This window comes from Microbacterium sp. Mcb102 (genome assembly GCF_024519805.1).
Classification (GTDB): domain Bacteria; phylum Actinomycetota; class Actinomycetes; order Actinomycetales; family Microbacteriaceae; genus Microbacterium.
The window spans coordinates 229528-283148 of the sequence record NZ_JALJRG010000008.1; the positions used below are offsets into that span (position 1 = coordinate 229528).

General features: G+C 65.9%; 54 protein-coding genes and 2 tRNA genes (1 of these 56 running past the window's edge). 14 read left to right on the plus strand and 42 right to left on the minus strand.

The genetic code is table 11. The annotated features are described in order from the left end of the window. From glmM to OC372_RS18255, 7 genes are all read right to left on the minus strand, one after another. Positions 1 to 293: the 5' end (the start) of a phosphoglucosamine mutase gene (gene glmM, locus OC372_RS18225; RefSeq protein ID WP_105712250.1), read on the minus strand. 1066 nt of this gene lie to the left of the window's left edge; 293 of the gene's 1359 nt are visible here — the first part of the coding sequence; its start codon is at positions 291 to 293; its stop codon lies off the left edge, out of view. Between the two features lie 14 nt (positions 294 to 307). Beyond that, the gene (gene rpsI / locus OC372_RS18230; protein WP_028502255.1) at positions 308 to 793 is read right to left on the minus strand and encodes a 30S ribosomal protein S9; all 486 of its coding nucleotides are present in this window, start codon (positions 791 to 793) and stop codon (positions 308 to 310) included. A gap of 27 nt (positions 794 to 820) precedes the next feature. Continuing rightward, positions 821 to 1267, minus strand: coding sequence for a 50S ribosomal protein L13 (gene rplM, locus OC372_RS18235; protein ID WP_029261158.1), 447 nt, complete (start codon positions 1265 to 1267; stop codon positions 821 to 823). A gap of 183 nt (positions 1268 to 1450) precedes the next feature. Then, positions 1451 to 2119, minus strand: coding sequence for an endonuclease/exonuclease/phosphatase family protein (locus OC372_RS18240; RefSeq protein WP_029261157.1), 669 nt, complete (start codon positions 2117 to 2119; stop codon positions 1451 to 1453). A gap of 12 nt (positions 2120 to 2131) precedes the next feature. Further along, on the minus strand, positions 2132 to 3016 hold the full coding sequence (gene truA / locus OC372_RS18245; RefSeq protein WP_262003502.1) for a tRNA pseudouridine(38-40) synthase TruA: 885 nt from the start codon (positions 3014 to 3016) through the stop codon (positions 2132 to 2134). A gap of 42 nt (positions 3017 to 3058) precedes the next feature. Further along, a complete protein-coding gene (locus OC372_RS18250; RefSeq protein ID WP_262003504.1) occupies positions 3059 to 4600 on the minus strand; it encodes an APC family permease in 1542 nt (513 codons plus the stop codon). 98 nt (positions 4601 to 4698) lie between these two features. Continuing rightward, positions 4699 to 5064, minus strand: a complete 366-nt coding sequence (locus OC372_RS18255; RefSeq protein ID WP_262003506.1) for a winged helix-turn-helix transcriptional regulator — start codon at positions 5062 to 5064, stop codon at positions 4699 to 4701. A 93-nt stretch (positions 5065 to 5157) separates the two neighbouring features. Here OC372_RS18255 and OC372_RS18260 point away from each other — a divergent pair, with 93 nt between their 5' ends. Next, entirely contained in the window at positions 5158 to 6003 is an 846-nt protein-coding gene (locus OC372_RS18260; protein ID WP_262003508.1) for an SDR family oxidoreductase, read from the plus strand. Between the two features lie 56 nt (positions 6004 to 6059). On the opposite strand, the gene OC372_RS18265 is transcribed toward OC372_RS18260, so the two are convergent. The 9 genes from OC372_RS18265 to OC372_RS18305 all read right to left on the minus strand — a co-directional run bounded on the left by OC372_RS18265 (position 6060) and on the right by OC372_RS18305 (position 10142). After that, positions 6060 to 6434: a hypothetical protein gene (locus OC372_RS18265; RefSeq protein WP_262003510.1), complete on the minus strand. Its 375-nt coding sequence runs from the start codon at positions 6432 to 6434 to the stop codon at positions 6060 to 6062. Then, positions 6416 to 7036 carry an Asp23/Gls24 family envelope stress response protein gene (locus OC372_RS18270; RefSeq protein ID WP_105712255.1) on the minus strand — a complete coding sequence of 207 codons (621 nt, stop codon included), beginning with the start codon at positions 7034 to 7036 and terminating at the stop codon, positions 6416 to 6418. Before OC372_RS18270 ends, OC372_RS18265 begins: the two co-directional genes overlap by 19 nt. Beyond that, positions 7033 to 7599, minus strand: coding sequence for an RNA polymerase sigma factor (locus OC372_RS18275; protein WP_029261150.1), 567 nt, complete (start codon positions 7597 to 7599; stop codon positions 7033 to 7035). The genes OC372_RS18270 and OC372_RS18275 overlap by 4 nt, the downstream gene beginning before the upstream one ends. A 126-nt stretch (positions 7600 to 7725) precedes the next feature. Next, a complete protein-coding gene (locus tag OC372_RS18280; protein ID WP_262003513.1) occupies positions 7726 to 7899 on the minus strand; it encodes a CsbD family protein in 174 nt (57 codons plus the stop codon). Between the two features lie 90 nt (positions 7900 to 7989). After that, positions 7990 to 8607, minus strand: a complete 618-nt coding sequence (locus tag OC372_RS18285; RefSeq protein ID WP_262003515.1) for a hypothetical protein — start codon at positions 8605 to 8607, stop codon at positions 7990 to 7992. Then, the gene (locus tag OC372_RS18290; protein ID WP_262003517.1) at positions 8604 to 9170 is read right to left on the minus strand and encodes a hypothetical protein; all 567 of its coding nucleotides are present in this window, start codon (positions 9168 to 9170) and stop codon (positions 8604 to 8606) included. Before OC372_RS18290 ends, OC372_RS18285 begins: the two co-directional genes overlap by 4 nt. Then, positions 9167 to 9514 (minus strand): hypothetical protein, encoded by a 348-nt coding sequence (locus OC372_RS18295; protein WP_262003519.1) that lies wholly within the window; start codon positions 9512 to 9514, stop codon positions 9167 to 9169. The genes OC372_RS18290 and OC372_RS18295 overlap by 4 nt, the downstream gene beginning before the upstream one ends. Further along, complete coding sequence (locus OC372_RS18300) at positions 9511 to 9702, minus strand: DUF2273 domain-containing protein (RefSeq protein WP_029261145.1); 192 nt, start codon at positions 9700 to 9702, stop codon at positions 9511 to 9513. The genes OC372_RS18295 and OC372_RS18300 overlap by 4 nt, the downstream gene beginning before the upstream one ends. Next, complete coding sequence (locus OC372_RS18305) at positions 9699 to 10142, minus strand: Asp23/Gls24 family envelope stress response protein (RefSeq protein WP_081859859.1); 444 nt, start codon at positions 10140 to 10142, stop codon at positions 9699 to 9701. Before OC372_RS18305 ends, OC372_RS18300 begins: the two co-directional genes overlap by 4 nt. A 175-nt stretch (positions 10143 to 10317) precedes the next feature. Between OC372_RS18305 and OC372_RS18310 the strand changes: the two genes are divergently transcribed. The 4 genes from OC372_RS18310 (at position 10318) to OC372_RS18325 (ending at position 13939) form a co-directional block, all read left to right on the plus strand. Beyond that, positions 10318 to 10929, plus strand: a complete 612-nt coding sequence (locus OC372_RS18310) for a TetR/AcrR family transcriptional regulator (RefSeq protein ID WP_262003522.1) — start codon at positions 10318 to 10320, stop codon at positions 10927 to 10929. Beyond that, positions 10930 to 12600 (plus strand): MDR family MFS transporter, encoded by a 1671-nt coding sequence (locus OC372_RS18315; RefSeq protein WP_029261142.1) that lies wholly within the window; start codon positions 10930 to 10932, stop codon positions 12598 to 12600. A gap of 112 nt (positions 12601 to 12712) precedes the next feature. Continuing rightward, a complete protein-coding gene (locus tag OC372_RS18320; RefSeq protein ID WP_105712263.1) occupies positions 12713 to 13021 on the plus strand; it encodes a hypothetical protein in 309 nt (102 codons plus the stop codon). Between the two features lie 90 nt (positions 13022 to 13111). Further along, positions 13112 to 13939, plus strand: coding sequence for a CPBP family intramembrane glutamic endopeptidase (locus OC372_RS18325; RefSeq protein ID WP_262003525.1), 828 nt, complete (start codon positions 13112 to 13114; stop codon positions 13937 to 13939). A 7-nt stretch (positions 13940 to 13946) separates the two neighbouring features. Here the strand turns inward: OC372_RS18325 and OC372_RS18330 are convergent, their stop codons facing one another. The 7 genes from OC372_RS18330 to OC372_RS18360 are packed head-to-tail and all read right to left on the minus strand — an operon-like array spanning position 13947 to position 21059. Next, the gene (locus OC372_RS18330) at positions 13947 to 14282 is read right to left on the minus strand and encodes an L-rhamnose mutarotase (RefSeq protein WP_262003527.1); all 336 of its coding nucleotides are present in this window, start codon (positions 14280 to 14282) and stop codon (positions 13947 to 13949) included. A gap of 16 nt (positions 14283 to 14298) precedes the next feature. After that, positions 14299 to 15282: an aldo/keto reductase gene (locus OC372_RS18335; RefSeq protein WP_262003529.1), complete on the minus strand. Its 984-nt coding sequence runs from the start codon at positions 15280 to 15282 to the stop codon at positions 14299 to 14301. Continuing rightward, positions 15279 to 16799: a sugar ABC transporter ATP-binding protein gene (locus OC372_RS18340; protein ID WP_262003531.1), complete on the minus strand. Its 1521-nt coding sequence runs from the start codon at positions 16797 to 16799 to the stop codon at positions 15279 to 15281. The genes OC372_RS18335 and OC372_RS18340 overlap by 4 nt, the downstream gene beginning before the upstream one ends. Further along, positions 16796 to 17800, minus strand: coding sequence for an ABC transporter permease (locus OC372_RS18345; protein WP_262003533.1), 1005 nt, complete (start codon positions 17798 to 17800; stop codon positions 16796 to 16798). The genes OC372_RS18340 and OC372_RS18345 overlap by 4 nt, the downstream gene beginning before the upstream one ends. Further along, positions 17797 to 18876 (minus strand): ABC transporter permease, encoded by a 1080-nt coding sequence (locus tag OC372_RS18350; protein WP_262003535.1) that lies wholly within the window; start codon positions 18874 to 18876, stop codon positions 17797 to 17799. The genes OC372_RS18345 and OC372_RS18350 overlap by 4 nt, the downstream gene beginning before the upstream one ends. Beyond that, positions 18876 to 19967 carry a mandelate racemase/muconate lactonizing enzyme family protein gene (locus tag OC372_RS18355; protein WP_262003537.1) on the minus strand — a complete coding sequence of 364 codons (1092 nt, stop codon included), beginning with the start codon at positions 19965 to 19967 and terminating at the stop codon, positions 18876 to 18878. Before OC372_RS18355 ends, OC372_RS18350 begins: the two co-directional genes overlap by 1 nt. Positions 19968 to 19994: 27 nt before the next feature. Continuing rightward, positions 19995 to 21059: a sugar ABC transporter substrate-binding protein gene (locus OC372_RS18360; RefSeq protein ID WP_262003539.1), complete on the minus strand. Its 1065-nt coding sequence runs from the start codon at positions 21057 to 21059 to the stop codon at positions 19995 to 19997. A 117-nt stretch (positions 21060 to 21176) separates the two neighbouring features. Here OC372_RS18360 and OC372_RS18365 point away from each other — a divergent pair, with 117 nt between their 5' ends. Then, on the plus strand, positions 21177 to 21833 hold the full coding sequence (locus OC372_RS18365; protein ID WP_262003541.1) for a GntR family transcriptional regulator: 657 nt from the start codon (positions 21177 to 21179) through the stop codon (positions 21831 to 21833). A 103-nt stretch (positions 21834 to 21936) separates the two neighbouring features. On the opposite strand, the gene OC372_RS18370 is transcribed toward OC372_RS18365, so the two are convergent. The 8 genes from OC372_RS18370 to OC372_RS18405 form a co-directional block, all read right to left on the minus strand. After that, positions 21937 to 22010 (minus strand) — tRNA-Met (locus OC372_RS18370). Positions 22011 to 22044: 34 nt separating this feature from the next. Then, a tRNA-Thr gene (locus tag OC372_RS18375) sits at positions 22045 to 22116 on the minus strand. Positions 22117 to 22185: 69 nt separating this feature from the next. Further along, entirely contained in the window at positions 22186 to 23445 is a 1260-nt protein-coding gene (locus OC372_RS18380; protein ID WP_262003543.1) for a M23 family metallopeptidase, read from the minus strand. A 120-nt stretch (positions 23446 to 23565) separates the two neighbouring features. Further along, on the minus strand, positions 23566 to 24360 hold the full coding sequence (locus OC372_RS18385) for an inositol monophosphatase family protein (protein ID WP_262003545.1): 795 nt from the start codon (positions 24358 to 24360) through the stop codon (positions 23566 to 23568). Beyond that, on the minus strand, positions 24357 to 25343 hold the full coding sequence (locus OC372_RS18390; RefSeq protein ID WP_262003548.1) for a hypothetical protein: 987 nt from the start codon (positions 25341 to 25343) through the stop codon (positions 24357 to 24359). Before OC372_RS18390 ends, OC372_RS18385 begins: the two co-directional genes overlap by 4 nt. 117 nt (positions 25344 to 25460) lie before the next feature. Further along, positions 25461 to 26261, minus strand: coding sequence for an enoyl-CoA hydratase/isomerase family protein (locus OC372_RS18395; protein ID WP_029261848.1), 801 nt, complete (start codon positions 26259 to 26261; stop codon positions 25461 to 25463). Positions 26262 to 26306: 45 nt separating this feature from the next. Continuing rightward, positions 26307 to 26798: an FBP domain-containing protein gene (locus OC372_RS18400; RefSeq protein ID WP_105712277.1), complete on the minus strand. Its 492-nt coding sequence runs from the start codon at positions 26796 to 26798 to the stop codon at positions 26307 to 26309. 9 nt (positions 26799 to 26807) lie between these two features. Next, positions 26808 to 27707, minus strand: coding sequence for a bile acid:sodium symporter family protein (locus OC372_RS18405; protein ID WP_262003551.1), 900 nt, complete (start codon positions 27705 to 27707; stop codon positions 26808 to 26810). A gap of 137 nt (positions 27708 to 27844) precedes the next feature. On the opposite strand from OC372_RS18405, the gene OC372_RS18410 reads away from it, so the two are divergent. Further along, positions 27845 to 28363 carry a DUF2087 domain-containing protein gene (locus tag OC372_RS18410; protein ID WP_262003553.1) on the plus strand — a complete coding sequence of 173 codons (519 nt, stop codon included), beginning with the start codon at positions 27845 to 27847 and terminating at the stop codon, positions 28361 to 28363. Between the two features lie 21 nt (positions 28364 to 28384). On the opposite strand, the gene OC372_RS18415 is transcribed toward OC372_RS18410, so the two are convergent. The 3 genes from OC372_RS18415 to OC372_RS18425 all read right to left on the minus strand — a co-directional run bounded on the left by OC372_RS18415 (position 28385) and on the right by OC372_RS18425 (position 33007). Continuing rightward, the gene (locus OC372_RS18415; protein ID WP_262003555.1) at positions 28385 to 30193 is read right to left on the minus strand and encodes a sigma-70 family RNA polymerase sigma factor; all 1809 of its coding nucleotides are present in this window, start codon (positions 30191 to 30193) and stop codon (positions 28385 to 28387) included. A 178-nt stretch (positions 30194 to 30371) separates the two neighbouring features. Then, positions 30372 to 32240 (minus strand): VaFE repeat-containing surface-anchored protein, encoded by a 1869-nt coding sequence (locus tag OC372_RS18420; protein ID WP_262003557.1) that lies wholly within the window; start codon positions 32238 to 32240, stop codon positions 30372 to 30374. 8 nt (positions 32241 to 32248) lie between these two features. Next, the gene (locus OC372_RS18425; protein ID WP_262003560.1) at positions 32249 to 33007 is read right to left on the minus strand and encodes a hypothetical protein; all 759 of its coding nucleotides are present in this window, start codon (positions 33005 to 33007) and stop codon (positions 32249 to 32251) included. Between the two features lie 291 nt (positions 33008 to 33298). On the opposite strand from OC372_RS18425, the gene OC372_RS18430 reads away from it, so the two are divergent. Continuing rightward, positions 33299 to 33772, plus strand: coding sequence for a hypothetical protein (locus tag OC372_RS18430; protein ID WP_029261841.1), 474 nt, complete (start codon positions 33299 to 33301; stop codon positions 33770 to 33772). Positions 33773 to 33864: 92 nt separating this feature from the next. Here the strand turns inward: OC372_RS18430 and OC372_RS18435 are convergent, their stop codons facing one another. Beyond that, the gene (locus OC372_RS18435) at positions 33865 to 34338 is read right to left on the minus strand and encodes a heme-binding protein (RefSeq protein WP_262003562.1); all 474 of its coding nucleotides are present in this window, start codon (positions 34336 to 34338) and stop codon (positions 33865 to 33867) included. Positions 34339 to 34560: 222 nt separating this feature from the next. Beyond that, entirely contained in the window at positions 34561 to 36390 is a 1830-nt protein-coding gene (locus OC372_RS18440; RefSeq protein ID WP_262003564.1) for an RNA-guided endonuclease InsQ/TnpB family protein, read from the minus strand. A 1231-nt stretch (positions 36391 to 37621) separates the two neighbouring features. On the opposite strand from OC372_RS18440, the gene OC372_RS18445 reads away from it, so the two are divergent. Further along, a complete protein-coding gene (locus tag OC372_RS18445; RefSeq protein ID WP_262003566.1) occupies positions 37622 to 39379 on the plus strand; it encodes an AAA family ATPase in 1758 nt (585 codons plus the stop codon). Between the two features lie 265 nt (positions 39380 to 39644). Then, positions 39645 to 39968: a hypothetical protein gene (locus OC372_RS18450; RefSeq protein ID WP_262003568.1), complete on the plus strand. Its 324-nt coding sequence runs from the start codon at positions 39645 to 39647 to the stop codon at positions 39966 to 39968. Between the two features lie 461 nt (positions 39969 to 40429). Here the strand turns inward: OC372_RS18450 and OC372_RS18455 are convergent, their stop codons facing one another. From OC372_RS18455 to OC372_RS18480, 6 genes are all read right to left on the minus strand, one after another. Beyond that, positions 40430 to 41773, minus strand: coding sequence for an SMODS domain-containing nucleotidyltransferase (locus OC372_RS18455; protein WP_262003570.1), 1344 nt, complete (start codon positions 41771 to 41773; stop codon positions 40430 to 40432). Beyond that, a complete protein-coding gene (locus tag OC372_RS18460) occupies positions 41770 to 42648 on the minus strand; it encodes an SAVED domain-containing protein (RefSeq protein WP_262003572.1) in 879 nt (292 codons plus the stop codon). Before OC372_RS18460 ends, OC372_RS18455 begins: the two co-directional genes overlap by 4 nt. Positions 42649 to 43034: 386 nt before the next feature. Continuing rightward, positions 43035 to 44648 carry a hypothetical protein gene (locus OC372_RS18465; RefSeq protein WP_262003574.1) on the minus strand — a complete coding sequence of 538 codons (1614 nt, stop codon included), beginning with the start codon at positions 44646 to 44648 and terminating at the stop codon, positions 43035 to 43037. A 76-nt stretch (positions 44649 to 44724) separates the two neighbouring features. Continuing rightward, a complete protein-coding gene (locus OC372_RS18470) occupies positions 44725 to 46686 on the minus strand; it encodes a hypothetical protein (protein ID WP_262003576.1) in 1962 nt (653 codons plus the stop codon). After that, on the minus strand, positions 46683 to 48608 hold the full coding sequence (locus OC372_RS18475) for an AAA family ATPase (RefSeq protein ID WP_262003578.1): 1926 nt from the start codon (positions 48606 to 48608) through the stop codon (positions 46683 to 46685). Before OC372_RS18475 ends, OC372_RS18470 begins: the two co-directional genes overlap by 4 nt. Positions 48609 to 48628: 20 nt before the next feature. Beyond that, positions 48629 to 49528: a DNA-methyltransferase gene (locus OC372_RS18480; protein WP_262003580.1), complete on the minus strand. Its 900-nt coding sequence runs from the start codon at positions 49526 to 49528 to the stop codon at positions 48629 to 48631. Between the two features lie 125 nt (positions 49529 to 49653). Between OC372_RS18480 and OC372_RS18485 the strand changes: the two genes are divergently transcribed. The 4 genes from OC372_RS18485 (at position 49654) to OC372_RS18500 (ending at position 53168) form a co-directional block, all read left to right on the plus strand. Continuing rightward, positions 49654 to 50565 carry a PGN_0703 family putative restriction endonuclease gene (locus OC372_RS18485; protein ID WP_410054876.1) on the plus strand — a complete coding sequence of 304 codons (912 nt, stop codon included), beginning with the start codon at positions 49654 to 49656 and terminating at the stop codon, positions 50563 to 50565. A 71-nt stretch (positions 50566 to 50636) separates the two neighbouring features. Then, entirely contained in the window at positions 50637 to 50876 is a 240-nt protein-coding gene (locus OC372_RS18490) for a hypothetical protein (RefSeq protein WP_262003584.1), read from the plus strand. Between the two features lie 848 nt (positions 50877 to 51724). Next, on the plus strand, positions 51725 to 52615 hold the full coding sequence (locus tag OC372_RS18495) for an SOS response-associated peptidase (protein ID WP_262003587.1): 891 nt from the start codon (positions 51725 to 51727) through the stop codon (positions 52613 to 52615). 94 nt (positions 52616 to 52709) lie between these two features. Continuing rightward, positions 52710 to 53168 carry a hypothetical protein gene (locus OC372_RS18500; RefSeq protein WP_262003589.1) on the plus strand — a complete coding sequence of 153 codons (459 nt, stop codon included), beginning with the start codon at positions 52710 to 52712 and terminating at the stop codon, positions 53166 to 53168. Positions 53169 to 53621 lie beyond the last annotated feature (453 nt).

Here is a 53621-nt window from a genome sequence, read left to right on the forward strand (position 1 = left end):
TCACGGTCGGCGACGAGGAACGCCAGCGCCGGGGTCGGGATGACACCGGCCTCGAGGACGTCGACACCCGAGGAGGCGAGCCCGGCCGAGACGGCCGACGTCAGGAAGTGTCCGGAGACCCGGGGGTCGCGGGCGACCACTGCGGTGAGTCGCTTGCCTTCGGCTTTGCGAGCCTCCGCAGTACGGCCCTGGCCCAGGACGACAGCAGTCGCCTGGGCCAGGGTGAGCGCCAGGTCGGCGGTGAGGATGCCATTGGCAAGTCCTCGCACGCCGTCCGTGCCAAAGATCGGCATCGGAGCAGTGGACCTTAACGCTTCGAGTACTGAGGCGCCTTACGGGCCTTCTTGAGTCCGGCCTTCTTGCGCTCCTTGACGCGAGCGTCACGCGAGAGGAAGCCGGCCTTCTTCAGGGTCGGACGGTTGTTCTCCTCGTCGATGCCGTTCAGCGAACGGGCGATGCCGAGGCGGAGCGCACCGGCCTGGCCCGAGGGGCCACCACCGGAGATGCGCGCGATGACGTCGTATGCACCGGTGAGGTTCAGCACCGTGAACGGGTCGTTGATCAGCTGCTGGTGCAGCTTGTTCGGGAAGTAGTCCTCGATCGTGCGGCCGTTGACCGTGATCGTGCCCGAGCCGGGGACGATGCGCACGCGGGCGATGGCCTGCTTGCGACGGCCGACAGCGGCACCCGGGACGCTGAGGACGGGGCGGGGAGCCGCCTCGACCACGTCGGTCTCCGGAGTCGACGTCGAGAAGTTCTGGGGGGTTTCGGTGGTGTCCTGGATGTCAGCCACGAGTATGTCCTTAAGTCTTTACGGCGCTTACTGGGCGACCTGGTCGAGGGTGTACGTCTGCGGCTGCTGCGCGGCGTGCGGGTGCTCGGCACCGACGTACACCTTGAGCTTGGTCAGCTGCTGGCGGCCGAGGCTGTTCTTGGGGAGCATGCCACGGATGGCCTTCTCCACAGCGCGAACCGGGTTCTTCTCGAGGAGCTCGGCGTAGGTGACCGACTTCAGGCCGCCCGGGTAACCCGAGTGGCGGTAGGCCAGCTTCTTCTGGAGCTTCTGACCGGTGAGCGCGACCTTGTCGGCGTTCACGATGATGACGAAGTCACCCGAGTCGATGTGGTTGGCGAAGGTCGGCTTGTGCTTGCCACGCAGGAGCGTAGCGGCGTGCGAAGCCAGACGGCCGAGAACGACGTCGGTGGCGTCGATGACGACCCAATCGCGCTGGACTTCGCCAGCCTTGGGGGTGTAAGTGCGCGTCACGATAGTGCTGCTTTCTTGTGTCGAACGGAGAAGTTCGTGAATCCCACTCCGGGGTGGTTCTTCCCGACAGGGAGGAACACGCCAGTGGAGGGCTCACGTTCGGACGATGCCCACTTCCCGCGAACGGGAAAGGCACCAAAGGGAAATCATACGCCACCGGGCGCGGATGCCCAAACCGCCGACTCAGTCGGGTTTGACCGTGACCAGGATCGGGCGGTGGTCGCTCGACCCCTGGGGCAGCGTCGTGATGCGCTCGATCTCGAAACCGGCCGAGGTCGCGAAGTCGTAGTGCCCGCGGAACACCCGGTAGCGCGTGTAGGTGTGGTCGTCGCTGAGCGAGAGGGCATAACCGTGGTCGCGCACGGCCTGACCGAGGTTCTCCTTGAAGATCGGGTAGTTGTAGTCGCCGACCATCAGCTGCGGCAGACCCTCCCCGAGAGTCGCGAGCTCGGTGAGCGCCGCGCGGATCTGGTGCCGACGCAACGAGTTCAATGCGGTGAGCGGTGCGGCATGGAACGAGGCGACGATGAAATCCTGGGCGTCGTCGATGTCACGCAGCCGAGCGCCGAGCACACGCTCGTGAGCGGGTTTCGCGATCCGGTCGTGCAGCGACTTCTTCAACCCGAGGGTGCGGATCGACTGCAGATGGTAGGTGCTCGAGCGGTAGAAAAGCGCGAGCCCGAGGCGGTTGCCCTGCGTCGCGTCCGCGAGGACCAGGTCGCCGATCTCTGCGGGCAGCTCCGGAACGTCGCACTCCTGCAGACACAGGATGTCGGGGTCGTGCTCGCCGACGATGGCGGCGAGTTCACCGGCCGCGCGATGCTTCTGGAGGTTGTAGGAGATGACCTTCATGACCGTTCCACGCTACTCGCCCAGGCTGTGGTCGGGCTCCGGATCACGAACGCGGCTCGTACCGTCACGTCGAGCCCGCGTCTGCTCCGCGCGCGTCGCGAGCAGCTCGTCGGCGGGGTAGCCGACCTCGGTGAGGATCAGGCCGCGCGCCGCCAGGACCTTGAACTCGCTCGTGCGCGTCAGGGCGTCGCGCAGCACCACGACATCCTCGACGTCGAGGCGTCCCTCCCCCACCGCCGCGCACGCGCCGACGAGTGCGCGCACCATGCTGTGGCAGAACGCGTCGGCCTTGACCTCGGCGACGAGGACACCTTCGGCATCACGTACCCAGCGGTAGTCGAGCAGCGTGCGGATCGTCGTCGCCTCTTCGCGTGGCTTGCAGTACGAAGCGAAGTCGTGCAGGCCGATGAGGCTGCGGGCCGCGGCATCCATCGCCTGTTCGTCGAGATTCCCGCGGATGTTCGTCGTATCGTGCCGGCGCAGTGGATCGAATCCGGCCTGCGCATCGGCGAGACGGTAGCGGTAACGCCGCCACACCGCCGAGAACCGGGCGTCGAAGCCCTCGGGAGCGATCGACGTCTTCGTGACGGTCACGTCGGAGTAGGCACCGAGCACCCCGCGCATGCGCCCGGCGATGGTCTCCGCCGGAGCCAGCGGAGCCCGTCCCTGCCTGGCCTCGATGCGCGACCACTGCTTCTCGTCGAGATCGACGTGCGCGACCTGACCGCTGGCGTGCACTCCCGCGTCGGTGCGGCCCGCGACGACGAACTGCACGTCGGAGCCGACGATCCGCGCGAGAGCCGCCTCGAGAGTCCCCTGCACGGTGCGAAGCGTCGGCTGCTTGGCCCACCCGCGGAAGTGGGTGCCGTCGTAGGCGATATCGAGCCGGATGCGCACGGAGCAAGCCTAGGACACGTCCGCGGACGTGCCCGGGCGACCTCAGATGCCGCCGTCGATCGAACGGATCGTGACGCTGGGCTCGTCCGGCACCATCACCTGCGTCTCGCGGTTCAGGCTCTCGCCGCGGAAGAACCGCTTCGACCGCGGGAACAGGTACCAGACGAACATCAGCACCAGACCGAACGCGAGCGAGCCGACGCCGATCACGAATGTGCCGCCGATGCCGAACAGGACGGTGTATCCGTAGTCGACGTCCCACATGTCGATCGCGGACTGGATGAATGCCCAGGTCAGCATGAGTCCGCCCAGCAGCGGGAAGAGTCCCTTGAAGAAGAACTCCCGCGGCGACGACGTCAGATCCTTGCGGAAGTACCAGACGCACGCGAAACCCGTGATGGCGTAGTAGAACGCAATCGCGAGGCCGAGCGAGAGGATCGAGTCCTGCAGGATGTTGTCGCTGATCAGCGTCATGCCGATGTAGTACGCCGAGGCGACCACGCCCATGACAATCGTCGAGAACGACGGCGTCTTGTAGGTCGGGTGCACGTCCTTGAACTTCGCCGGCAGGGCGCGGTACACGCCCATCGCGAGCGTGCCGCGGGCGGTCGGCAGGATGGTGGTCTGCGTCGACGAGATCGCCGAGATGATCACCGAGACGACGAGCACCCAGCCGAACGGGCCCAGCAGTCCGTCCTTGATCGCGAGGAAGAAGTCGTCGGCGTTCGCCTCGTTGCCGAGGCCCGTGCCGCTCTCCCCCAGACCGGCGTACATCATGGCCGCGATGGTGACGGCAACATACGTGACCAGCAGGATGACGGTGGTCAGCAGCGCGGCGCGGCCGGGAATGCGCTTCGGGTCCTTGGTCTCCTCGTTCAGGGCGAGGCAGGTGTCCCAGCCCCAGTAGATGAAGAGGGCGAGCAGGATGGCCTCGGTGAAGCCCGACCAGTCCGTGAAGGCGAAGGGGTTCATCCACTCCCAGGAGAAGGGCGTGGGGTTCGGGGCGGTGCCGGCGAAGAACTGCCACAGCGCGGTCACCACGAAGATCGCGAGCGCCAGGTACTGGATGCCCAGCAGGATGTTCTGGATGCGCTCGCCGATCTCGACTCCACGCCAGCTGACCCAGGTCATCGCGGCGATGAAGAGCACGGCGACGACGACCACGCGCCAGTCGTTGTTCTCGAGGTCCTGTCCGATCAGTGACCAGAAGTAGACCGAGGCGATCTGGGCGAGATTGGCGAGCACGACCATACCGGCGACGGCGACACCCCAGCCGCCCATCCAGCCCACCCACGGCCCGAAGGCCTTGGTGCCCCAGGTGAAGGTCGTGCCGCAGTCGGGCACCGCGTTGTTGAGCTCTCGATACGCGAAGGCGATCAGGAGCATCGGGACGAAGGCGATGATGAAGGCGATCGGCGCCTGCGCACCGACGGCGAGCACCACGAAGCCGAGCGTCGCGACGAGCGAGTAGACCGGGGCCGTCGAGGCGAGACCGATGACGGTCGACCCCCAGAGTCCCAGGGTTCCCGCAGCCAGACCCTTGCCGTCGGGTCGTTCCAGATGAATGGGCGTCGTTGCTGCCATGTCAGAACAGTAGAGCCACCACGGTTATCGCGTCAACGGTTTCTTTCACCGACCGAATCCGCGGCCAACGGCGCATCCTGGCAACGGAATCCGCAGATTCAACCCCTTTCGAGCATCCCCTCGGCATGGTCGGCGACCCATTCCATCAGCGGCAGCATCCGCTCCATCAGATCGCGGCCGAGCGGAGTGAGGCTGTACTCCACGTGCGGCGGCACCGTCGGGAGCGACTCCCGATGCACGAGCCCGTCCTCGGCGAGCGTGCGCAGCGTCGAGGCGAGCATCTTCTCGCTGATGCCGTCGACCTCGCGACGCAGTGCACCCCAGCGGTGCGTGCCGTCGGACAAGCAGGAGAGCACGAGCACACCCCACTTGCTCATGATGTGGTCGAGGACGACCCGCGTGCCGCAGTTCTGATCGAACACGAACGGCGTGGATTCCTTTATCTGCGCGAAACTAACCGTCATGTGGGTACCTTACTTCAAAGTGGGTACCCGCAGATCGGAATGCGCAATGCCCGTCGCGAGGTTGTCGAGGGTGTCACTTACGAAAGGACCCTCATGACCATCCTCGTCACCGGCGCGACCGGCAACCTCGGACGCCTCATCATCGCCAGCCTTCTCGAGCGCGGCGCCGACCCGCAGTCGATCGTCGCCGGAGCCCGCGACACCGCGAAGGCCGCCGACCTCGGCGTGCGCGTCGTGCGCCTGGACTACACCGACCTCGCCTCGGTGGCCGCGGCCGTCGAGGGCGTCGACACCGTCGTGCTCGTGTCCGGATCGGAGGTCGGACAGCGGGTGGCCCAGCACCAGGCGGTCATCGACGCCGCGAAGGCCGCCGGGGTCTCCAAGTTCATCTACACCAGCGCGCCGAAGGCGACCACCAGCGATCTGGTCCTGGCGCCCGAGCACAAGGCGACGGAAGAGCTGATCGCCGCCGCGGGACTTCCCGCCGTGATCCTCCGCAACAACTGGTACACCGAGAACTACGCCGCCGACCTCGCCCGCGCCGCCGAGACCGGCGTGCTCACCTCGGGCACCGGTGACGGACGGGTCGCCTCGGCCAGCCGCAAGGACTTCGCAGAAGCGGCGGCCGTCGTCGCGCTCGAAGACGGACACGTCGGCGAGGTCTACGAGCTGGGCGGCGACGTCGCCTGGACCTACAGCGATCTGGCCTCGGCCCTCTCCGAGGTCACGGGGCGCGAGGTCGCATTCGTCCCGGTCTCGTTCGACGACCAGCTCGCAGCCCTCCGCGAAGCCGGTCTCGATCAGGGAACGGCCGGATTCGTCGCCGCGCTCGACGCCGGGATCCGCGGTGGCGCCCTGGCCGAGACCGACGGGACGCTCGCGCGGCTGATCGGACGCCCCACCACCCCGCTGGTCGAGGGGCTGCGCGCGATCGCCTGATCGCCACCGGGTGTTCCGCGGGATGCCGCCCTCCTCCGAGGGCGGCATCCCCCGTGTCATCCTGCGGGTGCTGCCTCTGCGGACTGCACGTGCACGACCGTGAGGGTGATGCTGTCCGGCCGGAGCCCCCGCGTCTCGAGCACCGCATCGACCGCGGCGTGCACGGCGCGAAGGGCATCCGCCGATCTCGCGTCGGAGTCCACCCCGATCGACACCTCCACGGCGATGCCGTCGCCCACCGGCGCGACCGACACCAGCGGCTCGTCCTCCGGTCGCCCGCCGAGCGCCGCGGCCCCCGCGCGCAGCAGATTCGAGATGAGCGAACCGGAGCGGTACACGGAGCGCACCCCGGGAGACGCTCGCACCGCCTTCTCGATCTCGGCGGCGACCACCGCCCCTGCATCGGTGACCCTCAGCTCTCCTGCGTCCATGACGACACCTCCCTGATGTCCCGGATCGCGATGTCGATCGCGACGACGTTCAACTCCGTGTGCGCACGAAGGACCCGATCCACCTCGCCCCGGAGGCGGTCGGCGACCACCGGGATCGGCTGCCCGTGCAGCGCGCTGGCGTCGATCTCGACGCGGATCGGCTCATCCGCGACGGTCACGTCGCCGATGAGGCGGCAGCGCCCGATGAGGAGTCCCTGCACGGTGCTCTCGGCCGAGCGGATGAGTCCGCGCACCGCCCCCTCGGTGATCCCGAGATCCGTCGACGGATCCGGGGACTCGAACGGGATGCGTCGGCCCGAGCGCGCATCCATGGCGATGCCGCTGAGGATGCGGTCGACCCAGCTCCCCTCGACCTCCGGTTCCGCGGCGGTCTCGGCGGCCATCAGCTCCGCGCCGAGGCCGTGCAGACGTTCGAGCGCGTCCAGCGCCAGCTGACAGCCGGGCGACTCGTCGATCGAGCGGTCGGAGGGCTGTCGTCCCGCTTCGAGGTAGTCGGTGAGCTCGTCGAGCGTGTGCCCGTCGAGATCGCTCGGTTCCAGACCGAGACGGCGGACTTCTGGCATGTCTCTCTCGTCGGTCATCGCCACTCCTCCATCCGTACGATCATGTATTTCCGGGCCCGCGCGAGCAGTCCTCGCGCGGTGGAGACGGGAATGCCGAGCTCTTCCGAGATCTCCTCGTAGGAGTAGCCGCCGATCTCGCGCAGGACCCAGCATTCGCGCTGGGCATCGGGCAGCTCGCGCAGCGCGGCACCGACGGCGGCGACTCCGGCTCGCACCTCGACCACCGCCGACGGCGAGGCGTGCAACGGCGCCGGGCGATCGATGGAGTCGATGTCCACGACGGGTCGGGCCGCGCGGATGCGATCCACCGCCTTCCGACTCACGATCCGCATCAGCCAGCTCTTCACCTTCGACGGGTCGTCGAGCTCGCCGAACCGCTGCCAGGCGGTGACGAAGGACTCCTGCACGATGTCGTCGACATCGGCCGAGGCGTTCAGCATCCGCTGCGTGTACGCACGCATCATCGGCGTGTATCTCCGCACGAGCACCGCGAAGGCTTCGACATCGCCGTCCATCGCACGTCCGGCGACGATGCCGTCGTCGGCCTGCTCGAGCGCTCTGCGAAAGCGTTCCTCTTCCATCTGTTCCCCACCCCTCGATCCGATCCCCACAGGAGATTCGGAACCGACGCCTCACCGGATCGGATCCTCGCCGACCGACCTGGGAGTGATCGGGGAGGAACCCGGTCGGGTCCCTCCCCGCGTCCGCTACTTCTTGAACGCATCCTTGACGTTCTCGGCCGTGTCGCGGATCTCGCCCTTGGCCTGCTCGGCCTTGCCCTCGGCGATGAGCTTGTCGTCGTTGGTGACCTTGCCGACGGCCTCCTTCGCCTTGCCGGCGACCTTCTCCGCAGCGGCCTTGATCTTGTCTTCAGCGCCCATGGCGTCTCCTTTTCTCATCGCACCCGTGTCTCGGGTTCGCGTGTTCACGCACGTGGTCCGTGCGTTGGTCTGTGTCGCCGTCGCACCCGATCACCGCACTCTCATCGGCGAGCGGAAACCCTCGCTCCAGCGCCGGTCCGAGAGGTGCAGCAGGATCGGGATTCGAGACCCCAGCAGCTCGTCCCATTCGCCGATCGCCGCCTCGGCCGCCGCGACGACGTTCGCCAGTGGAGCCCCCGGCCGCACGGTCACGGCCAACTCGACCGCGCGCGTCTGACCGACACGGTAGGTGCCTGTGCGGGCCGAGAGCACATCGGGTCGCCGGATCAGCGGCTCGGTGAGCACGGCGTCGACCACGTTGCGATCGACAGTCGTCCGCCCGGTGGCGGTATGCACGTCGAGCACGGTCTTCGAGCGCCCACGTCGGCGCGAGATCAGGAACACCACCAGCAGGACCGTCAGCACCAGCGCAGCCGCCGCCGCGAACAGCAGCGGCATCGGCACCGGGCCGATGCCCATCACCTGCCACGTCCGGTCGTCGACGGATTTCCACGCGGCCGCGACTTCTGCCGCCGGCCGCCGCACCCACGCCGGCGGATCACCGGCGGAGAGCACTCCTGCCGCGAGAGCGACGGCTCCGGCGATCAGAAGCGCCGCACCCACGAGGAAGAGCACGCTGCGGTTCACGAATCGGTTCGTCGCGTTCATGCGACCACTCCGTTCGGTTCGACGATGACGCGCGGGGTGGCCGAGAAGCCGATCCCCGCGAGGATGTCGTTCGCTGCGTCCTCGGCGTCGGCCACCCGGACGAAGACGCCGCTGGTCGGAGTGATGCGGACTTCGACCGTGCGCCGGCCGACGAAGACGGCCACCCGGCTGCGTTCGACGCCGGCACGACGGGCTACCGCCGCGGCGATCGAGTCGGCGATCACGCCGTCGTCCACGAGCAGCGCGGTCCGTTCGGTGAGGCGTGCCCGCCGTGCCCGTCGTCCGGGCAGCAGTGCGAGCGCGATGAGCACCACGGCGAGAGCCGTGAGCACCCCACCCACGGCGAACAGCACCGGCGGCTGCTGCACCCCGACGGAGATCTCCTCGAGCGGTCGCGCTGCCGCATCACGGAAGCCGCCGTCGACAAGCCACCACACGGCGCCGGCGAGCAGCGCGATCAGGAGCAGGGCACCGATGGATGCGACCACCACCGCCGCGGCAGTGCGGGACGTGTGCGTCTCGCGACGCAGGACGCGGCGATATGTCGCCTGTTCGTTCGTCATCGCACTCTCCTCTCCGTACTCCGGTGGACGCCCGAGTACCGGACGTCCACGGTGCCGACCTGACGGCCGGCCAGTTCTCGCATGCCCTCGATCAGACCGGTGCGGAGTTCCTCCCCGCCGGCGACCAGGTCCGTTCGACGCGTCGATGCCACGGCCACGGGCACGGTGACCGCGATCCGCAGTGGACCGTGATCGTCCGACAGCTGCACCCCGACGTCGCGAGCCGAGACCCGGGCGACATCGTGCGCGATGCCCACGGCGAGCCGTTGCAGCGCGCGGGCGGTGAAGGTCGTCGTCCCCAGGACGGCACCTGCCTCCGCCAGGGGTGAGCGGTCGGCCGTCATGAGGAGGAGCGCCGGCCTCGGAAGACCTCGGCGAGCGCCCGCAGGTCGAGTCGACCGTCGATGATGCGGCCGGCGACCGCGCCCACCAGCATCGCCAGTGCCACGAGCACGAAGGCCCAGAAGCCCAGAGCCACCCAGGTCAACGCGAGGGCGGCCGCAGCCGCCGCTCCGATCACCGACGCGGTCACTGGACTCGCGTCTCCTGCGTGCCGTCGCCCTCGTCATCGGAGGGGATGTGCACGTCGTTGACGGTCACGTTGACCTCGGCGACTTCCATGCCGACCAGTTCCACCATGGCGCGGTGGATGGCGGCGCGGACGTCGTCCGCCACCTTCTGGAGCGAGACCGGGTACTCGGCGACGATCGTCACGTCGACCGCGACCTGAGTCTCCCCGACCTCCACGCGGATCCCCTGCGAGAGGTCGGTGGTGTTGAGCGCGTCGCGGATGGCCCCCACCATGCGCGCGGTGCCCCCACCGAGTGCGTAGACGCCGCTGACCTCGCGAGCGGCGATGCCGGCGATCTTCGCCACCACCGCATCCTCGATCGTGGTCTTGCCCGCAGCAGCCCCCTGCTGCGGTGCGACGATCTGGGTCTTGGGCTGAGTACTGCCGGTCACGTTCGCCATCTCGAGCTCCTTCATCCGTGTATCCGTCCCCCTGCGGAGTGCGGGTCGCCGTTCAGCGACACCACTAGGACGGATGCCGGGCGGAGAACGTCACAGATTCGTCGGAACTTTTTCGTCCCCGCCTGAGCGGGCACTCACAGTGCACTCCAAGGAAGAGAGTGCAATATTGCACTCCATGAGCGACAGTGCAGATTCACTGCGGGAGCAGCGCAAGCGCGAAACGTCCCGTGCACTCACCGATGCCGCCCGCCGACTGACGACGGAGCAGGGCTTCGCGGGTTTCACCATCGAGGAGCTGTGCGCCGAGGTGGGCGTGTCCCGACGCACCTTCTTCAACTACTTCGAGAGCAAGGAGAACGCGGTCTTCGGGTTCGCCACCATCGACTCGCGCCAAGAGGCCCTCGAAGAGGAGTTCGCCTCGCAACACGGTGACCTGCTCGACGACTTCATCGAGCTGACGATCCGCCGCTTCGAGCTGTTCAACCCGGTCGAGGATGCTCCGGCGATGTTCGCCGTGATCGAGCAGGAGCCGCGTCTGCTCAAGGCCGCGTTCGAGCAGCTCGCCAAGAACGAGCGTCGCGACATGGGGCTGATCGTCCGCCGCACCGGAGACGACGCTGATGCCGGACTCCGCGCCGAGGTGATCGTGCACACCGTCGGCGCGCTCGTGCGGATGAGCATGGACCAGCTCCTGCACCACCAGTCCACCGAGCCGTTCAGCGACCTCATCACCCGACGTCTCGACCTCGCCCGCTCGCTCTACGCACCGTCACAGAAAGACCTCTGAATGTCCGCCACCGCCACGAAGGATGCGCCCTTCCTGCTCACGAAGCGCCGCATCTGGATCATCTTCAGCGCCCTCATCGCGGGCATGCTGCTCTCCAGCCTCGATCAGACCATCGTCTCGACCGCCATGCCGACCATCGTCGGCCAGCTCGGCGGCGTCGACCACCAGGTCTGGATCACCACCGCCTACCTGCTCGCCACGACCATCGTGATGCCGATCTACGGCAAGTTCGGTGACGTCCTCGGCCGACGCAACCTGTTCCTGGTCGCCATCGCGCTGTTCACCCTGGCCTCGGTCGGCTGCGCCTTCGCCACCGACTTCTGGATGTTCGTCGTCTTCCGCGCCCTGCAGGGCCTCGGCGGCGGCGGCCTGATGATCCTGTCGCAGGCGATCATCGCCGACATCGTGCCCGCCAACGAGCGCGGCAAGTACATGGGCCCGCTCGGCGCCGTGTTCGGTCTGTCGGCCGTCGCGGGGCCGCTCCTCGGCGGCTACTTCGTCGACCACCTGACCTGGCAGTGGGCGTTCTACATCAACATCCCCGTCGGCATCGCCGCGTTCATCATCGCTCTGGTCGCGCTGAAGCTGCCGAGCAAGAAGGCCGAGAAGCCGATCGACATCTTCGGCGTCATCTTCCTCTCGATCGCGACCACCTGCCTGATCTTCTTCACCGACTTCGGCGGCGACAAGGAGTTCGGCTGGGATTCGCTGGCCACCTGGGCCTGGGGCGCCGGCCTGATCGTCGCAGCCACGGCCTTCGTCATCACGGAATCGCGGGTCAAGGACCCGATCATCCCGCTCAGCCTCTTCCGCAACCCGATCTTCGTGAACGCGACCGCGATCGGACTGGTGCTCGGAATCGGCATGTTCGCGGCGATCGGCTTCGTGCCGACCTTCCTGCAGATGTCGTCCGGCACCTCGGCGGCGGAATCCGGTCTGCTGATGATCCCGATGATGGTGGGCCTGATGGGCACGTCGATCTTCTCGGGCATCGCGATCTCCAAGACCGGCAAGTACAAGATCTATCCGATCCTCGGCACGATCATCACCGGCATCGCGATGGTCTCGATGACCACCCTGTCGGCCTCCACACCGATCTGGTTGATCTGCACGTTCCTGTTCGTGTTCGGCGCCGGGCTCGGCCTCATCATGCAGGTCGTCGTCCTGGTCGTGCAGAACGCGGTCCCCGCGGGCGAGCTCGGCACCGCCACCAGCACGAACAACTACTTCCGCGAGGTGGGCGCGTCGCTGGGAACCGCCGTGTTCGGCACGATCTTCACCACGCGCCTGACCGAGAACCTCACCGGGGTCTTCGCCGGGGCCGGTGCCTCGCCGGATGCCGCGTCGCAGGCCGCGTCCACGATCGACCCCGCGACGCTGAACACCCTCCCCGACGAGGTGCGCGACGGCATCGTCACCGCGTACGCGGACGCTCTGGCGCCGGTGTTCTGGTACCTCGTACCCTTCATCGCACTCGCACTCGTGCTGTCGCTGTTCCTCAAGCAGATCCCGCTGTCCGATCAGGCCGGACTCGTCGCCCGCGGCGAGGCGATCAGCGGTGAGGAAGCGGAGCGCATGGAAGCCGAGCAGCGCGGCATCGCCCATCCGGACGATCTCGCAACGGCGGATGCCGGGCCGACGGACACAGGTTCCACACCGACGGTCCGCTGATATCCTCGCGCCCTCACCCTTCCGATGAAGGGTGAGGGCGCGACGGTGTCAAGCCCCTCCCTTTCCGCGCAGCGAGCGGTCATCCTTCATCGTGGGGACAGGCAGGAGAACGATGGAGCACGACCCGGACCGCAGGTTCGCCCTGGCGCGCGTCGGCGACACCGACTGGGCGATCCATGATCTGCACTACCCGGAGGGCGATCACCGCCGAGTGGTCTGCACGATCTTCGAAGACGCGCCGACGGAGTTCGAGGTCCTGTGGCGACGCGACCTCCCCCTCGCCCTGCGGTACAGCTCCGCAGAGGACGTGCTCGACGCCGTCCGGAGGTTCCAGGACGCCTCTCGGGCGACGCGGCCGATCCCGATCCCGCACCTCCCACCGACGCGCAACCGGGGTGCGGGTCGGAGCGCTCCTCGCTGACACGCCGAGATGTCTCCGCTGGACGCACAGCGCCGGCCTGCGCAAAACTGACGTGAACACGCCGGCCCTCCCCCACCGCCTGGAGTCCTCATGACCTCTCCCGCACCCACCGCCACGTTCTGGAAGAGGTTCTGGGAAAAGGGCGGATGGTGGCGAGCGCTCCTCCTCACGGCCGCGTACTTCGTCCTCTTCCAGCTGCTCTCGCTGTCGTTCACTCCGCTCGCGCTGAACATCCAGGAACCGAGCAGCGCGGCGGGCCTCGCCGTGTTCTACGTCCTGCCCGAACTCGTCGGGGCCGTCATCCTCGCCGCCTTCACCCTCTCGGTCGGGTGGTGGCGCGAGGTCTTCGGCCGGCAGCCGATCCGCGGCCGAGGCTGGATGTGGATCGCCATCGTTGTGGTGCTGCTGTTCAACATCCTCCGCTTCGCGACGATCGACTACGGCAAGGCGGGCTTCGACGTCGTGCTGACGTGGCTCCTGGCCGGACTCCTGATCGGCTTCACCGAAGAGGTGCTCACTCGCGGCCTGGTCGTGAACCTGATGCGCAAGGCGGGCCACCGCGAGGTCGTGGTGGCCGTGGTCTCGGCCGCCCTCTTCGCGGGACTGCACGCGGGCAACCTGCTCAACGGGCAGAACCTCCTCGCGACCGGGTTCCAGCTGGTCTACACCTTCGCCTTCGGCATCCTGATGTACCTCGCGCTCCGCGTGACCGGAACGATCATCGCGCCGATCCTGCTGCACGCGAGCACCGACCCGAGCATCTTCCTGCAGACCGCCTACCCGGCGGAGGGCGCGCTCACGGGCTTCGCCGGTCTCGGCAACATCGTGGTGGTCGTCGCCGGCTTCGTGACGATCTTCTTCATCCGCGGCCGCGTCGGCGACACCCGCCCGGACCTCAGCGAGACACGTCCGGCCTGACCGCGCGTCACGCGTCGGTGCCGCGCTGCACCGACAGCGCCCACACCTGCTCGATCGGGGTGAAGCCGTCCTCGCCATCAGCACCGTGGAAGCCTTCGACGAACCGGCCGATGTCGGCCTGCCACGCGTCGTTCACCGGCGAGGCCTCGACGACACGCATCGCCGCTTCGAAGTCGTCGCATTCGACCAGGTGGAACAAGTCGCGACCGGAGCGCCAGATCGTCCAGTCGTGGATGCCAGCGACGCCGAAGAGGTCGCGCAGCGCGTCGGGGATCCGGGCGTGGTGGGCTCGGTAGTCGTCGACCGCGCCCTCGGCGATGATCGAATGCAGGGCGATGCGCATGTGGTCCCCTCCGCGCTCAGATCGATTCCGGTGGGACGATGAGTCCCGCGTCCTGCAGGGCGGTCCACAGCTCCGCAGGAATCACCGCCGTCGCGCGGGCGACGGCCTCCGTCACCTGCTGCACCCCGCGCATCCCCACGACGGCCGAGACCACCTGCGGCATCCGCAGCGGATACTGCACGGCGGCCGACGGCAGCGTCACGCCATGCGCGCGGCAGATGCGCTCGAGCTCGCGCGCCCGCTCCACCACGTCCAGGGGCGCATCGGCGTAGTCGTAGCTGACCCGGTCGGGCACGCTGTCACGGGCGAGGAGTCCCGAGTTGTAGACGGCGGCGGCGACCACCGCGACACCACGCTCGCGCGCGAGCCGCAGCATCCGCAGACTGGCGGCCTGCTCGAGGAGTGTGAGCCGGCCTGCGCACATCACGATGTCCGCGTCGGTCTGCTCGATCAGGTCGGCGAGCATCCCGGCCTGGTTCATCCCGGCGCCGTACGCTCCGATCACGCCCTCGTCGCGCAGCGCCGACAGCGTCTGCGCACCGGTGGTCCTGGCGGCGTCGAAGTGGTCGTCCGGGTCGTGCATGTACACGACGTCCACCCGGTCGACTCCGAGCCGGTCCAGGCTCGCCTCGAGCGACCGCAGCACGCCGTCGCGGCTGAGGTCGTAGACGCGACGCACGTCGGACGGCACGTCGAAGAGGTTGGCCATGTCCCGCAGGTGAGCCGTCTCCGGGCTCGGGACGAGTAGTCGCCCGACTTTCGTGGAGAGCACGTACTCGTCCCGCGGATACGCGGCGAGCGCGCGGCCGAGTCGGCGCTCCGAGAGCCCGAGTCCGTAGTGGGGCGCCGTGTCGAAGTAGCGGATGCCGGCGTCCCAGGCCGCGTGCACCGACGCTTCCGCCTCCTCGTCGGTCATCACGCTGCCCAGATTGCCGAGCTGGGCGCATCCCATGCCGAGGATGCTGACGTCGAGCCCGCGATGCGTGCGAACGGGGATCATGAGGCCTCCACCGACGATCCGTGGATGTGACTCATCACGGCCGCACTCATCGGTTGGTAATCGTGCGTGTTCTCGACGACGCCGCGCACGATGAACTGGTCCATGACGACGATGCGGTCGGCGAGCGTCACCATCTCGGCGAGGTCGCTCGAGATGAGCAGGATCGCCATGCCGTCGTCGGCGAGCCGCCAGATGAGTTCGTAGAACGCGCGCTTGGTGCGCACGTCGATCCCGACCGTCGGCTCGTCGATGATGAGCACACGGGTCCGCGCGGCGAGCCACTTGGCCAGAGAGACCTTCTGCTGGTTGCCTCCGGAGAGCTGTCCGGCGAGCTGATCCTGCGAGCTGATCCTGATATCCAGGGCGTCGACGTGGGTCTGCACCGCGTCGCGCTCCGTGCGCCCGGGGACGAATCCGAGGACCTTCGAGATCTCCGACCAGATGGTGACGGCGACGTTGCGCGTGATCGACTGCAGGAGGAAGACTCCCTCCTCCTTGCGGTTCTCGGTGACGTAGCCGATGCGGAAACGGCGCAGGGCATCGCGCACGGAGCGGATCCGCACCGATCTGCCGTCGACCTTCACCTCTCCCCCGACGACTCGGTCGAGTCCGAGGATGGCTCGCGCGAGCTCGGTGCGGCCGGCGCCGACGAGCCCGTACATCCCGAGCACCTCTCCCGGATGAACCGCGAGCGAGATGCGGCGATGCCCGGCGGCGGTGCTGACATCCGTCAGCTCGAGCGCGGGCGTGACGGTGCGGTCGACCTCGCGCTCCTCGACCTCCAGATCGGCGAGCGTGCGGCCGACCATCCGCGCGACGACCTCGTCATGGGTCGTGTCCGCGATCGGCTGCGAGGGCATGACGGTGCTGCCGTCGCGGAGCACGGTGATCGCATCGCAGTGCGCGAACACCTCGTCGAGCTTGTGGCTGACGAGGACGATGGCGGTGCCCTCGGCGCTGAGCTGCCGCACCACTTTGTAGAGCCGGTCGGCCTCGTCGTTGCTGAGTGAGGCGGTCGGCTCGTCGAGCAGGAGCACCTTGGCGCTGCGGTACAGGCCGCGGGCGATCTCCACGAGCTGGATCTGCGCGGCCGAGAGCTCACGCATGGGGGTGCGGGGATCGATGTCGAGGTCGAGCATGTCCAGGCAGCGCTTCGACTCGCGCCACACCTGCCGCCGGTCGACCGTGCCCGCACGGCGGGGCATCGCGGAGAGGGCGATGTTCTCCCCCACGGTGAACTCGCGGACGACGTTGCGCTCCTGATGCACGACACCGATACCGGCCGCCATCGCCTCCAACGGGTTCGAGAACGAGATCTCCTCACCGCCCAGGATCAGGCTCCCGGAGTCGGCGCCCTGCACACCGGTCACGATCTTGATGAGCGTCGACTTGCCCGCGCCGTTCTCGCCCATGAGGGCGTGCACCGAGCCGGCCTCGAGGGTCAGGTTCGCGTCGGCGAGCGCGGTCACGCCAGGGAACGTCTTGCGCAGGTTCCGGACTTCCAGTGCGACGGTCATCGCTTCACCTCCGCCAGTGCGGCTTCCGCCCGCAACGATCTGATCCTGCTGGCATGTCGAGACGCCTGCACCTCGCGCAGCTTGCCGAGAGCCACGGTACCCAGCACCACCGCACCGACGACGAAGTTCACGACCTCGGCGTCGAAGCGGAAGATCGGGCTGGCGGCATCCACGAGCCGCACGACCATCGCCGCGAGCACCGTGCCGAGGACTGCCACGGTCCCTCCGGCGAGCGCGACGCCGCCGATGATCGGTGCGGCGAAGCTCGGCAGCAGCCAGTCGCCGCCGACGGTCGTGTTCACACCGGGGAGGAACGAGATGCTCACCATCGCGGCGACGCCGCAGAGGAGTCCGGAGAGCGTGTGGGCCACGACGAGAGCGCGGTCGGTCGAGATTCCGGCGAGTTGCGCGGCCGAGGCGTTGCCGCCGCTGGCCAGCAGTTTTCGCCCCGACACCGTCTGCGCGAAGTAGAGGGCGACGATCGCGGCGACCACGAGCGTCATCAGGAAGATCGTCGGGATGCCCAGGATCTCCGACCGCCCGAAGGCGGCGAGCTCGGGCCACGCCTTGCGCTCGATCGTGCGGGTGCCGACGAGGGCGTACTGCACACCGATCAGGATCTGCGACATCGCGAGAGTCACGATGAAGCCGTTGATCCTGGTGCCGACGACCAGTAGACCGTTGACGAGGCCGAGCACGGCGCCGGTGAGCACGGCGACGAGGGCACCGATCCATGGGGGGACGCCCCAGGATGTGACGATCACGCCGGTGAAGCAGGCCGCGACGCCGCCGATGGCACCGACCGCGAGGTTGAGCTGCCCGACGCAGAGCGTGATCATCTGGGCGAGCCCGATCAGGATCGGCACGCTGACGAACCGGAAGAAGCTCGTCATCGACACCGGGCCGAAGAACTGTCCCGACGTCGCCATGCCCAGCACGGCGGCTCCGACCACGACGATCCCTACCAGCAGGAGGTTGTTCGCGCTGATCATGCGTTTCATCGGTGGGCCTCCGCCTCTTCGAGTTCGACGGCGAGCGTCGCGGCGGACTCCGTCGCTGCGGCGGGACGGCGTCGCGCGAAGAGCAGCCGCAGCCGGTCCGTGGCGAGTGCCGCCAGGAGGATGACGCCGAGCAGGACGTTGAGCGTCTCGAGCCCGACCCCGAACAGCTCGAGCCCCTTGCGGATCACCGAGGTCAGCGTGATGCCGAGCGCGGTGCCGACGATCGAGACCAGGCCGCCGGCGAGCAGCGTGCCGCCGAGGATCGGTCCGAGGAACGAGGAGAGCATGAACTCGCTGCCGATGGCGGGGGTGAACGACCCCGTGCTCGCGGCGAGCAAGAACCCGGCGATCGCCGCGAGCAGCCCGGAGAGGGCATGCGCGAGGATGGTCCGGCTCGCGGTCGGGATGCCGGAGAGCTCTGCGGCCTTCACACTGCTGCCGGTCATCAGGACTTCGCGTCCGCTGCGGGTGCAGGTGTAGAAGTACCAGATCACGGCCATGCAGCCGAGGGCGGGCAGGACCATGAGCGGCACGGCGTTCGAGCCGCAGTAGCCGAACATGCAGACGTCGGCGAAGGTGCCGCGACCGATGGTCTCGAACCCGGCGGGCGAGACCGTGAACGCCTGGCCGGTGCTCCACGACTTGTACAGCGTGGGGATCAGTCCCAGCAGCGTGAAGCTCATCGCGAGGGTGACGATGAACGAGTTCACGCCGGTCTTGGCGATGATCCATCCGGCGAGCGCGCCGAGCGCCGTACTGGCGAGCACCCCGAGAGCGAGCCCGGCGAGGAGTGGCAGGCCGAGGTTCTCGAACGCGGCACCGGTGACGAGCGCCCCGATCCCGGCGAGCTGACCGACAGCGAGGTTCATGTGACCGATCGAGAGCACCACCATCTGCGCGAGCCCGACGACGGTGAAGATCGCGATCGTCGTGAGCAGCGGCGCGATGACGAAGGGGCCGTTGAGGAACGCCGGTTTGAGGATCGCCAGGGTCGTGGCCAGGACGACGATCAGGACGACGAGGAGCGCACGCGGTGAGCGGAGCTCGGCGCGCGCGGCAGCACCCAGACGCGACATCAGAGCACGATCCTGTCGTCCATCGCATCGCGATCCCAATCGATGCCCAGGCCGAGCGTCTCCGGCGCGAGGGCGCGGCCGCCTTCGATGGTCATACCGGTCCGGGTGATCGCTCGCAGCTGCGGGATGTGCTCGACGTAGCGTCCGTTCGGGACAGCGGCGACCAGGCTCACGTGCAGTTCCATGAGGAAGTGCGGGCACACGTGCACGTTGAACGACTCGGCGAGGTGCGCGACCTTCAGCCAGGGGGTGATCCCGCCGATGCGGGCGACGTCCACCTGGACGATTCCCGCGGCGCCGCGGTCGAGATACTCGCGGAACTGCGCGATCGAGTACATCGACTCCCCCACCGCGATCGGTGTCGATGTCGATGCCGCGAGGCGGACATGCCCCTCGATGTCATCGGCGGGCAGGGGCTCTTCGATCCAGCCGAGGTCGAGTCCGTCGAACAGTCGAGCACGACGGATGGCCTCCGCGCCGGTCAGGGACTGGTTGGCGTCGACCATGATGTCGAAGTGCGCGCCGACCGCCTCACGAACAGCTGTCAGCCGCTCGCGGTCCTCCTGTCCGCTCGGCTTGCCGATCTTGACCTTCACGCCTTTGAGCCCGGCGTCCTTCGAGGCGAGCGCTCCGGCCACCAGCTCGTCGGTGTCGAGGTGCAGCCACCCGCCCTCGGTGTCATAGAGGGGGATGTCACGACGGAACCCTCCCGCGAGCCGCCAGAGCGGGAGCGCGGCACGACGCGAGGCGATGTCCCACAGCGCCGTGTCGACGGCGGCGAGGGCCAGCGAGGTGATGGCCCCGGTCGTCGTCGCGCGGGTCGAGGCGAACAGGCGGTACCAGACCGCCTCGATGCGGTCGGCTTCCTGGCCGACGAGGATCGGGAGCAGGTGGTCGCGCAGCATCGACAGCACCGCGCGACCCCCTGTTCCGATCGTGTAGGAGTACCCGAGGCCGTGCAGGCCATCGCTCGTGGTGAGCTCGACGAAGATCGTCTCCTGAGACACGAAGCTCTGCACGGCATCCGTGCGTTCGGTCTCGACGGCGACGTCCACGAGGAACGCGCGAGCATCGGTGATCGTACTGGCCATCGGGTACATCTCCTGGTGTGGGTCAGATCACTTGCAGGTGAGCAGCTCGTCGTCGAACTGCTTCTTCACCTTCTCGGCGAACGCGACGCGCTCGTCGTCGTAGGTGTCGACGTTGTCCTTCGTGACGACGAACGAACCGGAGTCGACGATCACTCCGGGGTCGGCCATCTCGCAGGTGCCGCTCGCGAGCTGCGCCAGCACCCAGCTGCCCACATACGCCTGGCCGGCGGGGTTCTGCGCGACCGTTCCGTAGACGGAGCCGTCGCGGATGCCGTCGAGGATGGTGGCGTCGTCGTCGATCGCGACGAGCTGGATCTCGAGGCCGGATTCGGCGATCGCCTCGGCGCTCGCCACGGCCGGGTTGTAGGCCGTGGTGACGATCGCGTTGATCTCGGAGCCGCTTGCCGCGAGGAGATCGGATGCCGCCTTCTGGGCCGTGGCGAGGTCGGTGTCGACGTCGGTGATCGTCTGGAGCAGGGTGACGGCGCCGTCGGTCTCGTCGATCGCGCGCTGGACGCCTTCGATGCGACGCTGCGTGTTGGAATCGACGTTGTTACCGGTCATGTGCACGATCGTGCCCTTGCCGCCGATCGCCTCGATGGCCGCAGCGGCCGCCTGGTACGCGGCCTCCTCGGTGTCGGTCGAGAGGCAGAAGGCGGCGAGGTTCTCGTCGCCGGCCGGACAGGAGGCGATGGATCCGACCGCGACGCCCGCGTCCGTCAGCTTCTTGAAGGTCGCGTTGATGTCCGTCGGGGAGACGCCGAAGATGCCGAACGCGTTGTAGCCGTTGGCCACGAGCGAGTTGATCACATCGTTCTGCTTGGTCTGGTCCCACTCGGCGGTCTCGTTGAACGTGACCTCGCCGAGGCTGAAGTCCTTGGCCGCCTTCTCGCCGGCCTCGATCCAGGGCTGGAAGTACGGGTGGGCGCCGCCGGGAACGAGGGCGACGCGCACGTCGGACAGATCCCCGCCGGCCCCGTCGCCGCCGGCATCCGGATCGGCGTTCTGCGGGGTGCAGGCGCCGAGCGCGAGGGTGAGGGCGGCAGTTGCCGCGATGACGGCGCCGAGCCGCACGTGCTGTGTGATGCGCATCTTTGAGCCTCCAGGAAAGGGTTCCTTTTGAAATATCGTATTTGATCTTTCAAAGGATATGATGGCTGCACTCCGCCGCTATGTCAAGGGAAAGGTCGGATGTCTACGCTCGGTCAGTTGCCCTCCTTCACCCCCGGTGCACGCACGATGCTCGGCGACGAGGTGTACGGCGCGCTCCAGCAGTCGATCCTCGACGGCACCTACCCGCCGGACGCACGCATCAACGCCGGCGAGCTGGCCCGGCAGTTCGAAGTGTCACCTACCCCGGTGCGGGAGGCGCTCGCGCGACTCGAGTCGGACGGGCTCGTCGAGAAGCTCCCCCTGCGCGGGTACCGCACGACCGATCTGCTCGACCGGACGCGCCTGACCGAACTCTTCGAACTGCGACTGCTGCTGGAGCCGGGCAGCGCGGCGAGCGCCGCCGAGCGCCGCTCGGCCACGGACCTGAAGGAACTCGCTCACGAGGTCGAGGCGGGGCGGACCGCGGTTGGAGAGGCGGACGCCTATCGCCTGCTCTCCCGCCATGACGTGCGACTGCACGATCTCGTGTTCCGGTCGGCGCAGAACGAGACGGTCCGCCAGGCGTATGCGCGCACGCACTGCCACCTGCACACGTTCCGACTCGCGTACACGGGCGCGTACGTGTCCGACACGGTCGACGAGCACGCGGCCATCGTGCGCGCCATCACCGATGGCGATCCCACCGCGGCGGCGGAGTCGATGCGCACGCACATCGAGCGCTCCCGCGACCGGCTGATGCGCGTCGTCGACTGACACGCGCACGCCTGCTCTCTCGCGGCGCCGGGCCACATCATCGGCTATACCGCGCCCGTTCAGGAAACGACAAAACCCCCGGATGACCGGGGGTTTAAGTCTGTAGCAGGAGCGGGGCTTGAACCCGCGACCTCACGATTATGAGTCGTGCGCTCTAACCAGCTGAGCTACCCTGCCGCGAGGCATCCGTCCGCGTGAGAAGAATGCTGCGAGCCCCGAGTCAGGATTGAACTGACGACCCCTTCCTTACCATGGAAGTGCTCTGCCACTGAGCTATCGGGGCGTGCTGCCCCTCGCGGGGCAACCGTACGAGAATACCATTACTGTGGCGTCCTCATGAAATCCGGGCCGGTCAGTACGACGTCCGCCCGGCGTTCTCCTTGAGCCACGGCATCGGATCGATGGTCGACCCGTTGACGATGAGCTCGAAGTGCATGTGCGCGCCGTAGGAACGGCCCGTGTTTCCGGTCTTGCCGACGACGGTGCCGACCTTGACGGTCTCGCCGGCCTTGACCTGCAGCGAGCCGTACTGCATGTGCGAGTAGTGGCTCGTGATGACCGACCCGTCGATGACGTGGTCGATGTAGACGGTGACGCCGTAGGCGCCGCCCTGCTCGGTCGCGATGCGGACGGTGCCGTCGGCGATCGCCTGAACCGGGGCGCCGTCGCCGGGAACGAAGTCGATGCCCTCGTGCAGACGGCCACTGCGCATGCCGTACCCGTAGCTCATGCCGACGCCGACCAGGAAGGGCCACTGGATGGCCGCGTCGGGGTCGTTCGTGAAGATCTCGCCCGAGTAGTTGATGCCCTGCTCGGCGGCGACCTGGACCAGCGAGACGGTGCTGAAGTCATCGGACCGCGCAAGCGTCTCGTTCTCGACACCCGAGGGTGCGACGAAGGCCTGGATCTCGTCGTCGGCCGCTCCCTTCGCGTCGGCGGCAGCAGCCGAGACCAGCGAAGTGGCGGCGACCGAGGTTCCCTGAACCGCGGCGACAGCCTCGGCGGGAAGAGTCATGGAGACGGCGAGGAGCCCTGCGAGGCTCATCACGCCGACGCTGGCGCCGACGGCCACGACCTTGCGGAAGCTACGCGGGCGGCGCGCGACGACGTGGACGGGCGCCTCGGGCTGCGCAGAGTCCGCAGCCGTCGGCTTCTGCGCGGTAAACGCGGCGGCGGCGGAGTCGACCGTCGGGATCGAGCCCGTGCGGAAAGCGCGGGACGCACGCTCGAAGGCGTCGGCATCGTCTTCGAGGGGCAGGTCGGTCGCCGGCTCCGGCTCGGAGTCGGCCGCGGCGTGGGCCTCGTCGCCGGTGGCGATCTCGATGATCTGCTCCACCTTGTCGACCGCAACCGGCGAGGCGGGCACATCCGCGATGATCGGCTCGGGCGTCGGGGCGATGAAGGGCGGTTCGACCACGGTGTCATCGGTGGTCTGTCGCCGGCGTGCAGCACGGCGGGAAAGCGGAGCGACGACGGCGAGGGCGATGGCCGCGGCTTCTGCCGCGGAGTCGGGTGCCGTCGTTCCCGCCGCGGAGGCTTCGGGGGCCTCAGTGCGGAGTCGGCTGGACCGGCGCGTGGGCGCAGAGGCAGCCTGGGAATTCTCGAAGGGCAAAGCGTTTCTCTCGGTCGTGCGTCATGCTCGGGGGCGCAAACTCAGACTTTCACCTTCGGGTGGCGAAAGTAACGATCGGGTAAACCATACCCTGATCAGCCTGGGAATGCCATGAATCGGTCAGTGTTTCGGGTCGAGGATCTCGAGCAGTCGGGCGTGCACCTCGCGACCTCCGGCCACCAGCATCGGCCGCGTCGACTCGACGTCGATCCGGGAGACGCGGCCTCCCGCCTCCGTAATCAGAAGTGCCCCGGCGGCGTGGTCCCACGGGCGGAGCCCCCGCTCGAAGTACCCGTCGAGCCGACCGGCCGCGACGTAGGCGAGGTCGAGCGCCGCAGCACCCATGCGTCGAAGATCGCGCGCCATCGGCATGACGCGCGCCACCGTGGCGAGATCGCCCTCGTGGGTCGCGGGGTCGTAGCCGAAGCCGGTGCCCAGGAGCGCTCCCGCCGGAGTCTCCTCGGTCACCGCGAGCCGGCTCCCTTCCCACCATGCCCCTTGGCCACGGGCTGCCGTGAAGATCTCCCCGAGCGCGGGCGCGTTGACGGCGGCGGCGAGTGCCACCCAAGTCTCCGGGTCGGGTTCGCCCTGCACCGCGGCGATGCTGACGTTGTACGCCGGGATGCCGTAGGCGTAGTTCACCGTGCCGTCGATCGGATCGACGACCCACGTGATCCCGCTCGCACCCGGCTCGGCGCCCGACTCCTCGCCGAGGAAGCCGTCTTCGGGACGAGCGGCGCGCAGACGCTCGCGGATGAGCGCCTCGACCTCGCGGTCGGCGTCCGTCACGATGTCGGCGAGGGTCGTCTTGGTGGCGGCGAGACGCACCCCGTCACGCCGACGGGCTCGGGCGAGCGCCCCTGCTTCCCGGGCGATCTCGGTCGCGAGTTCGCCGAGCTCGAGTTCGAGCGTCACTGCGCAGGCTGCTGGGGCGCGGGCGGCGGCGGCGGGAACGCCGGCGGTTCGCCCTGCTGCGGGGCCGACGCCTGGCCTCCGGCAGGCACAGGAGGGACGAGGTGTCCACCCGGAGCGGCGGGCGGCGCGAACTGCGGCGGCACGGGCTGCGGGGGCACGGGCTGCGGCGCGACCGGGAAACTCGACGCGGGCGCGGCAAGCTGCTGCTGCGACGGCGCCGGGGTCGGATATCCGGTGTAGTAGGCGTTCCAGTCGGGCGACGAGTCGGGCAGCGCCGGCAGCGGGGTGACGCCGTCGGCGTAGGTCGGCCACGACGGCGCCGGTGCGACGCCACGAGCGGGCGACGCCTTCTTCTTCGGCGCGAACAGCGCGTTGAGCAGCGGGATGAGCGTGGTGCCGACGGCGACGAGGATCGTGAGCGCGACGACGATCCGCCAGTAGAGCTCGCCGTAGTGGAACGTGTTCGGGAAGGCGAGGAAGAACACGAGCATGCCGACGAGTCCGACCAGGAAGGTGATCGTGACGATGTAGATCACACGGGTGAAGGTCGTGACGTGCCGTTCAGCGGCGGGAGTGAACAGCCGCACATGCAGGAGGGCGAGCTGCAGGATGCCGATGACGAGCAGCAGCTGGAAGAAGCGCTCGGCCCCGAAGAACATGCCGTCTTCGGGGAGCCAGATCTTGACGGCTCCGACGAGGAGCGCGACGATCCAGCTCACCATGCTGGCCAGTTGCAGCCAGTCGGGGCGATTCGGCGCGAGGCCGGCCTCGAGGATCGCGATCCCCGCGAAGGCCGCCAGGAGCAGGATCGTGAGGAAGGCTCTTCCGATCAGCCCGTCCTGATCCCCCACGAGCACCCAGATGACGCACACGAGCGCCGCGGCGATCAGTGCGCCGATGGCGATCCAGAGGGATCCTCTGATCAGCAGCGACATATTCTTCTTCTCACCCTGCGGCTGCGTGGTGATGTCCGGCTGGGACATGGCGATCCTCTCGTCGAGCGGCGATGCCTTCATCCTGCCACGCGCATCGCCGCAGGCGAGGGCCGAGCGCCGTGCTGAGGAGAAGTCGTCACCCGACGCCGATGCGGGCAGGAGAAGTCAGCCCGACTTCCTCGCGGAGGCGGCAGCGAAGGCCGCGACCCTGGCCTGCGCATCCGGAGTCTCCAGCGCTGCGCCGATCGAGCGCGCCTCCTCCGTCAGCTGCTCGACGAACGAGCGTTCGGGCTGCGAGCGCACGAGCCGCTTCGCCTGTCCGTACGCGTCGGCTGCTCCGGCGAGCCAGAAGCGCGCGATCTCCTCGCCGCGGGCACGCACGGCATCCGCCTCGGCGGCACCGTCGGCGCCTTCCACCGACTCGGCGACGAGCCCCCACTCCACGGCCTCCGCTGCCGACAGCAGCCGGTCCTGAAGCACGAGCTGCAACGCGCGACGCTGGCCGACCGCCCTGGCGAGCTGCGCCGACACCGAGAGGTCGGGAGTCAGGCCGATGTTCGCGTACAGGCTGCCGAGCTTGGAACGCGACCCGACGACCGCGTAATCGCTGGAGAGCAGGATGCCGAGGCCTCCGCCGGCCGTGGTGCCGTGCGCGGCGGCGACGACGGGCACCGCAGACTCGGTGAGCGACCGGATACCGGCGTTGATCACCTCGGCGAGCGCGGTGATCTCCGCACCGGATGCCCCCATCGTCGTAGCCATGTCGATGACGTCGCCGCCGGCACAGAAGGCCGGACCTGCCGCATCGATCAGGATCGCCTTCACGTCGGACCGCGACGTCGCCTCGGCCGTCGCATCCCTCCACGCGTGGGCGAGGTCGGCGTTGAACGCATTGAGGCGAGCAGGACGATTCAGCGTGAGCCGAGCCATTCCCTCTTCGACGGCGAACAGGATGGCATCACTCATGGCTTCTCCTTCGAGCACAGGACGTGTGGTCCAGCGTAACCGTGATCAGTTCTGCTCCCAGACCTGCGAGACGAAGCTCTCCATCCGACGCCGCGTGCCGTCGAGGCGGAAGTCGACCTGGCCGGGAGTCCGGATCTCGTTGGGCGCGAGCGGGTGCGCCAGACGCACGTTCTCGTGGCACGACAGATCGGCACACATGTAGGTGCCGAACGAGTCCCCTCGTCGCCCCGCCTCTCCCGCCCGCCGTGCGGAGAGGAGTGCGATCTGATTGCCCGGCTGCATGGTGTGGCAGATGTTGCACAGACCCGAGCGTCCGCGCCCCGGCTCGGTGGCACGGAGGACGACGCCGAGAACCCCATCGCCGTGCGGGACCAGCACATAGCCGCGTCGGTTGGCGCTCGGATCCTGCCAGGCGAAGAAGTCGAGGTAGTCCCAGTCGACGAGCAGGAAGTCGTGCGGCATCTCCATGGTCCGCAGCTCATCGGCATCCGCATTGACGAACGATGCCCTGACGTCGGCCTCTGTGAGCGGTCGCATCGCTCCAGTCTATGAACGGGAGGCACCCGAGGGCGCCGCGACGCCCTCGGTGCCCTCGGCCGTCCGATCCCGGATGAGGAAGCCGAAGCCGAACGCGATGAAGAACATCAGCACTCCGTAGACGGCGGCGGGCAGGCTCAGCTCCACGGAGCCGAGCACGGACTGCGCGATGACGATCGCGAGCGTCGCATTGTGGATGCCGATCTCGAACGACGTGGCGATCGCCTGCCGCGTGCCCACCCGCAGCATCCGCGGGATCAGGAAGCCGATGGTGAGGCTGATCAGGCAGAAGAGCACGGTGATGAGGGCGAGCTGCGTGAAGTTGGCCACCAGCAACGTCCAGTTCGATGCCACCGCGCCGGCGATCACGATGATCAGGATGATCACCGAGGCGATGCGTACGGGCTTGTCCATGCCCGTGGCGAACTTCGGCCAGAAGCGCCGCACGATCATGCCCAGCGCCACCGGCAGCAGCACGATCGCGAACACCTCGAGCGCCTTCGACCACTGCAGGCCGAGCCGGTCGTCGAACGGCTCGAAGTACGCGATGGCGAAGTTGGTGATGATCGGCAGTGTGATCACCGCGATGACCGAGTTCACCGCGGTGAGCGAGATGTTCAGCGCGATGTCTCCGCGGAACAGATGGCTGTAAAGGTTCGCGGTGGTACCGCCGGGCGATGCGGCCAGCATCATCATGCCGACGGCCAGGATCGGCGGGAGCTGGAACGCCAGCACGAGTCCGAAGCAGATCGCCGGCAGCACGACGAGCTGACAGAGCAGCGCGATGATCACCGCCTTCGGCTGCTTCAGGACTCTCGCGAAGTCGGCGAGAGTGAGGCTGAGGCCGAGACCCAGCATGATGATGCCGAGGGCGACGGGTAATCCGATGGTGGTCAACGCTGATCCCATGGGACTCAGTGTGGCGGATGGAGGGTCTCGGTGTCACCCGCATATCGCGCCGAGATGACCACACGAAGTAGCCTGCAGGAGGTTCCCACGGCTCGCAGCGGGAGCACGAGGCAGCGCTGCGGATGAAAGATGGTGCGATGGAAGGCTCGAACGGCTGGCGACCGCTGATCGCGATTCTCGCGAACCCGGAGACGCGCCGGGTCGCCGCCGAGGTGATGCTGGGCAGCAGTCTCGCGTCGGCCACGGAAGGTCTCTCGCCCTCCCGACGCCGACGGGTGACGGAGGCGGTCACGCAGAGCGGGCTCGTCGACGCGGAGACCCAGGCGCTCGCGCCCGACGTGTTCCGAGAGATTCTGGCGTCGGCCACCGTTCCCCGGCGCGAGGGGATCGAACGGTTCACCGACGGAAAGCGCATCCGCCAGTACCCGGCGAACCTCCACGAGCGCGGGGAGCTCCTCGCCTGGGTCGCCCGCGCTGTGTTCTCCGAAGGAGAGGTCGTCACCGAACGCGAGGCGAACAGCAGGCTTCTGCCGTATTCGGAAGATGTCGCCGTGCTCCGCCGCTATCTCGTGGACTACCAGCTCGTGGAACGCCGCTCGGATGGCAGCCGGTACGCGCTCACCGGCAGCGGACCGGTCGTCCCGACGGACGGGTGACAGCAGCCGCCCGGAGCGCCGTCAGGGGTCGACGAGCTCGAACGTCATCTCCTCCGGCCCCGGCCCCCAGGGGTCGAAGATGATGTCGGGATCGTAGACGTCGAGAGGGTGTTCCACCATCGACCCCAGGTAGCCGTCGGAGTCCATCGCTCGGAAGGTGAACCAGTACCAGCCGCGGGAGTTCATCCGCAATCGCTTGAGCGCATACCCGGTGTCGTCGAGAGGGATGATCGCCGAGTGCCCCTGCATGGTGGTCACGTAGATCGTTCCGTTCGCGGGCCCCGTGGCCGCGATCACCACGCCTGTGGTCCGCGCCTCCTCCACCTGCATGTCTTCGGTGCCGGCGATGTCCTCGAAACCCTCGATCACGATGGGGAGGATGGTGAAGGTGCCCGTCGTGGCCGGAGACTGCCCGGTGGCATCGAACGCCCAGGCGCGATAGTCGTACGTGCCGGCGGGGAGCTCCAGAGCGCGCGGGTCGAAGGACCACGCCCCGTCGTCGGCGATCTCCGGCGTATAGCGTGCGCCGTCGACCTCGATCGCTACGGTCGACCCTGGCGTGGCGGTGCCCGCCACCACCGGAGCGAGGTAGCCGGAGGATGCCGCAGGGCTGGTGACCCCCGGGCCGAGGGACGAGCCCGGATTCTCCCCCGGATCCGGCGTCGTCCCCGGCGCCGTTCCCGGCCTCGTGGGGTTGCGCGGTCCGGGGGCATTCGGGTCGTCGACGAGGTCGATGGAGTCGATCGACGGGTCCGAGTTCCAGCGTCCGGTTCGGGGCGGGGACGGGGGTGCGGACGGCGCGGGGGTGCCCACCTTCCCGTCGGGCGCTCCGACGACGGGGGCCGGCGCTCCGACGTGAGGGACGGACGGCGCCGCACTCCACGGCTTGTCGCCCTCCGCGGAGGGCGCGGATACGGCCGGCGTGGCTCCGGGGAGCAGCAGCGAACCGAGTATCAGGGTTCCGGCGGTGAGTACGCCCAGGCCGCCCGCCAGAAGACTCGCAAGACCCGCTCCTGCTCCGGTGGCGATGACCGCGGCCGCCACCGCGGTGCCGGGAGCGAAAGCTCCGGTGGACGGCAGGATGACTCCCAGTGCGCCGAATCCGACGGCGGAGAGGGTGACGCCGTGCAGGCGCTGGGCATCACTGCGAAGGGTGACGAACAGGTCGCCGCACACGTCACATGAGGGCACATGCCCGGCCACTTCCTGCGCCACGACCTCGTCGAGCGGCTCGGTGAGGTGTCGCGGGAGGAGGCGAGCGACATGAGCCTCATCGTCGCGCAGCGCGAGCGGCACCTGCGACGTGAGCCAGTGCATTTTGAGCCCGGAACGGGCTCGTCGTTGCAGGGCGGATACGGCGTTGGGCTTGATGCCGAGCTCGCGCGCGACCTCCGGGCGGGGGACGTCAGCGACCTCGGTCAGCCACAGCACACGTTGCCAGCGTTCCGGGAGCTCTTGAAATGCCCCGAGGAACTGCTGGGCGTTCGTCTCCCGCTCGACCAGGCTGAGCGCATCGCGGAAGTCGGCCCGATCGGGCTCGACCGTGTCGTCGATGTGGTCGGCATCCTTGCGCCACCGGATCGCCGTGTTGCGGATCACCGCCTTGAGATACGACCGGAACGCGAACTCGGGCCCCGCGTCCGAGGTCGTCACCTGCTGGTAGATGGCGAGCAGCGCCTCGGAGGCGAGATCCTCCGACCGCGAAGGGAACAGCCGGTGCGCGTAGCGGAGTGCAGCGCCGATGTGTCGCTCCCACAGCACGGCATACGCTGCCTGATCACCGTCCCGAAGCGCACGGAGGAGTTCGGCATCACCGCGAGAATCTTCCACGTCTTCCCTCTCCAGAAGAACGCCCGCTCATCTCCGACGAGCAGCTGACCGTAGACAGATCCAGGCGGTCGGTCCACAACTGAATCTGTGTTCAACGAGGGGGCTGGGCTCATATTAGCGGCAGCGGACAGGGCCGCGGAGTGGAAAAATCCGCGACCCTGTCCTGTCCGGGCGCCCGTCAGGCGTCGAGGCGGCGCCGCCTCGTCAGCATCAGAACAGCGCCGGCCAGAACAGCGAGTAGCGCCGCAGCGATGCCCGCGATCGGTGCCGGGGCGCCGGTCGCCGCGAGGTCTCCCTTTCCACCCGGAGCCGGTGTGGTGGGCACACCGGGATCCGCCGCTTCGACCGCGACCGTCTGCGCCGCGTCATCGAGGTCGGTGTGCACCGCGACGGGGTCGCCGGTGACATCCGTGCGGACGAAGAGTCTCTCGAACGCCACCAGCACCGCGCCGGCGGACTCTGCCGTGACACGGAACGACACGTCGACCGAGCCGTCCGGAGCGGTCGGCGTGAACGTGGTCGACCCCGTGATGGCCGTCGACTCGCCGCTCGCCTTGTCCATCAGCACACCCGTGACCGTGTACTCGGTTCCCGGCGTCAGGTTGCGGTACGCGATCGTGTCGATGAGGGTTCCGCCGCCCGGAGCCAGAACATGGTCCTGGTCAGCGGCATCGACCAGCGATGTTCCGATGAACGGCTCAGGTGCTTCCGGCACCTGCTCCACCGTGACGGTCTGCGCGAGGTCGTCGATGTCCTTGTGCTCGGCCACCAGGTCTCCGGATGCGTCCGGGCCCTCGAAGAGCTCCTCGAAGGCCACGAGCACGTCTCCGGCGAAGCCCGCCGGCACGACGAGGTTCACACCGACGGATCCGTTCGCCGTCGTCGGAGTGAACGTCGTCGAACCCGTGATGCCGGTCGGCTGGCCGTCGGACTTGCGCACCAGCTCACCCGAGACCGTGTACTCCGTGCCCGGAACAAGGTTCTGGTAGGCGACGGTGTCGATCACCGCTCCCCCGTTCCATCCCAGCACCCGGTCGCCGTCGGCGGCGTCGACCAGCGACGTCCCGATCACCGGCTCCGCTGCACCGGGCTGAGCGGCCCATTCCACGGTCGCCTCCCCGGTCGTCTGCGTCGCCTCGGGGGCCACCAGGATGATCGACTGCGCGTGGTCGTCGGCCGTTGGCGTGCCACCCGGCACGTTCGGCACCGAGACCACCATGCCGGTGCTGCTCGATCCCTCGGCCGCGACCCGAACGGTCGCGCTTCCCGCTGCCGTCGATGCACGCAGGTCCAGATACAGCTCCTGACCGTCTACGACCGCATCGAGTGCCACGGCCGTTCCGCTCGCGTCGGTGACCGAGACGGCGGGGTCCACGGAGACGGCGACGGCGGCCTGGTTCGTGTTCACGACGAACGGCCCGACGAGGGTGCCGGCCGTCTGTGCCACACCCGGCGCCGTCACCGTGGCCGTGACCTCGAAGTCCCCCGGGGTCAGACCCGGGTTCGCGTTCGCGCCGTTCACGAGGTACCAGTAGGCCGCCTCAGAGTCCGGTGTCTCCCACGCCCACGCGGCATCGAACGTGAGGTCGGTGTATCGCCAGATCGCGTACTGCGTGGCCTCGATCGCATCGTTCCGCGAGATCTGCGCGACCCCGGCCGCGGCTGCGAGATCTTCCAGACTCACCGCGGGGTAGCTGTGGGCGAGCACCCACAGCACCTTCCCCTGGAGGGCAGGGTCCACGAAGTAGTTGCTGCCGAGGAAGCTGTCGCCGTCGCCGACGGTGCCTACCCGACCCGTCTGCGCCGTCACCTGGTTCTCGAGACAGTACGCCCAGAGGTCCGGGTCCCCGGCCTGGACCCCTTCGGACCAGATCGGGAAGATCCCCGTACCGCTGTAGCCTTCCTTGTTGCCGATGTAGACCGAGTCCCCCGGGGCGATCTCCGCGGCCGTTGCGGCGCTGACGCCCACGGGTGCGACGAGCGCGCCGAGGGCCAGCAATGCACCCGCGACCCATCCCGCCGACCGAGTCGACCTCCTCGAGGGCATGGCGGCCGTCATGCGAGGCACGCCGGGTTCACCGCGGTGAAACTGAACGGGCCCACCCAGATGTTCTGGATCGGTCGATCCGTGGCTTCCCTGCCCGAGTTGTTGGCGACGAAGGTGAGGTCGAACGCACCGACCGACGGCGCGGTGACCGCGATGTTGCCACCCGGGTTGGTCGGGATGACCTCGACATTGGGGGCACCGGTGAACGGTCGCCATGGGTTGGCGGACGTGCCCTGACCGCGAATCCAGTCCGTGTTGTAGGCCCCGGTCCCGGCAGCAGCGGACAGGTAGACGCGCTCGGCGCCGCCGAGACCGTCGAGCGCCTGGAAGCCGTCGATGTCCTTGATCTTGTACGTGAGGTTCTCGACGATGCTGGGCACGCCATCCAGCGCGAAGCTGAAGGTCACGCGCTCGCCTCCGCCGATGTTGTTGAGGTTCACGGTGTCGAGCGACAACCGCACGCTGGGCAGCGCTTCGTTGCCCTGCGTGCTGGAATCCAGAACGAGGTTGTTCGTCGTGTTGATGGTCATGTTGGCCGCCCCGTTGGTGACCGCGCTGAGCGTGAGCGTGAAGTCCTTGCCGTCACCGAAGAGGTCGGTCCACGTGAACACGGACGAGGTGGCGCTCAGCCGTGTGTACGTGGCGGTGCTCGTGCTGACCGTCGCCGTGCAGTTCGTCGTCGATGCAGCCGCCAGTGGTGTGGCCACGGCGGCGGCGATCACGGGCAGCGACCATGCTGCTCCCTTCACGATCGTCCTGCGCGACATGCCGCGCCCCGGGACTGCTACCTCGTTCTCATTCATCTGTTCCGAATCCCCTCGATTGGACGCCGATGCCTCCGGTGTGGACGCCTGTGCGTCGATACACCTACAAGGAGTCAGGCGGTCTCGAAAAGTGACGCGAGGTGGAGAAGAAAGAGCCGAAAAGGCGGAGAACGTGACGCGAATCCACTTTCCTGACCCCCTCGCGTCACCTCCGAGTGCGTTCCGACTCCTTACCGAGGGACGACAGAGAGCCCACGGAACAGAGGGCTCGACAGAGCCGGACAAGGAAACAACATGCAGGAAGAACTCGACACCCACGGCCTCTCCCGCCGGACGCTCGTCAAGGGGGCGGCGTGGTCGGTGCCGGTCGTCGCTGTCGCGGTCGCCACTCCGCTGGCCGCGGCCTCCACCACGGCACCGCCCGCCACCTTCTGGGCGACGGGAGCAACCGTGAGCGTCGTGAGCGGCAACGTCACCAACTTCACGGTGGAGGGCAGCGACGCGGACGGGAACCTCGCGCTGCTTCCCGCCGGTACGAGCGTGACGATCGTGCCCGACCCTGGCGTCACCCTGGCAGTCACCAACGCCATCGGCATCGTGGTGACGACGAACCCTGACGGCTCGATCACGGGCATCATCACCGCGAACGACATCACCAACATCCGCATCCAGTTCCGCCCCACGGGTGCGTCCGGATCCGGCTACGCGATCACGACCAACATCGACATCGATCCGTTCACCGAGACGATCGACGTCACGCTGCGCTGATTCGATCAGGACGGAGATGGCCGGCCCGCCGATGCGGGCCGGCCATCTGCGTTACATCGCTCCAGCCTTGACCGGCAGCCGGGCCGGAGGCGCTATCCCGCGAGGAGTCCGAGCCCGCGGATGCCGTCGACGACGTTGTCGTGGTCCTGCGCAGACGGCAACCCCGACATCGTCGCGACCGCGACGACACCCACACCCTCCACGCGGATGGGGACAGCACCGCCGGCGACGGCGTAGACGGCGGGATCGAGCCACCCCGGTTCGTGCATGTCGCGCCCGCCGTTCTCGATCCGCGCCTCCAGCAGCGCGGTGCTGGTGTCGAAGCGGAGGGCCGTCGCGGCCTTCTTCTGCACCCAGGAATCGTTATCGGCGGTCGCGCCCGGCAGCGACACGTGGAACAGTATCCCGGACGAGGTACGCACGTCGACGGCGACCGGATGACCAGCTGCGAGTGCCCGTTCTGCGATGGCACGTCCGAGCTCCCACGCGTCTTTGCGGTCGAACCGGCGCAGGACGAGTTCGAGGTGCTCCTTCTCCAGCTGGGCGAGCCTTGCGTCATCGGCCATCGGTGCTGCCTCTCGTAGGTGGTTCGAGTGAGACTGTAGCGGGCGAGGGCAGAATTCGAGGACTCCGTCGGCGGCTGGGCACGGGACCGAGGGCGCGGTCCCCCGTCGCGTCCTCTCGCCGAGACGAGCGGATCAAGCCGAAAGGCCGCTGAGTCGAGTCAGCGGCCTTTCGAAACGTCCTGGTCGGGTCCGAGGACCTCCGTGGTGGGTTGTTCGAGTAACTCATCGCGCCCCGGTTTTCCGGGCCTCGTCGACGACCGTTCCGAAGGTGTTCCTCCGGCGACCGTCACTTTTTCCTCCGGCTGCCTCGTACTCCGCGTCATTCCGCGGAACGAGAGCCGAAGGTGAGTCATCTCGAACATGCTTGCGTCGCGGCGTGGAGCGCCGCGAGTTCCGCCTCTGCGCAGGTCGTGACTGCGCAGTTCGGTGGCTTCTCGCTTCACATGGGCCTGCGTCATTGAGCATGCTCAATGTCCGTCTCATGTCCCATCCACGAGCGTTTATCCTGTCCGCCAGCCCGGCGGCCAGGTTGTTGTCTTCCGCGCTCATCGCGCGGTCGAAGGCGTGTCTAAGGTGGTTCGCGGCTGCGTTGATGTCCCGGTCGAGCCGCGCCCCGCAGTTGCTGCACTCCCATTGGCGAACGTTGAGGGGCTTGGGTCCCCCGTTGTGTCCGCACATGCTGCAGGTGCGCGTGCCGGCGAAGAACGGAGGCAGGACGAAGAGGTCGCGTCCTCTGTTCTCTGCACCTTCTTTCAGTACGCGGAGGAAGATGCCCCAGCCTGCGTCGTGGACTGACTTGCCCATGCGCGTCTTCCCCAGTCCTGCAATGTTCAACGACTCGACGACTATCGCTTGGTTTTCGCGAATCAGTCGGGCCGCCAGTGTGCGGGTGAAGTTGAGACGTCGGTCGGCGACGCGTTGATGTTGCCGGGCGACTCGCACCCTTTGCTCCTCCCATCTCTTCGACGCCGGTTGTCCGGCGCGGGGCCGTTCCTTCCGGGCGAGGTCTTTCTGCATGCGAGCGAGTTTCCGCTCCTCTTCACTCAGCAGGCGTGGGTTCTCTATGCGCTCGACCCGACCCGAGCTGTAGGCGAGAACGGCGAAGTGTTCGAGCCCGAGGTCAATTCCGACGACCTGACCCGGTGCTTGGGGTGTGCTTGTTGCCACGGGCACGCGAACGAGGAACGACGCATACCAGGCTCCGGTGGGGCGCTGGATGATGGTGACGGCGCTCGGCATGGAGGGTAGCGGCCGTGTCCACCGCACGTGAACGTCCCCGAGGTGACTGCCCAAGTGCAACCGCCCGCCACGGGGACCGGTGTTCTGCCAGCCGTCCTGAATCCGAAAGTTCTCAGCACTGAAGTGCGCGGAGCCTCCATGCCCCTTCCTCTTATATGTAGGCGCTCCCACTCGGGGCCCCTTCCGCTGCCCGGACAGCGATGAGATATGTGCGGAGAGCGCGGCCTGCCCGTGTCGAAGGGCATTCGAGAGCACGGCGTACGGGATGTCGCGCATCCACGAGGTATCTTCGTTCCTTCGCGGCTGGGTGATGAGCGCTGAGGACTGTCCCCGCGATGAGGCCGGATACCGACCGTGCTCCTTCTTGTGGTCTCGAATGAAAGACACATAGGAGTTGTAGACGAACCGGCTGGCCCCTATCACCTGGCGGAGCGTCTGTTCGACGGCGGGCTCCGGGTGGATGGGGTATTCGTATCGAACGATGCGGACGCGGTCAGCACCGAGTGCGGCTTCTGACGCCCTCGTCTGCTCGTCGCGTGTCGGGGGCTTGTAAGCGGGAGCTCCGTTCGCCGCGAGGGAGCAGAGCTCGCAGCGGCAGCCGCGGTCGGTGTACGTCGATGCCTTCCCGTGAAGCTCGTCCGGTATCGGCGTCGCGAGACGTCTGGCTCGTCGGGCGGCCTGTGCGATGCGATTCGCCTCCCGGCATGCGTCACAGGCGGGCCGGCACTTCCGGTATCCGCGCTCAGTTCCGTGCTCGATGCCGTCAGCAGATAGAGGTGCTGTCAGCGAAACGGGCTGGGTCGAGTTCGTCACATCTCATACCCTGCGGCGGAATCGATATGGGGCGTAGCCGTCGTGCGAACTATCCGGAAATCCCGGTTGGTTGCCGCTCGCTTACTCCGCCGTCGTCTCGAGCATGCTTGCACCCCGCTTCCCAGGCAGGGGACGTGCGCGGCTCGGTGGCTTCTCGCTTCACACCGGTCTGCGTCGTGGAGAGCGCCCGCTAGCCTCTCGGGACTGCCTAGCGGTGCCGTGACCACCGCCATACTTCGACGACGCCACCGACAAGAAGAGCCACTCCACAGACGATGAAGAAGACCTGGAACCCCGAGTCCGTTGCGCGCCCTGCATTGATGAAGGCGAGAAGACCGCAGAAGAATATTGCACTCCACCCGATGACCTTCGCTGCGCTGGGCCTTCTAGAGTTTGGCCGCTGCTCATCGCTCATCTTGTCCCCCTCGAATCAATCAGCATCATCTGCACGATGACTTGGAGCCACATCCCCAACGCAATCTACGCGGTGTATCCCCTCTGAGCTCGACGACGGTCACGTCTTAAGTCGCTCTGGCTGAAGAAAAATCTCGGCACCGGCACACTTTCGCGAGCGAGCCGCACACGTGTAGGTATGCCAAGTGAAAATTCGCCCATCCGACCGCCCGCAACGAGGAAGGAAGCACGTGGCGCCTCCATTCGAAGCGAGAGTCCCCGACGCCCTGTATGGTGGCAGGTCGCCGGGTACGTCCTCATGACGCTCCCGGTCACGATAAACAGCTGGGTTGAGGTTGTGAAGACGATTCTCGACGTGTTCCCCAGGTGACGGGGACAGATGCACGTGGTCATGCACAGTCCCTAGTCCCGATTCCGCCAGCGACATCAATGTGAAATGGCTCACACGGGCGGTAGGTCTCCGCCGACCCGCACTCAACGTCACCGTTGAGGCGCACTACTCGTGATTCTCAGGCAGTTGCCGCTCGCCCAACCTCGCCCCTTGCGCACAGGTTCGCGAGGTGCTCGCCAAGCAGCCTGCGCGGGCCTGTGCGCTTCACTGCACGCATCACACGCCGGCCGACTCTTTCGATACCCGCGCTCCGTTTCGTGCTTGACGCCATCAGCAAACACGGATGCTGTCGGCGGAGCGGGCTGGGTCGAGCCGTCGCAATGTCTACTCTGCGGCGGAATTGACGAGCCGCTGAACGCACTCTCGATACGCTCGCAAGGACAACACTTAGGGGGCAGAGTGCGACTGCAGTTGGACAGACCACACGTGACGTTTTCAACGGTTCCGACGACCGAGGAGCTGCCGCAGTTCATGGTCATCACAGGGGCCAATGGGTCAGGGAAGTCGCAGTTCCTTCAGGCCATCAGCGAAGGAGCAATACGCGGCGAGTGGACGTACGACCAGCGTCGCGTCGTGCTGCTCTCGTCAGCCGACCTGGCCACGCAAACCTCCATGGCCGCCACTGGCATGACGCGGCGTTCTGTCGTCGACCAGTTCGAGCAGAACGTCAACAGCCTTCTCCGTCCCAACGGCGCCACGTTGCTGCAGAACCTTCCCAATATGCTCCACGTGCTTCGCGAAAATTGGGGCATGTCTGAAGAGGCGGTGAGGAAAGCAGAGAGCACGGCAGGCAAACTTCTGCAGAGTTGGGACCACTCTGATTTCGTCACCTTCACTCCGTCAGAGTTGAACCAAACCATGTTCCAGTGGTCGGTCGCCGACGCGTTCCAGCGGTACAGCGCGATGCGTACCGTCAATCAGCTCAACATGTGGCTCGACTCGCAGGGCGAGCCACATGACCCGTGGATATCCAAGGATGACTTCGTGGACAGCTACGGCCCCGAGCCGTGGACCGTGCTCAACGGTGTCCTCGCGCAACTCGGACTTCCGTATGAGTTCCCTGCCCCCTCAATCAGCGTGACGGAGGAGCCCTATGTGCCTCGCCTGAAGTCCACCAGGGCACCGAGCTCAATATCTCCCGAAGCACTCTCATCCGGAGAGAAGACACTCGTTCAGATTGCCCTGTCTGCATACTCCGGGATGCACCGAAACGAAGTGGCGCTCATGCCGAGTGTTCTGCTTCTCGACGAGCCTGACGCCACGCTTCACCCGTCGATGGTTCGAAGCATGCTTTCTCTCATTCAAGACATCCTGGTCGCCAAGCTCAACGTGACCGTCATCATCACAACCCACTCCCCCACGACCGTTGCGCTAGCCCCTGAGAACGCTCTCTACGTGATGGAACCTGAAGGTGAAGAACGCCTTCAGAAGGTGTCTCGCGACGAAGCCCTCCGCCGGCTACTCGTCGGCGTACCCACGGTCAGCGTCTCTGCCGAGCATCGACGAGTCGTCTTCACCGAAAGCCCGCACGATGTCGACCGCTACACGGCCATCTTCAGCGCGCTCCGCCCGCACATCGAGTCAGAGCGCACCTTGACGTTCATTGCCGCAGGCAACAACAAGAGCGACGGCAACGGATGTGCAGCCGTGATTTCCATGGTGGACAAGCTTCGCGAGAACGGGAACGTATCGGTGTGGGGTCTCGTCGACCAAGACAACCGCACGTCCGAACCCAATTCCTGGGTGATATTCAATGACGAGCGATACGCCATCGAGAACCTCATCTTCGACCCGCTCAGCGTTGGGATGCTCCTGCTCCTCGATAGAGAAGCAGAGACCATCGATGCCGTGCCCTCGTCAACTGGGTTGCAGTTCCGCCCGGAAGACGCCCAGGCACTCGTCGACAGTGTCACGGCGCGGGTCCTAGGAACTACCGAGGGGTCGATTCGCCGAGTGGTGGCCTACCATGACCACTCCGAAGTGAGCGTCGATGCGGCGTGGTTGGATATGAACGGGCACGACCTGGAGGACCTCATTGTCGAACGTGTCCCTCATCTCAAGCGATACCGCCACAACAACAGATTCGCGGCGACTGTGATTGAACGAGTCTGGGCTCAGGACGTTCGACGCATCCCCCTCTCCGTCGAGAACACCTTCCTACGGCTGCTCGATGACGAGACCTGACCCGGCTCATGGAGTTCGACGTGTCAATCGCGACACAACGGTGGGTTCATTCCGGAGCCCCTCGCGGCGGTCTCCGAGTGGTCCGGGAAGCATCTAAGTTCGGCGAAGATTCAAACGGCGATGTGCGCTTCCTTCGTCCTGTCTCGCGCCGCACCGCACCGCACCGCACCGCAGAACCTTTCATGCGTAGGCGAAACGCATGCAACGCCGCATCTACTCGGCAGCAGCCTGAACATCTCAGCGGAGAATCGGTCAGACTATCTATATGAGCGAGCTATTCTCCCTGTTCGACGGCGCCGCGAGTGAGCCAGAGCCGGCGACGACCGCCGGCCCCGTGATGATGACTCCTGCTCAGCGGGCGGAGCTCAAGGAATTGTTTTCTCAGCTCGGAGTCAGCACGGCTGCCGAACAGTTTCGGGCGGTCCATGAACTCACCGGCGTTCGTATCAGCAACGTCGGGGAACTTCAGGGAGCGCACGCACATCGCGCAATCGAAGGCTTGCGCAAACGGGTGGCATCTCTGGGAACGGTGCGCACGGGAAACTCGTGGGATGACCGCGAGGAACCAACCTGGCTCGACAACTTGTAAGTGATGCCGCTCCTACAAGGCATCGAGAACCTCGACGAGGCCATCCCCTGCACACGCAGGGACGATGCACGAACGGTCGGCGGTCGTTCCACTCGACGAGGAGTAGTGAGGCACCGCGAGAGCAGACGGTAGCATCCGTAGAATACTGACCTCAGGTGCACGGGAGGGTCCCGACCGGGAAACGGAGGTCACATGACCGACCAAGAGAACAACGAACCCGTGACGTCGGAGCCGACCAGGCCTGAGAAGCCTGCCTCGTGCCTTTGACCTACCGACACGCTCAAACCATCGACGGGCCCATGCCCAACGAAGAAGGCTGACCTGACCTGGGTATCGTGCGAGCTCGAGGCCGCTGATTGCACGCAGAGTGTCACTCAACGATGCCGTGGCTCCGTCTGACCTTCGAGCAGACCCGCGGCCGTTCGTGCGTACCTAGCGAGGGTGATGAATGCGCACCCGAATCAGCTCGGCACGATTGTGACGTCCTGGATGCTCGTTGCTACGGCCACGTCGTCCTTGACAGCCCACGCCTGGACCCAGTGATTACCAGCGAACGTGCTTGTCTCAGTGATGGAGTCACCGCTCTGACGAATCTCTCCACGAAAATCGTTGAGGTTCGCAGCCTCCTCCCCTGCGTTCCTTACCTTCCAATAGACGTCGTACGGCTTCTCCACTGTGCAGTCCTCCACTGTGAAGCGCAACTTGCGTCCGATTCGAACATGGTTACCTCGGGCGCTTATCTGACGGAAGCGACCCCCTGCGCGCGTGGTTGCTGCTGCGCGACCGACCACACGTATCCGGTGCTTCGGGTCCAACCGAATGGGAATCCCGAAGTCTTCCGGCAGCCGCTGTTCGCCCGGCGCGACACGCTTCTCGTAGGTCTCCAAAGCTGCGCCGGCCAGCACCAGACTCTCCTTCTTGGCAGCACCGAAGTTGTCTCCGAAGACGCTCTGCCACTTTTCGACGCTTTCTGCGGCGTCGGCGTCGAGAGCAGTCCTCATCTTTCCCGCCCACGTCTTGACCTGACTTTGCAGGTTCTTGAACCCCGACTCCGTGAGGCGGTCCGCGAGGTTCTGACCGATACGGTCGTCCACCCACGGTTTTGAGGTCATCGAACCGATGTACTCGTGCAAGCCCTCCACAAGGGAGACCAGGGTCGTCGCCACGTTTGTGTAGTCGTCGACGCCAGCGAAGCTCCGGACTCGCTCGGCGAGGAGCGCAGCGAGAACGACAGATGGAGTCTGAATCGAGCTGCGGTCTCGAAGGTACTTCACAAGACGAATGACACGAATGAGATGTCCGTTCGTGGCCCGCGCCTGCTCCTCAATCCAGGAGGTGAAGGCCTTCGGGTCGCATCGGAGGAACTCGTTGTTCGTGCGGTGAGTGATGTAAGTACTACCGTCCGCGCGAGTAATGAAGGGAACGACATCGATGTGGAAGTCGCCGGCGTAGTTCACCGTCACGCATCGAGTCTTGAGGATGGTCTTCTCCTCGTACCGCGAGGAAGCTTCGAGCGCCTTCTGCAGTTCCACCGTGTACTTCTTGGGCTCCCAGTCTTCTTGCTCCTCCATCGGGAGAAGCACATCGGCATCGAAGTCGTTCCCGGTGAATGGGCGAATGATGGTCTTGTGGGCAAATGACCCCTGTGGAACCAGCCCGTCTTCGATGACGTCAGCCAAGGTCGAGTCTTCCAGCAGGAAGTCGTCGAGGTTCGACACTCGCGTCTGTAGAGTCTTGATGCGCGTCTGATTGAGGTTCACATAATCCTGCAGGAACAGGTTGAACTCACGAACACGTGCTGTCATCCGACAATCTCCAATGCTTCTTCGTAGGTGCCGTCCGCAGTACGTTGATAGACAACGAACGCAGGGTGTACACCCCGCATGCGATGACGTCCGAGTGCCACTGCGGCAGTAACCGGCACGGAGGCTACGAGGTGGTATCTCTGAGCATGAGGGTGCCGGTGCTCCACTACTGCAAGTAGTTCCCGCCACGCTCTCGCGAACGCATCCAGGTCGGCGGCCGAGTCGATTGCTTCAGGTCCGAATCCGCCAACAACGCGCAGCCGTGCTACTGGGAACGCAGAAAGCGAATCCGGGGCACGCGCGAGTTCCACCTCGCTCGTGACTTCCACGAGTATGGTGACGTCTGTCGTATCTGAGAACTGGCCGCTGTCGTCCGCCAGAATAGCTGCGTACGAGCGCGAGGAGCCCGACCGCTCCGGCCAGGTCCATGCTGTGATGTCGTCGCTACGACGTCGCGGGAACAGCTTTGTCTCTGTCTTGTCGTCTAGTGCGGAACCGAGGTACACGAGTATCGGGATGGGAGCCATCGCAAAGATAGCGACAACCCCAATGTCCTGCGCCGCAAACGCTTCCTGCATCTGGGTCACGACACGGTCGATAGCTGCCTTAGACGCTTCCCAGGACCATGGTTCGCTCTCATGGTGTCTCAGGTCGATGTCGAAAGAGCCGGTACGTGTATCGGCCCCCATCCCCGTCAGCCCGGCTACGCGCAACGATTCGCCTATCTGCCCGCCGGTTGCCGGCGCGACAGTGCCGCGCACGGGCGCCGTTAATCGAAGAACTGTGGCCGGGCGAAGGGTAGCGAAGTCGGTGACCTCTCTGACTCGTCTCTCGTGCTCGGTCTTCTTAGCTCGGAGGAACTTGACCGTATACACGTCCCGATACTGGGCCGAGTCGATGCGCTTGTGGCAGTCGCCGCACAGGAGAAGCAGATTGTCCTCCCCCGCCCGTTGCGCTGCCGAGAGCGTTGATTGCCCTCGGGGCGCTTTGGGGCCGCTGGAAGCTGCGACGTTGTGAGCGATTTGTCCTACGGGAATCGCACGCCAATGCTCGCGCTCGTCCACCAACCACTTCGAACACAGCACACATCGTGCCGCTGCTCGCCCCCAGATACGCTCCCGCACCGACGCGTCAATCGATGTGCGCGCAACCTCTACAGCCGCCTCAGTCATCGGTCCCCCTCCTGGCTTCAGAAAGAGGCTATATGCGACATCCGACACCGACTGCTACAGAGGAACCCCGCATGCCCACGAGGTTCCTCTCAGGAGTATGTCTTGACCGCAACGTAGTGCACAACGATGCGCTTCTTCTTCGGCTCAAGCGCAAAGTGGATTCGCCCGCATTCGTTCAGTTTCACGCCATCACGGACCTTGACATGAGGGGTCGCGTTCAGCACTTCCCCTTCGAACTCGAAAGCGTTCAACCATTTGAACTCCTTCTTCTTCCAATCAGTGATGGTCTGGTCGGTCAGAGCGACGTTGAGTCCCTGCTTTTCCTTGAACCAGTCGTCCAGACGCCCCATGGCGCCCAGGTCGTCGGCGTACAGCGCAACGGCTGCGTGCGCCAGAGCAATAAGCTTCTCGGTCATGTCAGCCGGCTCCGGGTACGCAATGTCCGACCATGACTTACTCGCCCGCTCAGTGAACACGATGTGCGAGGATGCGGCCTTGGCTATGTCTCGAAACGTAGCAGTCGGGTCCTTTTTGGGCTCAAGCGTCGCGATGCGTGTCCAAGGGTCCTCCGGCTCCGCGGGCTCTTGCGCACCGCTCTCCTGATAGGCCTCCCGCCAAATTCTGGTGTCGTTCTGAGACTTCTCGAGTTGAACTTCGAGCTCGCTGATTCGACGGTCCCGGGCGTCCACAGACGTGAGAGCCTCTTCCCCTATAGCTTCGAGCTCGGCTTTCGAGTCCTCAAGAATCTCAATCTGCTGTTTGAGAGCCTTAATCTCCTCCTGCGTGTCGCCGCCTACTCGTGCCCGCTCGGCCCGCTGCAATGCAGTCTGCATCTTCGCTTTGTCCGCAGCGGACTTAGCCTGTCGCCACCGCGCGTCGGTGCCGTTACCGAGCGCAGAAAGCGCCCCTAGCCGGCCTGTCAGTAGACGAAGGATTCCGTCAGCGCCGAGTGTGTCCATCAGCGCTAAGGACACGTCGACCGGCTCAGCCGACATCCCCGGCCAGACCAGCATCAGCCCGCCGAACGGCACCTTGATACTCGGGTGAGCAGCCGTGATTCTGCTAGACACGTCGAAATTCACCGTCACTACCTGGGCCAGGCCAAGAAGCTTCCGCGAGAGCGCCTTCGCCGTCTCCCACATGTCATGAGTTCGTGCGTGCACCAGGACCAAGGGAAGACGTGTGCTCAGCGGCAGGCTTGCCGCGATTTCTATTGCTTCCTCGGGTGTGCGTGCCGTTATGTACTGCGGCAGAACGAGCTGCCCTGCTCGACGAAGGGTCAGGTCTGGGTCGTATGCGAGGGTTCGAACAATACCTGGCTGGAAGACATCCGTCTCCGTGACAGGGACAACCTGCTCGGTAACGTTCTCACGCCCGATTCCGACGCGGAACTGCACCTCGCCATCAACCTCAGAGACGGTGACGCGAGTCGTGAGCTCCAGGGCGGCTTGGTCGGCCGCCTGTGAGACTTCAAGTTTGAGAGCCTGTGTGCCTTCCAGCTCGACGACTTCCCACGTGCCGTGGCGGACGTACGCCTGGCCGTTTACGTACGCGGTCCGCAAAGTCTGGGAGCCTCCGCTGTGAAAGCTATCGCTGGTGAGTGGAGTGTACTCATCTGTGAGCCACTCGGCGATGTGACTCAAGATGCGCTCGTAAGCGTCCTCGCCCGCGACTTCGAACTTCACGACATACAGCAACTGCATGAGTGGACCCTTCCCCCTGTGTGCGTCTCCTGACATCTCTATCGCATGTGGAGGCGCATCGCACAAGAATCTCTGCTCAAGGTGTGGCGGTCGTCAAGGCCCCAACTGTTCGCACGAGCAGCTGCCCGCTTCCGACGACCATGGAGTACGCCGCGCGCCACTCTCGCTGCGTCATCACGTCTCGATGCGCGGCAGGGATGCGCCAGCGTGTGTTGAGAATACTGAGGTCACCGGTTGGCAGGCACAGCGCCAGAAGGTCTGCCGCAGCGAAGCCTTCTGCCGCAATGTGAGCACTTAGCTGAGGCGAGCTCGCAAGATTTTCGCCGCTTGCCTCGCGTATCCCGCGGATTTGACCACCGAACGTCTTGAAGTAGCGCTGTGCGGGCGCTTGGAGTTCCGCCTCCGTGAAGGCCTGGGCAAAGGTAACCCGATGAAGCAGGTGCTCCAATGCGGCACACAACCCAATCACGGGGCCACTGAAATCTCCCGCGCTGTCTAACTGGTGTCCTAGCGTGTCTGCGGTAGCCAGCATGGTGCGCTCTTCGGCGTGGAGCTTCTTCCAGCAGTCCTCGCCGATGAGCGTCCGCATCCGCTCCAAACTCGGCGCGATGTCCGCGCTGTGTCCTGCTGCCCAGGTGGCCAACGCGGCCTGTACCGCGCCAATTGTGGACTCTTCATCGGTCGCGCTACCCCCTAGCGGTGGCTCGAATCCCAGGGCATCTAGGACCACGTTGACCACTGCGTCGAAGGTCGCGTCCGAGGCATCCTCATCAGCTGCTGGATTCAGGGCCGCCCAGACGAGCTGACCATGGGCTTTGTCCTCGAACGCAACAGGGGCCGGAGCCACCGTGCTGGTGGTGTAGGTGAGTAGGGCCCCACGAGGCGGATGCACCTCGAAGTTCTCGAAATAGCCCAGAATCTTGTACAGTTCCTCGGCAGGGGGCCGATGACGTCGTCGAAGTTTCGGGTCCACGACGACGAGCCGCATTGACTCGGCCCCACGTGGGGTGACGGCGACTACGATGTCCGGAATTCCGCCTAGCGGCGCTCCGTCCGAAGTATGCCAGCGAGCGGACCGGGCCGCATCGATGCGCGTAATCGACGTCTGGAAGTAGACCCGCACCGTGCCCGCGAACATGGCGAACTCGAACACCGGTGTACCTCGTCGCCTGAGTCGCACTTTCGGTTCTGGAACGTTCAACGCAACCGACAGACGTATCGCAAGCTGGCGAAGACACCACAGCTCGAACAGCTTAGGGTCAAACGTCTCGTCATATGCCGCCACGTCAAGGTCACCTGCACTGAGTACAGGCTCACCCGAGAGATTGCTGGCTACCCAGTCAGCTAGGCGAACGAAGGGAAGCGGGTTCGCGACCTCGCGGCGACGCACGCGTCTTCTCACCGTGCTGACCAGCTGCGTGACGCCGGCTGACGTGCGGACTGCTCTCGCGGCCTTCTCAACTCCCCCGAAGGGAGCGCGCTGCAGGTCCCTCTCAATTCTGCGGGCCAAAGACCGGGCGACGTGGTAGTCCGTCGAATTCACCGCGGCTGCGGCCCTGGTGGCTGCGTGTCGCAGCTCGCGGACAACCCAGAGCCCGGCGTACGCGCCAAGGATGTTTTCCGGCGTGTTGACGCCGCGAGCGACGTCAATGACGGGGAACGAAATGTCACCGCCGCCCCCGTGTGGGCGTGTCACCCAGCGGTTGATGTCCAGAACCCCGGATAGGTGACCTGTTTGTTCTGCCCGAACACTCTCGTAACGAAATGTCGCTTCTCGCTGAGCCTCGGCGAGAATTTCGAGAAGTTTCCGCCCCGAGGCGATGGCTACACGCAAGCGCAGGCCGGGCAAAGCGGGGTCTGCTTCGTCCGCAGCGCCCGCCCCCGCCGCGCCGTCGTAGTCGGTCGATGCGTGGCCTAACGAGAAGTAGACGCCCAGCATCGGGAGCGCACCCGCCAGAGCTGCGCGACGCCCTTCGACGGTAAACTGCCCGCTTCGAGGCTCATCTGTGTTCTCGACTACGTCGACCGCGAGAGTCATGTCGCGTGGGGGTCGATGAGCTGCTGTACCGCTTGTGCAGCATTCCCCAGCGCACGGTCAGTGAGGACGCTAGCGGCGTTGCTGAGTTGCAGTTCATCGAGCAACGCCATCTGGGGAACGATGCGGTCTGCGACCGCCCAGTCGAAGGCGCTGGTCGCGTCCAGCCCGGAAATAGCTTGCAGGGCGGTAACTCTGAAGAGGTCGACAATCTGCGCTGTCCCGACCGGCCATCCTGCAGCAGCCGTTTGGGGACGCCGGAGAGCGGGAATCAAGGCGCGCGCATGGTCAAGCTGCGGGGATAGCTGGGAAGTGAGCTCATCCAGCTCCGGGATGATGAGCGAGCCCGAGTAGGTGTCCAACAACCACTTGTGCGCGGTTCCCAGCGCGTTGTTGAGTTCGGCATCGATGTCGGACGCGTCGGGCACGCCCACCGAAATGAACTGAAAACGGCGGATGAGTCCCTGGGAGATGGAATTGACGAAGCTGGTGTCGAGGTCGTTCATCGATGCAATGATGCGGAAACGCGCGGGCACCCAGAGAAGCTGCCGACCTGGCTGCTCGAACCAGAGGTCGAGCGGGCTCTGCAACAGGTTGTCCGGGCTCACCGATGAGAGCACGGTATACAACGACCCAATCGCCTTGTCGATGTCCGCACGATTGAACTCGTCGATGAGCAGCCACGTCGCTTGCGGACCCTCATCGGACTCGGTTTCGTCGTTTCGGACCACTGTTGCGCAGGCGAGTACGGCGGCTGTGACGTGACCGTACGCAGGATTGAGCCCGCCGTCCGGGCCCGGGCGAAGCCCACCAACAACCTGGTAAGGGGACCACTCACTGGTGGCGGTGCTCTCCTGAAGGGCCACCTCAAACGCCGAGGCGAGGGCTCGTGCCAGCGTGGTCTTGCCGGTGCCTGGGGGGCCTTGCAGCACCAGGTGTCCGACGAGTAAGGCGGAGACGCAGCGACGTACGAGGTTCGCTGCATCCGGAAGTGCGATGTTCTTGGACTCCAAGATGTCCAGCACGGCCTGGGTAAGTTGCAAGACGTCCACACCACGCATCGGGATGGGAGACACGTCCTTCGTCCACGCGAGCGAACCTGTGGTCGACTCAGCCTCGTCGTTTGTCTTCACGTTGTCTTCCGTCTCCGAGTCGGTGTCGTTGCCAGACTGGGCACCCTTCTCGCGAAAGAGGTCGAATCGTGCCGTAGCGCTCTGCTGCAGTTGTTCGACGAGGACCGGTACTGATGTCGAGGCAGCGCGCAGTGCTGCCGGGGCGATGTCTTTGATTGCGTAGAGAATGTCGTCATTCTCTGGCTCGTCCTGCCAAAACGGGCCAGCAAGTAGCCCCAGTTCGTTGGGGTAGTCAGGGATGCCCGGCACGTAGAAGTCGTCCAGCCCTACTGCGGAAACCGGTACGTTCGCATCGAACCAGTCCAGATAGTCGCTCAGCTCCGTCATGTCCTCGTGCCGCGCAAGCCACACAGCAAGGCTGAATCGAGAAACCCTCTTCACGCCTTCGTCATGCAAAGCATCGGCAGCATTGAGCCGCAACGACGTCCCTACGCTCTTTGCGCCGCCCGGTTCGCGGACCACGTCGAACACGCCAGACCCCAGGGAGTCGCGTGTCCGCTGTCGCTGCAGAGTGGACCCGGCATACGTTTCCTTCACAAAGACGGGAGGCTTAGCCCAAACGGCGAGATACGGGCTAATGCCGTCCGCCAGGCGGAAGCTTTCGAGTGCCCAACGTTCGTGTCTTGTTCCGAACCCGCGAATCATTGGAGTGAGCGTTGCAGTTCCGCTGGTCGCACCCTCCCCAAGATGGAGCGCGTGAAGAATCGCAGGAATCGTGACGATTGTCAGCGCATGACTGCCGGCAAGGTCTTCTGCGGCGGCAGCGAGCAACTCCGGTGAAGCGTAAGGCACACCGGCACTCTACCGAACCGCTATGCCACGCCCTTCGAAGAGGCACTCAGTGTCTCCGCGATGTGGTCACAGAAAGTTGGATTGAGTTCAATCCCAATTGCGCTTCGTCCCTCATCGAGGGCGACGTCCATCGTGGTTCCTCCGCCGACGAACGGGTCAAGGACCATTCCGCCCTCGGGGCATCCAATCCGAACGCAGCGACGCACGAGTTCTCGCGGATAAGGGGCATAGTGCGTGCCTCGAGCTATCGAGTTTCGCTCGGGCTCTATGTACCACACGTCCTCTTCGCCTTGAAGTCCTGCCCGGTCGAAAAAGTACTTCGGGCTCTTCGAGAACATGAAGATGTGTTCGTACTTACGCCACGGACGGTCCTTTGCCGTTGGCTCAGGGATGCTGGTTTTCCGCATCCAGATGATGTCGCTGCGAAGCGTCCATCCGGCTTCCTGCATGGCCAACGCAACGCGCCATGGAATGCCGATGAGTGACTTTCGAGGAAGCCCAAGCCCGGGCCCATCGACAGCACGCAGCATCGACATGCGACGGCTGCGATGCTTGGGGTCAGTGCCGTGGGGCCGCCCTTTGGCGTTGTAGTACGTGTCGCCGAGATTGAGGAACAGCGTCCCGGTGGATTTGAGAGCTGGCTTCAGAGCTTCCATTGCATCGACGATGTTCGTCACGAACCCGTCGATGCTTTCCTCCATCCCAATCTGGCCATCAACGTCGTAGTCCCGCTGCCAGAAGTACGGCGGGCTCGTAACGACGCAGTCCACGCTGTCTGGGGTCAGTAGCGACGATTGCTCGCGGCAGTCACCTTGAAGAAGGGTCCACTGCTGAGCATCGCGAGTTCCTTCCGCGTGTACGTTCGCGCCGCGAACGTCGGGGGCATCACTCACGTCGTCTTCCCTGCTGATGTGTTCCATATGCTGGCTACTCCTAGGCTAATGCGTGCCCACCCTCTCCAGGGTTCCCACGCCGCTCCCGCAGACTGCTGGCGGGGCCATGCGCGACAGTACTGAGGAGGTCTGACATCACGACTTCACCGACTATGCGCGGGCCGCACTCTGGGTCGGTGACACCGGCCGCATGGGGTCCTGTCTACGTCCCTGGTGACTCGCTACTCGCTCGACGCCTGCGCATCGAACAGGCCAGGTATCGGGCGGAGGTCTTGCAGCTCCCGACATGGGGAAGCACTCCTCAAGGACGTCCGCTGGGGTCAATCCTCGACGCCGAGGCCGCCGCAGCCGGATACAACTTCACAAGCGCAACCGCGCAGAGTCTGTACATGGAGCGCAAGACTCTCGGCTGGGGAGTTGACCCGACGCGCATCACGACGAATATGACGAGCAGTCAGGCACTGCTGTTCAACCTCTTCGGGGAGTTCGGGGGCGATATGGAGTGGGCCGTCAGAGCGACCAATCTGTGGCTCGGGCGTACTGACGCTCAGTCGGTCAAAGCTATTCATCTCGAGTACGCGCCCCGCCGCCTCAGCACATACCTCAATGACCACACCATCGTCGATGCCCTTGTCGAAGTCGAAAGCGAAGCTGGGCCGGAGCTTATCGCATTCGAGTTGAAGTTTGCAGACCGATTCTCGTCGAGACGCGTCCCCTTTGACCGCAACCCTCGCTACCAGGAACTCGCCCGCACAAGGGCGCCCTGGCGTGCTCCCCTGAATCGACTGGTTACCCCGCAGCTCAACCAGCTCACTCGCGTGCACGCACTCACTGAACGGTCCGCCGAGGTTCTCCATCCCGACAAGGATGTTCGGTGCACTCTCCTCGTCGCGTGTCACCCTGATGATGTTTCGGCGGGTAGTCACGTGGAGAGCTACCGCGGCACACTTTCCCGTTCGGATTCCGTGCACCTCGTTACCCTCGACGCGCTCATCAATGCGATGGAGTCGAGCGGCCCGAGCTCATCCTCCGTTCAGCAGCTCCGAGCCCGGTACCTGCCTTGAAGCCTCTACCCCATCGACACTCGCTTCAACTCCACGTAGTATCGAACATCTATTCGAACGAGGAGTGCTCCATGCTGACCAGTACACGCGAAGACATCCAGTTATGGACGGACGAGACCGGAACTCCCGCGCGCCTGGTCTGGCGGGGCGAGCGCTGGCGGGTCATCGACCGCCCAACTGAGAACGAAACGAACGGTGCGCTCTGGGCGACATGGCGGTTCACCATGCGCAGTGACGTCGACCACAGAACTGTCGTGGGAGATGTGGAGCGCACGGCGCATCAGTGGGCCTTCATCGCCGCGTACGAATGACGCAGAATCGTCGATACAGCGAAGGCATCGAACGCGAGATTGAGAAAGTCGCAAACGCCTACGAGCGCCGTGGAACTCCAATCTCGCTCAGCGTCGATGAGGTGCGCGGAACCGGGCGGCGAAGGGACCTCGACCAATCCCCAATCCCCGTCACCGCATGGGTCAGACACCGCGTAGTCCTCGACGAAACGAAGCTCCTGGATGCGCTGGTCGTGGCCTACACAGACAAGGCCGTCCTCCTGAAGTACGCCGATGCGGCGGGAAACGTGCATCACGTGTGGGTGTGGGCGGGTGCCGTGCGGCGACGCTAGCCTTGCCCCAGGAGGACAGATGACAGAGACGCAAGGCCGACGCTCGGCGCGTGTGCATGCCTCAGTCATCGCAAAGTGGGTGCGAGCTGGGGACGCGAGCAGGACCTACCGAGCGTTCATGCAGCTCAGCGACGACCTCGCCGCCGTAGGCGCTCCGACGCGTGTGTCGCTGACCGCCGAGCCGCCGGAATCCACGAAATCGCGTTGGGACGACGCCATCGCAGGACTTGTCGAGCTACGACTCGAGGAGGCGAGAGTCTCTCCGCCGACATGGGTCCGCGAGGCAATCGGTCGCCCAGACGAGCAGTGGGAGCCCCAACGGTCCTCACTCCCGTTGACCTACAAGTCAGACCCTTCGCTCGTCCCAGACGCGTTCCTTCGGCGAGGTGTGCTGATTGAGGCAGGCGAGCTAGAGAGTGTCTAGTGGCCCGACGAACCCACACTCATTCTCATTACCGCGAGCACAGCGCACGTCGATGCAACTCCGCAGCGCAACGCCGCTCGCACTCTCCCGCTTATCAGGCATAAGGTCGCAGCATGTGCGGACGCTTTGCGATGGACGCCACGACTGACGTACTCATCCGCGAGTACGTCAGCGAGGGCGGCAAGCCTGAGGACTGGTGGGCCGAGTGGCACGGGTCTTTCAGCATCGCCCCGACCGATGATGCGGTCATTGTGCGAGACCGCGGCGACGGCCGTCTCTTTGAACGCGTCCGGTGGGATTGGGAGAAACCAAAGAACCGACCCCGCGGCGGGCCCATCATCAACGCACGCATCGAGAAGCTCTCTACCGGGTTCTGGGCACCCGCGCTCTCGGCGGCACGCTGCGTGGTACCCATGCGCGGGTACTACGAGTGGACGGGCGAACCGGGCGACAAGACGCCGCATTTCCTTCACGGCGATGGTCTGCTCTCAGCCGCAGGGCTCACCTGGTCGATGACACTCCCCAGTGGCCAGCAGTCGCGCTGCTTCGTCGTCGTCACCCGCGAAGCTCGAGACGCCGGTGGGGAGGTCCATGACCGCATGCCAGCGTTCCTGACTCCAGATGCACTCGAGGCCTGGCTGACCCCCACCAAGGTGGTGGGCGCCGCAAAGACGGAACTGCTCGCGATACTCGACCACGGGTCGGCCGACGTCGCCTCCACGATTCGCCATCACGTCGTCGACCGTCGCGTCAACAACGTTCGCACCGCGAATGGGAGTGACCCCGGCCTCATCGCCCCTCGCTCCCCGGACAACGGAGCTCTAACCCTAGACGCCGATTTCAGCGCACCCGCCTGCCCAGAGTGCGGAACCGCCATGCACGATGCCCCGGATGGGTTCAGCTGTCGGGGGTGTGGACGAGTCCTGACTGTGGAGCTGCCTGCGACGTACCGCTATCCCGACACCGAGGACGACGCCATCACCGATTTCCGCACGAGTCGCTAGCCAGTACGAGAAATTGAGCCCCCGGCTGCACTGGCTCCGTCCGGTCTCAACCGGCGTCCGTACGAATGTCCGTGGGAGCCGGAGGGCTGCGAGCATGACGCTCACACGCCACACCGACGAACAGTCGAAGTTCCTGGCCCTATTGCAGGACAAGCTCGCTCGCCAGAACCGTGTTCTTCACATCGGGCATGTGAACCTCGCACTCGCGGCAAGAGAAGCCTCATCCTTGATGCACGTTGTTACCGCGACGGTCTTTGGATTCTCCCTGGTGGCGGCGATATCAGCACTGGCCGCCGCGGTCGGCGGAGCCGCAGTGCGGTCCGTTAGCGTACTCATCATCGTCGGTCTCGTCACAGCTACAGGGTTCTTGTTCTTTGGTGTCCTCTGGTTCCTCAGCCGGCATGTGCAGCTGGCCGAGGCGATGCTGCAGATTACGCTCGCCGAGCAAGAGGACCACCGAGTCCTCGCCGCGCTACGGGGTCGAGCACGCCGTTCAGCTCTGGGCTCGCTGGCATCGTTCGGCCCGCAGTGGTCGAAGCCGTCGTTTGAGTGACCGATTTGGCGCGGAGCGCACCCAACCGAAGGCCTGAGACGCGCCCATGCAATGAGGGTCGTCATATTCATGACGGCGTGCGCTGTCATCCTCACGGTGGTCACAGTCATCAGCGGCCGAGCCCTGGGCGCTTCTCTCGCTACGGCAATTTAGACGCGCCGTGCACAAGCGGGTCTGAGCCCCCGGGTTGCGTGTCCCTCCCCTACGACCTTGCAGGGAGCCATCATCGACAGGTTGTTTGGGGAGAGAGACCTTCGTCGAAAACATCGATATACAGTGCAACCCAAGAACGTGGGCAAGCACAAGCACATCCCTCGGTTCGAGCTAATCGCGCCGGGGCCTCTGCCCTACTGTCAGCTAGGCAGTAACGGCACGGTATGCTTTCGAGTTCATCTGATTGAGTAGTTGGTCTTCTGAGCAGCACCGTTATTGCCGTTGAGCAGCACTGTGTCT

Bases quoted from the DNA above. Each gene is read 5' to 3' on its own strand.
- OC372_RS18240 (WP_029261157.1), bottom strand. From the start codon at position 2,119: ATGAAGGTCATCTCCTACAACCTCCAGAAGCATCGCGCGGCCGGTGAA.
- OC372_RS18250 (WP_262003504.1), bottom strand. From the start codon at position 4,600: ATGGCAGCAACGACGCCCATTCATCTGGAACGACCCGACGGCAAGGGT.
- OC372_RS18255 (WP_262003506.1), bottom strand. From the start codon at position 5,064: ATGACGGTTAGTTTCGCGCAGATAAAGGAATCCACGCCGTTCGTGTTC.
- OC372_RS18260 (WP_262003508.1), top strand. From the start codon at position 5,158: ATGACCATCCTCGTCACCGGCGCGACCGGCAACCTCGGACGCCTCATC.
- OC372_RS18265 (WP_262003510.1), bottom strand. From the start codon at position 6,434: ATGGACGCAGGAGAGCTGAGGGTCACCGATGCAGGGGCGGTGGTCGCC.
- OC372_RS18270 (WP_105712255.1), bottom strand. From the start codon at position 7,036: ATGACCGACGAGAGAGACATGCCAGAAGTCCGCCGTCTCGGTCTGGAA.
- OC372_RS18275 (WP_029261150.1), bottom strand. From the start codon at position 7,599: ATGGAAGAGGAACGCTTTCGCAGAGCGCTCGAGCAGGCCGACGACGGC.
- OC372_RS18280 (WP_262003513.1), bottom strand. From the start codon at position 7,899: ATGGGCGCTGAAGACAAGATCAAGGCCGCTGCGGAGAAGGTCGCCGGC.
- OC372_RS18285 (WP_262003515.1), bottom strand. From the start codon at position 8,607: ATGAACGCGACGAACCGATTCGTGAACCGCAGCGTGCTCTTCCTCGTG.
- OC372_RS18290 (WP_262003517.1), bottom strand. From the start codon at position 9,170: ATGACGAACGAACAGGCGACATATCGCCGCGTCCTGCGTCGCGAGACG.
- OC372_RS18295 (WP_262003519.1), bottom strand. From the start codon at position 9,514: ATGACGGCCGACCGCTCACCCCTGGCGGAGGCAGGTGCCGTCCTGGGG.
- OC372_RS18305 (WP_081859859.1), bottom strand. From the start codon at position 10,142: ATGGCGAACGTGACCGGCAGTACTCAGCCCAAGACCCAGATCGTCGCA.
- OC372_RS18310 (WP_262003522.1), top strand. From the start codon at position 10,318: ATGAGCGACAGTGCAGATTCACTGCGGGAGCAGCGCAAGCGCGAAACG.
- OC372_RS18315 (WP_029261142.1), top strand. From the start codon at position 10,930: ATGTCCGCCACCGCCACGAAGGATGCGCCCTTCCTGCTCACGAAGCGC.
- OC372_RS18320 (WP_105712263.1), top strand. From the start codon at position 12,713: ATGGAGCACGACCCGGACCGCAGGTTCGCCCTGGCGCGCGTCGGCGAC.
- OC372_RS18325 (WP_262003525.1), top strand. From the start codon at position 13,112: ATGACCTCTCCCGCACCCACCGCCACGTTCTGGAAGAGGTTCTGGGAA.
- OC372_RS18330 (WP_262003527.1), bottom strand. From the start codon at position 14,282: ATGCGCATCGCCCTGCATTCGATCATCGCCGAGGGCGCGGTCGACGAC.
- OC372_RS18335 (WP_262003529.1), bottom strand. From the start codon at position 15,282: ATGATCCCCGTTCGCACGCATCGCGGGCTCGACGTCAGCATCCTCGGC.
- OC372_RS18340 (WP_262003531.1), bottom strand. From the start codon at position 16,799: ATGACCGTCGCACTGGAAGTCCGGAACCTGCGCAAGACGTTCCCTGGC.
- OC372_RS18345 (WP_262003533.1), bottom strand. From the start codon at position 17,800: ATGAAACGCATGATCAGCGCGAACAACCTCCTGCTGGTAGGGATCGTC.
- OC372_RS18350 (WP_262003535.1), bottom strand. From the start codon at position 18,876: ATGTCGCGTCTGGGTGCTGCCGCGCGCGCCGAGCTCCGCTCACCGCGT.
- OC372_RS18355 (WP_262003537.1), bottom strand. From the start codon at position 19,967: ATGGCCAGTACGATCACCGATGCTCGCGCGTTCCTCGTGGACGTCGCC.
- OC372_RS18360 (WP_262003539.1), bottom strand. From the start codon at position 21,059: ATGCGCATCACACAGCACGTGCGGCTCGGCGCCGTCATCGCGGCAACT.
- OC372_RS18390 (WP_262003548.1), bottom strand. From the start codon at position 25,343: ATGTCCCAGCCGGACATCACCACGCAGCCGCAGGGTGAGAAGAAGAAT.
- OC372_RS18395 (WP_029261848.1), bottom strand. From the start codon at position 26,261: ATGAGTGATGCCATCCTGTTCGCCGTCGAAGAGGGAATGGCTCGGCTC.
- OC372_RS18400 (WP_105712277.1), bottom strand. From the start codon at position 26,798: ATGCGACCGCTCACAGAGGCCGACGTCAGGGCATCGTTCGTCAATGCG.
- OC372_RS18405 (WP_262003551.1), bottom strand. From the start codon at position 27,707: ATGGGATCAGCGTTGACCACCATCGGATTACCCGTCGCCCTCGGCATC.
- OC372_RS18410 (WP_262003553.1), top strand. From the start codon at position 27,845: ATGGAAGGCTCGAACGGCTGGCGACCGCTGATCGCGATTCTCGCGAAC.
- OC372_RS18420 (WP_262003557.1), bottom strand. From the start codon at position 32,240: ATGCCCTCGAGGAGGTCGACTCGGTCGGCGGGATGGGTCGCGGGTGCA.
- OC372_RS18425 (WP_262003560.1), bottom strand. From the start codon at position 33,007: ATGTCGCGCAGGACGATCGTGAAGGGAGCAGCATGGTCGCTGCCCGTG.
- OC372_RS18430 (WP_029261841.1), top strand. From the start codon at position 33,299: ATGCAGGAAGAACTCGACACCCACGGCCTCTCCCGCCGGACGCTCGTC.
- OC372_RS18435 (WP_262003562.1), bottom strand. From the start codon at position 34,338: ATGGCCGATGACGCAAGGCTCGCCCAGCTGGAGAAGGAGCACCTCGAA.
- OC372_RS18450 (WP_262003568.1), top strand. From the start codon at position 39,645: ATGAGCGAGCTATTCTCCCTGTTCGACGGCGCCGCGAGTGAGCCAGAG.
- OC372_RS18455 (WP_262003570.1), bottom strand. From the start codon at position 41,773: ATGACAGCACGTGTTCGTGAGTTCAACCTGTTCCTGCAGGATTATGTG.
- OC372_RS18465 (WP_262003574.1), bottom strand. From the start codon at position 44,648: ATGCAGTTGCTGTATGTCGTGAAGTTCGAAGTCGCGGGCGAGGACGCT.
- OC372_RS18470 (WP_262003576.1), bottom strand. From the start codon at position 46,686: ATGACTCTCGCGGTCGACGTAGTCGAGAACACAGATGAGCCTCGAAGC.
- OC372_RS18480 (WP_262003580.1), bottom strand. From the start codon at position 49,528: ATGGAACACATCAGCAGGGAAGACGACGTGAGTGATGCCCCCGACGTT.
- OC372_RS18485 (WP_410054876.1), top strand. From the start codon at position 49,654: ATGCGCGGGCCGCACTCTGGGTCGGTGACACCGGCCGCATGGGGTCCT.
- OC372_RS18490 (WP_262003584.1), top strand. From the start codon at position 50,637: ATGCTGACCAGTACACGCGAAGACATCCAGTTATGGACGGACGAGACC.
- OC372_RS18495 (WP_262003587.1), top strand. From the start codon at position 51,725: ATGTGCGGACGCTTTGCGATGGACGCCACGACTGACGTACTCATCCGC.
- OC372_RS18500 (WP_262003589.1), top strand. From the start codon at position 52,710: ATGACGCTCACACGCCACACCGACGAACAGTCGAAGTTCCTGGCCCTA.